Here is a 57,671-nt window from a genome sequence, read left to right on the forward strand (position 1 = left end):
TCGAGAAGATCCTCTCCTACCTCGACATCGGCAAGGGCGAAGGGCCCGGCGGCGGCGCGGTCGGGTCGGGTGGAGGCTCGGTGGGCGGCGGCCCCGGCGGCTGACCGGGCGGCGTCATCGGCGGTTCGCTCGGAGGCGGGATGCTGCTGCTCTGGGGGACTGCGGGCTCATTCATGATCTCTCCTCCAGGAGAAGGGCCGGCGGTGCGGTCGCGGAGTGCCCGCACCGCACCGTCGGCCGCATCGATCAGAAGAATCCGAGCTTCTGCTCGGAGTAGCTGACCAGCAGGTTCTTGGTCTGCTGGTAATGGTCGAGCATCATCAGGTGGTTCTCCCGGCCGATGCCCGAGGACTTGTAGCCGCCGAACGCGGCGTGCGCGGGGTAGGAGTGGTAGTTGTTCACCCACACCCGGCCGGCCTGGATGGCGCGACCCGCCCGGTAGATGGTGTTCTGCTGCCTGCTCCACACGCCGGAGCCGAGCCCGTACAGGGTGTCGTTGGCGATGGAGATGGCGTCGTCGTAGTCGCTGAAGCGGGTCAGCGCGAGCACCGGGCCGAAGATCTCCTCCTGGAAGATCCGCATCGAGTTGTTCCCCTCGAAGACCGTCGGCGTCACGTAGTAGCCGCCGGAGAGGTTCCCGCCGAGATCCGCGCGCTCGCCGCCGGTGAGCAGCTTGGCGCCCTCCTGCTTGCCGATGTCGAGGTAGGAGAGGATCTTCTCGAGCTGGTCGTTGCTGGCCTGGGCGCCGATCATGGTGTCGGTGTCCAGCGGGTCGCCCTGCGTGGTGGCCTCGACGCGCTGCAGACCGTCGGCCACGAAGCTGTCGTAGATCGACTCCTGCACCAGGGCGCGCGAGGGGCACGTGCACACCTCGCCCTGGTTCAGGGCGAACATCGCGAAGCCCTCGAGCGCCTTGTCGTAGTAGTCGTCCTTCGCCCAGGCGACGTCCTCGAAGAACAGGTTAGGGCTCTTCCCTCCCAGTTCGAGGGTCACCGGGATCAGGTTCTGCGAGGCGTACTGCATGATCAGACGCCCGGTGGTGGTCTCGCCGGTGAAGGCGATCTTCGCGATGCGCTTGTTCGACGCCAGCGGCTTGCCGGCCTCGGCACCGAAGCCGTTGACGATGTTCAGCACCCCGTCGGGCAGCAGGTCATCGATCAGCTCGGCGAGCACCAGGATCGAGGCCGGGGTCTGCTCGGCGGGCTTGAGCACGATGGCGTTGCCGGCTGCGAGCGCGGGAGCGAGCTTCCAGACGGCCATGAGGATCGGGAAGTTCCACGGGATGATCTGGCCGACCACGCCGAGCGGCTCATGGAAGTGGTACGCGACGGTGTCGTCGTCGATCTGGGAGAGGGAGCCCTCCTGCGCGCGGATCGCACCGGCGAAGTAGCGGAAGTGATCCGCGGCGAGGGGGAGGTCCGCGTTCAGGCACTCACGGATCGGCTTGCCGTTGTCCCAGGTCTCGGCGACGGCGAGCAGCTCGAGGTTCTCCTCGATGCGGTCAGCGATCTTGTTGAGGATGATCGCGCGCTCGGCGACCGACGTCTTCCCCCAGGCCGGTGCCGCGGCGTGCGCGGCGTCGAGCGCGACCTCGATGTCCTCTGCAGTGGAGCGAGCCACCTCGGTGAACACCTCGCCCGTCACCGGCGTGGGGTTCTCGAAGTACTCGCCCTTCACGGGTGGGACCCACTGGCCCCCGATGTAGTTCTCGTAGCGCGGCTTGAAGGTGACCTTCGCGCCCTCGGACCCTGGGTGTGTGTAGGCAGTCATGTGCTCTCCTCGGTTCTCGTCGTCGAGTCGGGAATGCGGCCCTCGGCCTCGGACTCCAGTTCGGGATCCGGTTCGGATTCCGGTTCGGATTCCGATTCGGGCTCCGGTTCGGGCTCGGATTCTGGTTCTGCGGCCGACGGACGCATTGTGGCGTGGGTCACCAGGATAAGCCCTGTCGAGCGGCCGTAGTGTGGGCGCATGGAACATCGTCACCTCGGCCGCAGCGGCCTCAAGATCAGCGAGATCATCTACGGAAACTGGCTCACCCACGCCTCCCAGGTCGAGGACGAACGCGCCCGCGCCTGCGTGCGCGCCGCGCTCGACTCGGGCATCAGCACCTTCGACACCGCGGACACCTACGCCAACACCGCCGCGGAGGTCGTGCTCGGCGAGGCGCTGAAGGGCGAGCGGCGCGAATCGCTCGAGATCTTCACCAAGGTCTACTTCCCGACCGGGCCCAAGGGCCACAACGACACCGGGCTGTCCCGCAAGCACATCCGCGAGTCGATCGACGCCTCGCTGCAGCGCCTGCAGACCGACTACGTCGACCTCTACCAGGCGCACCGGTACGACTACGCGACCCCGCTCGAGGAGACGATGCAGGCCTTCGCCGACGTCGTCCACTCCGGCAAGGCCCTCTACATCGGGGTCTCCGAGTGGAACGCCGACCAGCTCCGCGCCGGCCACCAGCTGGCCCGCGAGCTCGGCATCCAGCTGATCTCGAACCAGCCGCAGTACTCGATGCTGTGGCGCGTCATCGAGGAGCGCGTGGTGCCCACCTCCCGTGAGCTGGGGATTTCCCAGATCGTGTGGTCGCCGATCGCTCAGGGCATCCTCACCGGCAAGTACAAGCCCGGCGCCGAGGCGCCCGAGGGATCGCGCGCCCGCGACGAGAAGGGTGGCGCCGACATGATCAAGCGCTTCCTGGACGACCCGGTGCTCGAAGCGGTCCAGGGCCTCGAGCCGATCGCCGAGGACCTCGGACTCTCCATGGCGCAGCTCGCCGTGGCCTGGGTGCTCAGCAACGACAACGTGGCCGGAGCGATCATCGGCGCCTCCCGCCCCGAGCAGGTCACCGAGAACGTCAAGGCAGCGGGCATCACGCTCGATGCCGACGTGAAGGCCCGCATCGACGAGGTCCTCGGCGACATCCCCGAGACCGACGCCGCCAAGACCGTCTCCCCGGCGCAGCGCCTGGCCTGAGCAGGGCAGGGTCGGGTCGGGCCGGGCCGGGCCGGGGCCGGCCGGCTGGGTGCGCTGTCGTTGCAGCTTGCGTGCCCGCCCTGCGCGAATGGGGCCGCCCCGTTTCGGCCCGCACCAGCTGCAGGAGCTGGCTCGCTGTCGCGGACGGGCCGTAGGTGCGGTCATCTGGCGATATTGCCAGTGCACCTCACCAGCGGCCCGCGCAGGACAGGGCTCGACAAGATAGCCCGGCCCAGCCCAGCCCAACCCGGCCGGGACAGGTCGAGGGGCCGACCCGTCGCGATGACGGATCGGCCCCTCGTGGTGTCCTGCGGCGTGCTCCGGGGTCAGTCCTTTCCGGAATGGATCCCGAGCTTCTCGGGCGGAAGGTCGTCGCCGGTCTTGCCCTGGAGCTCGAGGCCGTCGGCCCGCAGCTCCCAGAACGTCGCACCCTCGATGCCGAGCTTGCGCGGATCGAACTGCGGATCCAGGCCCTGCTTCTTCTGTGCGCGATAGTCCTTGAGCGCCTTGAGGGCCGGGACCTGCAAGAACAGGATGCCGACGATGTTGAGCCAGGCCATCGACCCCACGCCGATGTCGCCGAGGCCCCACGCAGCACCGGCTGTGTTCACCGCGCCGTAGGCGACGGAGATCAGCACGAGGGCCTGCAGGATGCGCAGCAGCGCCCGGGCGAGCGTGCGGTTCTTGAGCTTGCGGGTGAGGTAGTTCAGGTTCACCTCGGCCATGTAGTAGTAGGCCACGATCGTGGTGAACACGAAGAACCCGAGGGCGATCGCGATGAACGTCGGCCCGAAGCCCGGGAACACCGAGTCCAGGCCCTGCTGCACGTAGCCCGGGCCGGGTTCGACATCGGTCGACAGGTCGCCGACGCCGGAGCCGATCACCGGGGACTCCCCGTCGGCCCAATCCTCGTTCTGGAAGGTGTTGAACATGCCTGTGGAGATGATGATGAAGGCGGTCGCGGAGCAGACGAACAGGGTGTCGATGTACACCGAGAACGACTGGGCGAAGCCCTGCTTGGCCGGGTGCGAGACCTCGGCGGCGGCTGCGGCGTGCGGGCCGGTGCCCTGCCCGGCCTCGTTGGAGTAGATGCCGCGCTGCACGCCCCACTTGATCGCGAGGCCGACGATCGCGCCGAAGATCGGCTGGACGCCGAAGGCGCTGCCGAAGATCAGGCCGAACACCCGCGGGATGTCCTCGAAGTTCATGAGGAACACGACGACCGCGACGATGATGTAGAAGATCGCCATCACGGGCACCACGACCACGGCGAAGTGCGCGATGCGCTTGACGCCGCCGATCACGATGAAGCCGAGCAGGATCACGAGGCCGATGGCGGTGACCCAGGTCGGAATGCCCCAGGCGTTGTCGATCGCGGAGGCCATGCCGTTGGCCTGCACGCCCGGCAGGAAGAAGCTCATCGCGATGATCGTGACGATCGCGAACAGGATCCCGTAGAACAGCGACAGGCCGGGAGCCTTGTGCTTGTAGGCCTTCTCGAAGTAGTACGCCGGGCCGCCGCGGTACTCGCCCGTGTCGCGGTCCTTCTCCTTGTAGATCTGCCCGAGGGTGCACTCGATGAACGAGGTGGAGGCGCCGAGGAAGGCGGAGGCCCACATCCAGAACACGGCACCGGGTCCGCCGAAGGCGATCGCGGTGGCGACGCCGCCGATGTTGCCCATGCCGACGCGGCCAGCCAGGGACATCATCAGCGACTGGAAGGAGGAGGTGCCGTCCGGGGAGACGTTGCCCTTCTTGAGCTGGTTCAGCATGTCAGGGAGATTGCGGATCTGGAGAAGTCCGGTGCGGATCGTGAAGAAGAGCCCGACGATCAGGCACAGGCCGATCAGGGGGACCGACCAGATCAGGTTGTTCGCACCTTCGATCAGGAAGTCGATGCTCATGAGCTGCTCCTGGGTAGAGGATAAGGATGTGCGCAGGGGGTGGGGACCGGAAGAACCGGACCGCGGACCGGCCAGCTGACGTCTTCGGCGAGCTGGGATGTGAAGGCGGTCACGGATCGGCGCTGAAGGCACACTAACCGCTCGGGGCGCCGGATCGCGCGATCCGGGGGCGAACCGGGGGTCTCGTGACGTTCTCGTGACCACGTTCGTGCCGGGTGCGGGGCGACGGATGAAGCGGGCGCGGTCGGTGCGGGCATGGGTGCGGGCATGGGTGCGGACACGGGGCGGCGGGGCGCGGAACGGGGCTCGCGGAGGGGCCGACGTGATGTGCGCCCTCCCGTTTGGAACCAGCGTGAGCGCCCCCTACACTGGTCACGACCCCTCGTGCGGTGTCATCTTGCTGAACTCCCCCAGGGCCTGACGGCAGCAAGGGCAGGTGAGCTCTGGCAGGTGCACGAGGGGTCGCCTCATGCCCGGATGCACCTCGTGCCCCGCCTGCGCCGACCGGGGGTTGCCCCCACCCGAGCCGGGTGGATCTCCTGGTTCCGGGCACGCGTGCCCGCTTCCTAGCGTGGGAGACCACGCGGAGCCCGCCCTGGTGCCCGCGGATCCTCACCAGGAGCGCACGATGTCCCCGATCGCCGCCTCGCCGACTGCCGCCGACTCCCCGGCGCCCTCCTCCGCCACCACTATCTCCGCCCCCGACCTGCGCCGCGTGCTCACCTTCCTCGGCATCGCGCTCGTCGTCAGCACCGCCGCATCCGTCCCCTTCGCGACCGGCCTGCTGCCGGGGTCCGCCGTCGGCCTCGTGGTGCCACTCGCCCAGCTGTCCCCGTTGCTGGCGGGATTGATCGTGCGACGGCGCGACGAGACCGTCGGCCGCTCCCTGGGTCTGACCGTCCCCTCGTGGTCGGCCCTGGCCATCGCGTCCCTCGCCGCGATCGTCGCCTTCGTGATGGTGCCGCTGGCGCGGGCGCTGGTGGGCATCGGTGCCGGTGCCCCACTGCTTGCCGACACGGTCTCTGTACAGGCACTGCTGCTCGCCGTGCCGCCGGTGCTGATCATGCAGGCTCTGTTCGCGATCGGTGAGGAAGCGGGCTGGCGCGGCTGGCTGCACCGCGAGCTCGCACCGCTCGGGTTCTGGCCGATGTCGCTGCTCATCGGGGTGGCCTGGGCGCTCTGGCACGCCCCGATCGTGCTCGCCCTCGGCCTCGGCCCGCGCGAGGCCGTGACCTATCTCGGCACCATCGTCGCCGTCGCGCCGCTGCTGTCCGCGCTGCGCGATATCTCGGGCACCGCCTGGGCGGCCGTGCTCGGGCACGCCCTGTTCACCAGCGTCCGCGTCGCCCTCGAGCAGAATGTGCTGGGGCCCGTCGGCCCGAGCACCGCCTGGCTGCTGGATCTCTGCTCCTGGTTGCTGTGGATCGTGGCGGCCTGGATGGTGCTGCGCGTCGGCGGAGCGCTCACGTCGGCCGGGCGCGCAGGGCGGATCGAGAACCTCCCGCCGCAGAGCGTGACCGAGCACGGTCCTGCGGGTACCGTCCCCGGTGCCTGAGCCGGGGCGGGGCGCCGCGCCTCCCATGCCGCCGGCATCCCGCGCCCCGCGCCTCCCGCGCCCCGTGCCTCACGCCCTTCCCCCGCGGCCGCACGAGCCGTAGCGTGACGGGACCACTTCTGCGAGGCAGGGAGCCGCCGTGAGGATCGAGACCGTCCATCGGGTCGCACGTCCGCAGCCCGACGTCCTGGCCTGGTACGACAATCCTGGAGCGCTCGTGAGGCTGACCCCGCCCGGGCTCGCGTCGGCGGATGATCCCACCGTCGGCGGCATGCGCGGCGGTCGACTGGTCGGGACCCGCTTGGGCCCGCCGATCCTCCCTGACCTGCTGCGACCCCACTGGATCCTGCGCCAGGTCGAGCACGAGCCGGAGGGACGGTTCGTGGACCAGCAGGTCCACGGCCCCTGGCGCACCTGGCGACACGAGCACCGTCTCGAGGCGGAGGGGAGCGGCACCGCGATCCGCGACAGCGTCGAGGTCGAGCTGCCGCGCCGGCTGGAGCGGCTGGCCCCGGTGGTCGAGTCCCAGCTGCGACGCCTGTTCGCGTTCCGCGCCCGCCAGCTGCACGACGATCTCGCCTTCCATGCCCGCTACGCCCACGTGCCTCGCCGCACCATCGCGATCACGGGCTCCTCGGGCCTGATCGGCACCCAGCTCGCGGCCCTGCTCGAGACCGGAGGGCACACCGTGCATCGGATGGTCCGCGAGCACGACGTCGCACCGGGGGAGATCTCCTGGGATCCGCGGGCCGGAGAACTGGACCCGTCGGACCTGGAGGGTGTCGACGTAGTCGTGAACCTCGCCGGCCGCTCGATCGCGACCCGGTGGTCCGCTGCGTCCCGGCGCGAGATCCGCGACTCCCGGATCAACGGCACCATGCTGATCTCCCGCACAGTGGCCGGGATGCGGGAGGGCCCCGCGGCGCTGGTGCAGGCCTCCGCGATCGGCCTGTACGGGCCTCGGCGACCCGGGGAGCTGCTCACCGAGGCCGACCCCGGAGGCGAGGGGTTCCTCGCTGACCTGGTCCGCGACTGGGAGGGCTCCAGCCATGCCGCCGCCGAGGCGGGTGTGCGGGTCGCGCACGTGCGCACCGGGATGGCCCTCAGCGACGCCGGCGGCTCCTTGCTGCCGCAGCTGCCGTTGTTCCTTGCCGGCGTGGGCGGCCGGCTCACCGATGGTGAGGCCATGACCTCGTGGATCTCGCTCGACGACATCGTGCGCGCGTTCGGCCATGCGGCGCTCTCGGCCGACGTCGAGGGCCCGCTGAACGGCGTCGGCCCGCAGCCCGTCACCGCGCGAGAGTTCGCCCGTACCCTGGGGAAGGTGCTCCGTCGTCCCGCGGTGGTGCCGGTACCGCCGGCCGGCCCGCGGCTCGTGCTCGGCAGCGCTGCCGCCGACGAGCTGATCAGCGTCGACCAGAACGTCTCCTCGGCCCGTCTCGAGGCCAGCGGATTCGTTCCGGCCCACGCCACGCTCGAGGACGCGCTGCGGCACGTGCTGCGGCGCTGAGGCCCGACGAGACCCGTCTCGCTCGAGCCGAGGGGTCGGAGGTCTGGGTGAGTCCGCGCCACGACCTCGCTACGACCTCGCCACGGCCGACGCCGGACAGGATTCGCGAATGCTGCATTTTCCGTGCCCGCGAATGGGGTTTCGGATAGTGTTCCTCGCGGAGAGTCCGACGCGATGGTGCCTGCGGAGCGTCCTCAGTGACCCGATGTCTGCGGGTGATCGTCGAGAACCGACCATCACCGGTGGCCTGGCGCCCTGGGAGGTCCGAGGAAGGATTGACCAGATGCATCCCTCACACGATCCCGCTCCGACGCGCCGGCGCATGCTCGGCGTCGCCGCAGCGCTCGGTGCCGCGAGCGCCACCGTTCCGGCGGCTGCCGATCCTCCCGCTCCTGATCCTGTCGGTCCCGGCGCGACGAAAGCGGGGACCGTCACCGCGACTGCCGGCGACGGCTCCGGCGAGGGGAACGGCTGGGCCGATGCCCCGGACCCCGCCTCGGTGCTGTTCCTCGACGCCCCGGCGACCGAGTGGGCCGACGGCACGCTGCCGATCGGCAACGGCCGCGTGGGCGCGACCTTCTTCGGCGATCCCGTGCGCGGCGTGGTCCAGCTCAACGAGATCAGCCTCTGGGCCGGTGCGATCGACTACGACAACGCGCTGAACGGCGACGACGACGGTGACATGGACACGTCCATGACCGGCTTCGGCACCTACCTCTCCGGCGGCCGTCTGCTGATCGATGTGCTCGGGGCCGACGGCTCCGACGAACCCGTCGAGGGTGCGGAGCTGCGCCGCGAGCTCGACGTCGCCACCGGGCTGCACACCATGACCTCCCAGGCTCCCGGAGGAGTCGTCGTGCGCCAGGAGGCCTTCGCCTCCACCCCGGCGGATCTTCTCGTGCTCGCTCTGGACGCCGAGCAGCCGCTCCGTGTGGAGCTGGCGCTGGAGAGCGACCAGGAGGGCACGGAGCTGTCGGCCGATGTGGACGAGCGGACGCTCTGGGCGACCGGCACGCTCGGCAACGCTCTGCAGCATGCGACGGCCGTGCGGATCCTGGAGAGCGATGGGACGGTGGAGTTCGCTGCAGACGGAGTGTCCGCGCAGATCCACGAGGTGACCCGGCTCGTGCTGCTGGTGGACCAGGCCACGGACTACGTGCGTGACCCGCAGAAGGGCTGGCGCGGCGCCGACCCCGCGCACACCGCCCGTCGCCACCTCGCCGGCGCCGCCCGCACCGGGCACGCCGACCTGCGCAGCCAGCACCTCACCCATCTCACCGAACGCACGTCGCGGGTGGACCTGCAGGGGATCGACTCGTCGGCCGAGGTGCTGGCGCTGCCCCTGGATCAGCGGCTCGAGCGCGTTGCGGAGGGGGAGGAGGACCCCTCGCTGGAGAGGCTGCTGTTCTCCTACGGGCGCTACCTGCTGCTGTCCTCCTCGCGGGAGGGAGGGCTGCCCGCGAACCTGCAGGGGCTGTGGAACGACTCCAACTCTCCGGCATGGTCCTCGGACTACCACTCGAACATCAACCTCCAGATGGCGTACTGGCCTGCCGAGATCAGTGCGATCCCCGAGACCCATGAGGCGCTGATCGGATGGTTGATCGCCAGCAGGGAGTCGCTTCGTCGGGCGACCCGGAACGCCTTCGGCCCGGTGCGCGGCTGGACAGCCCGCACCTCCCAGTCGCCCTGGGGCGGCAACGCCTGGGAGTGGAACACCGTGGCCAGCGCCTGGTATGCCACGCATGTGATCGAGCACTGGGATCACGGACGCGATGAGGACTTCGCCCGCGAGATCGCCTGGCCCTTCGTGGACGAGGTGTGCCAGTTCTGGGAGGACCGCCTGATCGAGGGGGAGGAGGGGACGCTCCTCGCGCCCGATGGCTGGTCACCCGAGCACGGCCCCCGCGAGGACGGTGTCATGCACGACCAGCAGATCGTGCGCGAGCTGTTCGAGGGCGCCGCCACCCTGGCCGAGGCGGTCGGGGCCGACGAGATCCGCCGCGACGAGCTCCGAGCGGTCGCCGAGAACATCGCCGGGGAGAAGATCGGATCCTGGGGTCAGCTGCAGGAATGGCAGGAGGACCGCGATGATCCAGCGGACCTCCATCGCCACACCTCGCACCTGTTCTCCCTGTTCCCCGGCAGCCACATCACCCCCGCCACCCCCGAGCTGCAGCGCGCCGCGAAGGTCTCGCTGCTCGCCCGCTGCGGGTTGCCTCCCACCGACGACGGCACGGACCAGCCGGCCGATTCCCCGGTCCCCGAGGACTTCGAGTCGCACGTCAGCGGCGACTCGCGACGGTCGTGGACCTGGCCCTGGAGGGCGGCGCTGTTCGCACGCCTCGGGGACGGCGATGCCGCTCATGCGATGGTGCGCGGCCTGCTGCGCTACTCGACGCTGCCGAACCTGTGGGCCACCCATCCGCCGTTCCAGATGGACGGGAACTTCGGGATCACCGCAGCGATCGGCGAGATGCTCGTGCACAGCCATGAGCGCACGGCCGACGGGCAGGTGCTGGTGCGCCTGCTGCCGGCGCTGCCCAGCGCCTGGGCGCCTGCCGGCTCGGTGAGCGGGCTGCGCGCCCGCGGCGGGCTCGAGGTGAGCGTGAGCTGGCAGGACGGCGCGGTCACGGACTGGTCCGTGGAGGCGGCGACGCCGGGGGCCGTGGGCAGCGCGGTGGTCGTCGTCGACGGGCAGGAGACCCCGATCGAGGTCGCGCCGGCGAGCTGAGCCGGCTGCCGTGCTCCACCCTGCTGGCATGCCGCCGGGTGGGCGCGGGCAGCGCAGCGGTGTTCAACGGGGTGCAGGCCGCTTACGGGCGCGGTCCGCTCAGAAGCGCTCAAAGGGCGCGGTCCGCTCAGAGAGGCTCGGAGGGGAGCGGGCCGCTCAGAGGTGCTCGGAGGGGCGCTCGGCGAGCAGCCGGGCCTCCTCGAGGAGCTCCTCGTCGGCCACGGAGAGCTCGCTGCCCTGCGACGCAGTGCTCTCGGACGGGGTGTCCTCGGACGGGCCGCTTCCCGTGGTGGAGCTCGCCAGGGTCGCGCCGTCCTCCGTGAAGTCCTGGACAGGCTCCTGGCAGGCCAGGGCGTTGAGCAGGGCCGCGATGACCACGAGGCCGGCGGCGCCCATGGGCAGCCACATCGACGCCTGGACGCCCGCGCTCTCGGCGACCGCGCCGGTCAGGGCCGAGGCGCCGGACTGGCCGACGATCGTCGCCGATCCCACCATCGTCATCACGGTCGCGGAGCGTCCCTGAGGGCTGCGCGCGGCGGCCAGGCTGAACAGCGTCACGACCGTCGGCCCGATGCCGATGCCGGCGACCGCCATCGCCCCGATGATCCCGGCCAGCCCACCGGAGAGCCCGAAGGCGATCATCGCGGCGAGCATCAGCGAGGAGAACACGAGCCAGCGGGCGCGCAACCGGAACCGCTCGGGGAACAGGGTGATGCTCAGGGCGAGGATCGTGGAGCCGATGCCCATCACGCCGTAGACGAGGCCGGCGGAGTCGCCATGACCCGTCTCGGCCAGGAAGGCCGTGAGCGAGGTGAGGACGGTGCCGAAGAAGAGCCCGACGCCCAGCGCGCCGGCGACCACGACGAGCACACCGAGGGCACGCAGCTCACGCGCGGGCGCCTGGGTCACCGGCTCCTCGGTGGTGGGAGCGGCCACCTTCGCCGTCGGATGCAGGGCGAAGGCCGTGACGAACACCAGCGTGAGCACGGCGGCGCCGATCATCGGCGCGGCCGGGCTGAGCGTGGTCGCGAGCAGCCCGACCACGACGGGGCCGAACACGAAGGCGGTCTCGTCGGCCGCGGACTCGTAGCCCATCGTGCCGTTCAGGCTCTTCGCACGGCGCGCCGAGGGCAGACGGGTGAGGATCAGCTGCACCAGCCGACTGCGCGAGAACGGTCCGATCTGCGGTGAGGTCGCGCCGATGACGAAGCCGACGGCGAGCACCGCAGCATCCGGCAGCGGGCTGAACGCCACCGCGGCCATCGCGAGCAGCGCCAGGGAGTTCACGATCCCCGCGGCGAGGATGACGCGGCGCTGGCCGATCCTGTCGGCCGCGGCGCCGAGCAACGGGCCGATCAGCGCCGAGCCGAGGCCGACGACCGCCGAGTTCACTCCGCCCAGCGCGATCGACTCACGAGCGGAGACGACGAGGGTGAGCGTGCCGACGACCATCATCGCGAAGGGGAAGCGAGCGATGAACGCGATCGGGAAATAGGCGGCGCCGGCGACCCCGCGCAGGGTGGCGGGTGCCTGCTGCGCATCGGTGGCGGGGAGGTGAGGCGTGGACATCGCTGCTCCGGACGGTGAGGTGCCGCCTTGGACGGTCCGACGAGGGACCCGAGGTAGATGCACTGCGGGGGCCCGTGGAGCCGGGCCGATCTGACGGCCCCATCCTAAGGACGGCCCGGGGGATCGGCGAGGGTTCACGGCGCGGCGGTGCGCGGTGTCACCACGGCGGCCACTGCACCTGCTCACCACGCTCGTTCACCGCATCCGTTGACCGCGCCTGTTTCCGCCTCCGGTCACCGCGCCTGTCCACCGCACTCGCTGCTGCGGCCCCGCGGGGTCTGTCGTCTTCGGGGCGACCTGTCGCCGCCGGGCCGTGGGTGAGGAGCACTGGCGATATAGCCAGTGCTCCTCACCCACGGCCCACCGAAGACACGGGCCCGACCGGCCCCGATGGCGCGGGCACCTACCGGTTCACGGAAGCCACGGGCACCTGCCCACCGAAGACACGGGTCCCTGCTGGCCCCGATGACGGCGCAGATGCGGCCCGGCCTCGCCCGTTCACCCGGGCCGGAGCGAGCGCCGCGCGGGCCGGGCCGGATTGGGCCGACGCGCGGGCCGAGCTGGAGCGGGTCGACGCACCACAGAGCCCGCCCCGCCGGAATGGCGGAGCGGGCTCGGAGCGGGCCGGGAGCGACGGGGAGGCGTCAGACGGAGGCGGGCTGCTTCTCCGTCGCGCCGTCCGCCGCCAGCTCGTCGTCGGCCGATCCCGGGGCGGTCTTCGCGGGGGCTTCCGCATCGGCGGTCTCCTGCGCCTCCTCGGCCTGAATGGCCTGGAAGGACGTGCGACGAGCCGCGTCATAGGCGGACTTGTCCAGGATCTTCTCGCGCTTGGCGACGATCACACCCACCAGCGACTGGCCGGTGACATTCAGGGCGGTACGGCCCATGTCGAGGATCGGGTCGATGGCGAGCAGCAGGCCCACGCCCTCGAGCGGGAGGCCCAGGGTGGAGAGCGTCAGCGTGAGCATCACGGTCGCGCCGGTCATGCCGGCGGTCGCGGCGGAGCCCAGCACCGAGACCAGCACGATCAGCAGGTAGTCGGTGACGCCGAGCGGCACCCCGTAGAAGTTCGCGACGAAGATCGCGGCCAGCGCCGGGTAGATCGCGGCGCAGCCGTCCATCTTGGTGGTCGCGCCCAGCGGGATCGCGAAGGAGGCGTAGTGGCGCGGCACGCCCATGCGCTCGGTGACGGACTGCGTCATCGGCATGGTGCCCAGCGAGGAGCGGGAGACGAAGCCGAGCGAGGTCGCGGGCCACACGCCGCGGAAGAACGATCCGATGGACAGCCCGTTGAGCTTCAGCAGCACCGGGTAGACGACCAGCAGCACGATGAACAGACCGATGTAGACATCGGCGACGAACACGCCGAGCTGCCCGATCGCGTCCCAGCCGTAGCTGGCCACGGCATTGCCGAGCAGGCCCACGGTGCCGATGGGGGCGAGGCGGATGACCCACCACAGCAGCTTCTGCACGATCTCCAGCGCGGAGCCGGTGACCTTGAGGAAGGGCTCGGCCTTATCGCCGACGGAGAGCACCGCGATGCCCACGGCGATGGAGATGACCAGGATCTGCAGGGCGTTGAAGCTCAGCGAGACGGTGCCGTCATCCCCCGCGCTGCCCTCGATGCCCAGGAAGTTCGTGGGGACGAGCCCGGTGAGGAAGTCCATCCACCCGCCCTGGGTGTCGGAGGCCTGGGCGGCGTCCGCCGAGACGCTCGAGTTCTTGCCGGGGGAGGTCACGGCGCCGAGCGCGATGCCGATCGACACCGCGATGAGCGAGGTGATCGCGAACCACAGCAGGGTCTTCCCGGCCAGGCGGGCGGCGTTGGTGACGCCGCGCAGGTTGGCGATCGAGGTGATGATCGCGAGGAAGATCAGCGGCGGCACGAGCGCCTTCAGCAGCGTCACGAAGATCGTGCCGATGGTGTTCAGCGCGGTGGTCAGCCAGTTGGCGCCGTCCTCGCCCGTGCCGGGGCCCATCTGGGCGGCGACGAGTCCGAGGACCACGCCGAGGACGAGCCCGATGAGGACCTGCCAGCCGAAGGGGATGCGAACGATCGCGCGCAACGGGTTGCGCGTGCGCCGCGAGGTCGCGAGGGCGGGGGCGGTGGATGTGCTCACGTCGAGCGACGCTACGCCGTTGCGAGGGCGACATCAATGCATTGGTTAGGGGGTCACAGTAGGGGAGCTTATGGGTTTGGCGGCGCTCCCTGGCAGGGCCTCCGGTAGGCGGCGCGGGCTGCTGCCGATCGTGCCCGCGGTGACGTGCCCCGACGCCGGAGGCTCGGGAGGCTGGCGGTGTCAGGCGGTGCCGGACCCGGCGCGGAGGGACGCGAGCTCGTCCGGGGAGCGGACTACGCAGAACTGGTTCCCCTCGGGGTCGGCCATCACCGTCCAGCCGGAGCCGGGGCCGTAGATCCCCCGGCGGTCCGCCACGACGGTCGCGCCGTGCTCGAGCAGCCAGGTGGTCTCCGCGTCCTGGGTCCGTTCGCGAGGCCTGAGGTCGAAGTGGATGCGTTTGTCCGGCAGCACGTGGTCACCGACCTGCAGGAACAGCAGTGTGTGACCGGTATCGGGATCGCTGATCGGGCATTCGTCGTCCCCGGGCCGGTTCGGGTCCGCGGGATCCGTCTCGTAGCCGAGCGTCATCCGCCACCATTCGCTGAGTGCGAAGGCGTCATGGCAGTCGATGCTCGTATGGGAGATGAAGGAGGCCATCTCCAGAGGGTTCGTGCTGCCGACGTCTCGGTCAAGCTCTTTCTCTGAGGGTCTGAGGGTCTGAGGGTCTGAGGGTCTGAGGGTCTGAGGGTCTGAGGGTCTGAGGGTCTGAGGGTCTGAGGGTCTGAGGCGAGGCCGACGCCGAACGGCTGGCATCGCTCGCCGCCTCGTCCGTTCGGCTGATGCCGCCCCATGAGGCGTCTCCGTGCGGCGGATGTGTCGGCTGACCTCGGATGGCACGCTGGCAGCATGCCGAAAAGTTCTGCCGAGCATGACCGCGCTGACGACGTCGATCCCGCCGACGCCGAGGCCGAAGGACCCTCTGCCGACGCCGACGCCGACGCCGACGCCGACGCCGACGCCGAGACCGTTGCTGACGATGAGCCGGCGGAGGAGGGGCCCTTCGGTGCTCAGGAGCCCACGCGGTTCGCTGCGGACGTCGAGTACAGCGGACGCGCCGACGGCCACGACTATGTGGTGCGCGTGCAGCACCGTTTCCTCGATTCCCGCTTCACCGTGGACATCGACGGCGTCGAGCACGACCCCGTGGCCGAGGAGAAGGCCCGGAAGAAGGCAGGAAAGTCAGGGGACGCCGAGAAGGTCGACCGGGCCGACGGCGCGGACGAGGACGACCGTGCCGATGCCGATGCCGATGCTGACGACCTGAGGTTCACGATCGGCGACTCGTTCACCTATGTCAGGTGCACGGTGCGCCGCCGCGGCGAGAAGGGCGGTTTCACGGATGCCGAGACGATCGTGGTGAGCACTGCCGGTTTCGGGGGTGCCGGCGAGGTCGACGTGCGCCACGGGCTCGAACGCACCCTGCTGGTGCCGACGCCGGGCAGCCCGTCGGCCCTGCGTGATGAGAAGCGGACCGCGAAGCCGACCCGGTACGCACTGCTCGCGGCCCTCCCGAAGGCTGCCGGCTACCTCATCCCGCTGCTCGGCATCGGCGCGCTGTTCAGCGGTCTCCTGGACCCCGTCAAGGCATGGGTGGGGGAGCGGGTCCGCCCAGTGATCGCGGCGATCGATGCGTTCGTGCAGCCGATCAAGGACTGGTTCGACGAGCTGCTGCGACCGGTGCGGGAGTTCCTCGCGGCCCTGTTCGCGCCGATCGGAGAAGCCATCGCTGCCATGCTGCGACCCCTCCAGAGGGCCGCGGCCTGGTTGAGGGAGCTGCTGTTCGGATGGATCCCCGATCTCTCCCTGCCGTTCTCCGTGCCCGGCTGGGTCGTGGATCTGGCCGTGCCGGTGATCGTCGTCCTCGTGGTGTTCGCCGTGACCTTCGGCAGGCTGCGCCGTCGCCGGGAGAAGCTGGCGGCGACGCGGGCCGCGTCGGCTGGAATGCGGGGCGGGGCGGGAACCCCTGAGGAGCCTGACGGCGCTGGTGGGCCTGACGGGACTGATCGGGCCGCCGGCGCTGATGGCGCTGATCAGGCTGACGGGACTGATCGGGTGTCGCGCACGTCGCCCGTCGCGAGCACATCGGACGACGCGACTGCCCCCGGGGTCCCCAACTCCGCGGGCATCGTGCGCGCGGATGCAGTCGGGGAGACGCGAGAACCGGTCGACGACGCCTCCGAGAGGTGATCACCAGCACGGTGGAACCTCTCCTCCACAGGACCTCTTCATCCCCAGCGGCGGCAGACGTCGGTGCCCTCCATTAGCCTGTGTGGGTGGCCACTGCTCTGTACCGTCGTTACCGCCCGGAGTCCTTCGCCGAGGTGATCGGGCAGGACCATGTCACCACGCCTCTGCGGCGTGCTCTGCGCGCGGGCCGGATCGGTCACGCATACCTCTTCTCGGGGCCGCGGGGATGTGGCAAGACCACCTCGGCGCGCATTCTCGCGCGCTGTCTGAACTGCGCTGAGGGGCCGACGGACACCCCCTGCGGTCAGTGCGACTCCTGCCGCGACCTCGCCACCGGCGGCTCCGGCAGCCTCGACGTGGTCGAGATCGACGCCGCCAGCCACGGCGGTGTGGACGACGCCCGTGAGCTGCGTGAGCGGGCCTCGTTCGCGCCCGTGCGCGACCGCTACAAGGTGTTCATCATCGACGAGGCCCACATGGTGACCTCGGCAGGCTTCAACGCCCTGCTGAAGCTCGTCGAGGAGCCGCCGGACCACGTGAAGTTCGTCTTCGCGACGACCGAGCCGGACAAGGTGATCGGCACCATCCGCTCACGCACCCACCATTACCCCTTCCGTCTGATCCCGCCGCAGGTGCTCGCCCCCTACCTCGAGGAGGTCTGCGCGGCCGAGGGCGTGAACGTGGGCGAGGGAGTCATGCCGCTGGTGGTGCGCGCCGGCGGCGGGTCTGCCCGTGACTCCATGTCGGTGCTGGACCAGCTCATGGCCGGCGCCGCGGAGGGCGGGCTGGACATGGCCACCGCGATCGCGCTCCTCGGGTTCACCGACACCGCGTTGCTGGATACGGCGATCACCGCCGTCGCCGAGCGGGACGCCGCTGCTCTCTACGGCGCGGTCGAGCATGTCCTGGCCACCGGGCATGAACCGCGTCGCTTCGTCGAGGACCTGCTCGAGCGGATGCGTGACCTCATCGTGCTGGCAGCGGTCCCGGACCGCGGGGCCGACCTGCTGCCGCAGGTTCCGGCCGACGATCTCGAGCGCATGCGCACCCAGGCCACGCTGTTCGCCCCGGCAGATCTCTCGCAGTGCGGTGATCTGGTCCACGAGACCTTGTCCACGATGAGCGGCGCGACCTCTCCGCGGCTGCACCTCGAGCTGCTCGCGGCGCGCCTCGTGCTGCGCGCGACGAGCGGGCAGCGCTCGCCGTCCCCGCGAGGTGCCCGCGCGCGGGAGGTCGTCCCGCTCCGGCGCAGAACACCCGCGGCGCGACCGCCCAGCCCGGCGAGCGCCCCGGCACCGGCGCGGCGCCGGTGGTCGCGAGGAAGCCCGCCGGATCGCCAGGAGAGGCGGAGGCCGCACGCCAGGCTCGCGGTGGCCGACCGCAGGGTGCACGCCCGGAGCAAGTGGGCCAGCAGCCCGGCGGTCAGCCCGCCTGGAACGCTGCCCAGGTGTCCCAGGCGGCGCAGACTGCCCAGGCACCGCAGGCACCGCAGGCACCGCAGGCACCGCAGGCACCGCAGGAACCAGCGTCCTCGCAGGACCCGAATGCTGCGCCGGCACAGGCGTCCGAGCCCGCCCGACAGTACGACCGCGCAGACAGTGCGTCCGCGCAGGCTGACCGAGCGCCCGCGCAGGGTCAGTCGTCCCAGGCTTCGTGGGGGACCGCCACCGAGGATCAGCAGGCTGGGCCGGATGCGCGCGGTGCAGCGTCTGCGCCGCAGCAGCCGGCACCGGAGGTGCGCAGCGCGGCCTCCGCACCGCAGCCGCAGCAGGACGTCCCGTCGGCGTCCGAGGATCACGGCCAGCCCCAGTATCAGGACTCGGGTCAGGTTCCGGCTCCGAGTCAGACTCAGGTTCCGGCCGCTGGCGGCGTGAACCCGGACGACGTGCGCGAGCATTGGTCAGCGATCCTGGACGAGCTCTCCCAGATCCGTCGGCCGAGCTGGGCCCTGGTCTCCCAGAATGCTCACGTCCACGGCGCGCAGGGCACCACACTCGTGCTCGGGTTCCGCACCGAAGGCCTGGTCTCGGCCTTCCATCGCGGCACCGCTGCGGAGAACCTGGCCGACGCCGTGCGCCGCATCCTGCACACCGAGATCACCGTCGACGCGGTCGTGGGCGAGGACCCCGGCCCCGGCGGTGGATCCGGTGGCGGCGGCGGATCGGGTGCGCCCGGCCCCAGCGGCGGATCGCGCCCCGGTCCCGGAGCGTCACAGGCCGGTTCCGGGAACCAGGGCGGGCAGGCCCCGGGGACGGCGCAGGGCCAGTCCGGGCCGCCCGTTCAGCAGGCTCCGCAGGGCGGGCCGCGCCAGGGCGCAGGTCCCGGTGGAGGTCCCGGGGGTGCTCCTCGGTGGGGAGATGCGGTGACGCCGACGGGCTCAGCGCCTCCTGCGTCGGCTCCGTCTGCGGCAGTGCCGTCAGCGATGCCTGCCACTCCTGCCACGGCGTCCGCGCCGTCCGCACCGGCCTCGGCGCCCTCAGCCTCCACTCCGGCATGGCCTGAAGCGGCCTCCGTCAACGGGCCGGGGTCTGCCAGCGGTGGCGCCTCCGCGAGCGCAGCGCCGGCGTCCGCTTCCTCGGCATCCCCCTCCGGGCAGGAGGCTCCGCAGGCCTCCGTCGGCCAGCGTGCGGCGGACCGCGCGATGCAGGCCGCTGCGCGGGCCTCCCAGAATCGCGCGTCGCAGCCCGGTGTGCCCGACCGCGTGGAGGATTTTGCCCCGGAGCCCGACGACCCGTACCCGCCGGATCCCGAGGACGGCTACGGCCAGACGCAGCCCGTCCCGCAGGTCGCGGACAGCACGCCGCCGTCCGGACACCTCGATCGGTGGTCCGACGCACTGGCTCCCCAGACGGGGGCCGCGCCGGCAGCACCCGGGCGACAAGGTCAGGCTCCCTCTGCTGGGCCGGATGGGAACGCCGGAGCGTCGCAGACGTCGGATGGGAACGCCGGTGCGTTGCAGACCTCGGGCGAGATCCCGGAGGTCGAGGACGCCGGGCGGGATTCCCTGCCGCCGGAGGAGCCGCGCACCTACGGGCAGAACGCTCTGCGGCGCGCGATCGCCGAAGGTCGCGTGGTCCGTTCGATCCCCGCGCGCGGCATCACGACGACGCAGGATCCGGCCCCGGCGCAGGCCCTGCCGTCGGGCCACGATGAGCCATCGGACCACACTGAGGAGTCGTCCCCGTCTGCCCCGTCGGCGACCGCCGCACCGCCGCAGGAGCCCGCGCAGAACTCAGCTGCTCCGCAGGGGTCGGCGTCTGCGCGGGCGGCGGCATCCTGGGGTGCTCCGTCGGCCGCATCCGCCGCACCGACGCCCGCAGGCAGCTCCTCGCCCCCCGCGGGGTCCCCGTCCGCCCCGGAGCCCGCACGCAGCGGCGCAGCGCTCGTGCGCGAAGCAGCGCACGCCTCCCGCAGCGCCGGTCTGCGCACGGGACGCGGCACGGAGCCGGAGCCGGTGGAGTCGGATCCGACGGGCGGCGCCACCCGGGATGACGACGACGCCGTCGTCGCGACCCGCAACGGCCGCGAAGTGATCGAGTCCGTGCTCGGCGGCAAGGTCCTCGAGGTCATCGACGAGACCGAGCGGTACTGACGCGCGGTGCGATACGGACCTGCGGTGCGGTACTGACCCGCGGTGCGATACGGACCCGCGGTGCGGTACTGACCCGCGGTGCGATACGGACACGCGGTGCGGTACGGACGCGCAGCGAGGTGCGGACGTGTGGTGCAGCACCGACGAGCCGCATTGAGCAGCACTGAGAGCACTGTGCCGACCACTACGGGCCGACGCCTGAGAGCAATGCCCCGCTGTCCACGGCCGGGCGCGTCAGCCTCGACCGGCGGGACTCAGACCTCGCGCGGCTCGAGCAGGGAGAACAGGTCGGTGCGCAGCGTCGCCGGGTTGATGTCCGGCATCGGAGGCGTTACGTAGAACTCCCAGAACGGGTAGGTCATCTGCTCCTCGGACTCACCGACCTCCTCGGTGAACGCGCCCCAGCTCTCGGCCAGACCGCCGTAACCCCCGATGTGGCTGCGCCAGGCGATGCGCCCGCCCGGGAGCACGGAGGGCACGACCTCGTAGCCGCTGGGCAGCTCGAGCGTCTCCGTCAGCGGGGTGTCGACGGGGAACCCGACCTCGAGATCCGCCGTGGAGACGGGCGCGCGATGGTGCAGCGAGAACGCCGGACCGGAGGGGTGGATGCCCACCTCCTCCAGCGCGGTGATCAGGTGCGAGAACACCCCATCCATCAGGGCCGGCATCTCGTACATCGGGAAGTCCCGCTGGCTGACCACGGCAGTCGGAATCTCCGGAGCCATGCTCACCTTGCATTCGGTGATCGGCTCCTGGGCGTCATAGGGGGGTGGCAACGCCGTCATCGTGCAGATCCTGTTCGAAGTCGAGAACGGGCCGTGCACGGTGCGACGACCCGGCTCGACGGTACCCGTCGGATCCCCCGGTGACCAGCGGTGACCACCCCCGGGATGTCTGCGGTCACCCCGTGATGAGCGCGGTCACCGCGTCGGCTCAGGGAGCGGGGTCGCGGTGCACGCCGGCGGTGTCCAGCGCGAGCTCGCAGAACATTGAGTTCGACCAGGAGAACCACTCGCGGGTGAAGATCGACGGGTCATCGACATGGACGCCCTCGTGCATCATCCCGGTGCCGCCGTCGGTGCGGATCAGCAGCTCGAGGGTTCGCAGACGCTCGGCGTCGTCGGTGCCGGTGAGAGCCTCGATGTTCTTGCCGATCGGCCACACGTGGTCCTTCGGCGTGTGCGGGGAACCCACCCCTTCGAGGTACAGACCCGCGTAGTAGTACGGGTTCTGCCGGGACAGCACCGCGGCGCGGGTGGCGAGGTAGACGGGGTCGTCCGCCGGCACGCAGTCGAGGTAGGGCAGGCCGAGCAGGCTGGGCACGTTCGCATCGTCGAGGAACACGTGCTGGCCGCGGCCGTCGACCTCGTACGCCCAGATCCGCCTCCCCTCGGGGCCGTCGATCAGGCCGTGCTCCTGCAGCGCCGCACGGATCTCCGCGGAGAGCCGACGGGCCTCGGCGGCGTCCTCCTGCTCCCCGGCGACCTCGGCGAGCAGCTCGCCCAGCCGGTCCAGGGAGAGCGCGAGGAAGTGGTTGCCGGGAATGTTGTAGCCCAGCTCGCAGGCGTCGTCACTGGGGCGGAACCCTGCCCAGACCAGGCCGTTGGGCTCGGTGAGGGAACCGCGGCCGTCCCGCTCCAGCGTGTCCTGCGCCGGGCAGTCGCTGCGGCGGAAGTAGTAGGTCGAGCGGTCCTCGTGATGCTGCTCGGTGCGCACCGTCTCCAGGATCGTGCGCGCCGCGGTCACGAACTTCTCGTCCGCCCAGGAGGTGTCACCGGTGGCCTTCCAGACCCGCCAGGCGAGATCGGGCCCGTAGGAGAGGGAGTCGAGCTCGAACTTCCGCTCCCAGGCCCAAGGGTTGTCGCGGTCGGTGTCGTCGATGTCCCAGTGCGAGGAGTCCTCGGTGCGGTTGAACGCGTTGGCATAGGGATCGATGACGATGTACTGCCAGTGCCGGCGCAGCAGGCCCGTCAGCAGCCCCACCAGCACGGCGCGATCCTCGTCGGAGCCGATCCCGGCGACGACCAGGCGCAGCAGGGGAGTGAGCTGGGCGGCGGAGTCCCGCAGCCACATCGCCGGGATGTCGCCCGTGATCACGAAGGTGGTCCCGTCCTCCTCGACGCTGACCGTGGTCTCGGCGGTGTTGCGCAGATAGGCGACCACGCGTCGGGCGATCTCCTCGCGCTGGGGCGAGTCGTCGAGACCGCTCAGCACGCGCTCGTGCACGGCGTCGAGCAGGGTGGCAGGCAGCTGGACCATGGGGCTCCTCATCGAAGGTCGGGCTGTTCATGACCAGGCTATCCGGATATGTCATGGCGATGGACATATTCGTCGAGGGATGGACCACGGGACGCGGCACGGCGACATGCCGTGGCCGGGGGCGCCCTGCCGTGACGTGCGCGGAGGCACGTCACCGTCGGCGCCCGGCGCCCGGAGCGGCGACTACAGTGGGGGCGTGTACGAAGGCATCGTCCAGGACCTCATCGACGAGCTCGGCAAGCTGCCGGGCATCGGCCCCAAGTCGGCTCAGCGCATCGCGTTCCATCTGCTGGACGCCGACGACGCGGCCGTGCGCCGTCTTGCCGAGGTGCTGGTGACCGTCAAGGACACCGTGCGCTTCTGCGAGATCTGCGGGAACGTCTCCGCGGAGGAGACCTGCCGCATCTGCACCGATCCGCGCCGCACCGACGAGGTGATCTGCGTGGTCGAGGAGTCCAAGGACATCGTGGCGATCGAGAAGATCCGCGAGTTCAAGGGTCGCTATCACGTGCTCGGCGGCGCCATCGATCCCATCGGCGGCGTTGGCCCCAACGACCTGCGCATCACCCAGCTCATGAGCCGTCTGGGCTCCGGGGAGACCACCGAGGTGATCCTCGCGCTGGATCCCAACATCGAGGGCGAGGCCACCTCCGCGTACCTCTCGCGGCTGCTGGGACCCCTCGAGCTGTCCGTCACCCGCCTCGCCTCCGGCCTCCCGGTGGGCGGCGACCTCGACTATGCCGACGAGATGACCTTGGGCCGCGCTTTCCTCGGCCGACGCACCGTGTGAGACCCCACCTGGAGCCTCGATGACCTCCCCGCACTCTCGGGCGCTGCCGCCGCTGACGAACCTGCCGGCCCCGCGGGTGCTGCCGCGGGAGTCACCCAGCCTGGTCCCGCCGGACGCGATCATGGTCGAGTCCAAGGGCCTGCTGCGACGGCGCCTGCTGCGGCGCTCCTGGGCGCCGGGGCTGGTGATCCTGGGGCTCTGGTACGCCTTGTTGGGCCTGTACGTCCTCGGCGCGTCCCCGACGTTCTGGTTCCTCTCCGCCCTGGTCGCGCTGGGGGAGCCGACCTATCTGCGCGCCGCGACCGTCCAGCTGGGGTTCTCCCGCAGCGGTCTCGCGACGGCGTTCGGGCTGCTCCCGCTCGCCGGGACCGTGCTGAGCCTCGCCATGATGCAGCTGGCGCCCAGTGCGATCGCGGGGATGGACCCGCGTCGACACCTCAGCGAACGCGGCTTCCAGCGGGAGGTCGCCACCCGCATCACGGCCATCCTGCTCGCGCCGCCGCTCCTCGTGCTCCTCGCGCTGCCGCTGAGCGTCGTCCTGGGGCTGAAGCAGCCATGGAGCGCCTTGGGCGCCGGTCCGCTGATGGCGCTCACGCTCGGGGCCGGCGCGATCATGCTGGCCTGGGTCCTCGTGCGCCGCACCCTCGCCGTCCCGACGCTGCTCGGAGTGCCCGACGCCGGCGAGGTGGAGACTGCCGGACGCCTGGATCGTGATCCCGCCGTGCGCCTCGCGGCCGCGAAGAAGGTGCTCGCCCAGGACCGTCGGCACCTGCCGCCGAATCCCGGCACCGCCGCGCGGTCCGGGGCCTTCAGCCCCCGCGGTCTGCTGACCGCTCTCGTGCGGATCGCCCGTGCCTGTCTGGTCTGGGTGGCGCCGACGGCGGTGGGGCTGGGCTGGCTCCTGTTCGGGACGGCCGACGCGATCAACACCTTCGGCGGCATGCTCGAGACGAACCTGGTGGAGATCCGCTCGGCGCTGCGCTGGCCGGTCCTCGCCGTCGGCCTTCCTCTGCTGGGGTTGGTCGCTGTGGGGCTGGCGTTCGTGCCGGGCCTCGCGGTGCTCGCCGCCGAGGGGCAGCGGGCAGAGGTCGTCGACCAGCGCACCTATGCCACCTGGCCCGAGCGCGCTCGGGTGAACCCCTGGGAAGCGCGGGTCGTGACGCTGACCGGCGTGTTCAGCGCCGTGCTCGGACTGCTCGGTCTTCTCACCGGCACCGTGCTGCTGGTGTTGCTGGGTGAGACGACGCCGCTGGTGTGGTCCGGGCTGGTCGCGATCGCTCTGGTGCTCGTGCCGCTGCTCGGTGTCGGTGCGACCGCCGCGATGCGCACCGGCCTGCGCGACGTGCTCTACGGACCGGCCGGCGACTACACCCGGCGCGAGACCCCGTATGCGCTGATCGCCCCGGACATCGGCACCCGCACCCAGCGCGGACAGGACCCCGCCGTGCGGGCCGAGATGCGCCGCCGCCTGCAGGCCGAGGGTGCCGCCCAGGGCGTGGCGCTCCTGGACGTCGATGTCGCGGGGGAGCGGCTCTGGATGGACGACTCTGCCCCCGGGACGACGGACACTGCGGTGCGCGAGGCGGATCTCGGTCGGGGGCGCCTGCCGGATTTCGGCGGCGAGGGCTCGCCCTTCACCCGCGGGGCCGACGGGGCCGGCGGGTCTGGCGGCTACGGCGCCGGTGGCTACCGGGCCGGTGACGACGCCTACTTCGACGGCGCACGCTCGGACGGTTCGCGCGCCGACGAGTCGCACCGGCACCCCATCCCCGATTCGATCACGGGCCTGCGCGAGCCCTGAACGCGCGCGGCGGAGCGAGGGGTCCCTCAGGCGATCCGGGTGCCCTTGCCGAGCCGTCTGATCGGCACCGCCACGCGCAGCACCGCCACCGCGAGCGAGGCGAGAGCGAGGAGACCCCACGCGGCCACGCCCATCGGCCACACCGGGAACGACGTCGGGTGGCCGAGATCCGTCGGATAGCCCTCGTCCTGCGGACTGCAGTAGTTGTGGTCCGCAGGGTGCGGCGGGCTGGCGGCCTCCCGCATCCCCGTCTTCAGCAGCACCAGGGCATCGAGGTGGTCGGAGTCGTCGATGTTCTCGAGAGACGAGTCCGGGCGCGGACTCGGCGCGGTCTCGGCCAGCATCACCACGGGATTGGGCCACAGCACCGGCTGGGAGAGATCCATCCGGAAGACCTCCTGGGTCTCGGTGTGCGCGGTGCAGACGCCGCTGTCCATATCGCTCTCGTAGTCCGTGTACTCGGTGTAGTACGTCGTGACCTCCTTCTCCTGATGCAGGAACACCATCGAGGTGCCCCACAGGATCGGGCCGACGACGGTCACGCCGAACACCAGCACGTAGGCCAGCACCACCGATCCCAGCTGACGCTGCGTGAGCGCGGACAGGCCGAGCCCGATCGCGGTCACGCAGAACGTCAGGAAGCAGATCATCAGCACCACCCGCACGACGTAGAGCACGCTGATGTCCCCCAGGAACGCGAGGGGCAGGGCCGACGGCATCGCGAGCACCAGGAAGGCGAGGCCGGTGAGCAGTCCCGCGAACAGTTTGCCGAGCACGATCTCGAGCGGGCTGAGCAGGCTCGCCTGCAGCGTGGCCAGCGTGCCCGCGCTGCGGTCCCCGTTGATCGATCCGGCCGACAGCGCAGGCGTGACCAGCAGCATCGCGAACAGCACGAGCAGCATCTGCAGGCTGAACATGACCCGCGCGACGGGGGCGACCGCGCCCCATTCCGAGGTGTAGAGAGCCGGTGCCAGGGCCAGCAGGCCGATACCCAGCAGCACCACCGTCCATACCCCGAGCGCGACATACCAGCGCACGGAGCGGATCCGCTGGCGCAGCTCGAGCGACGTCATCAGCCACAGACCGCGCGGACGCAGGGAGAACGTTCCGTTCCTCATCAGAGAGCTCCTTCGCGGGTGGCGGCGTCCGACGCGAGGTAAGCGGCCTCGAGCCGTCCGGTGGCAGGGCCGAACGCGACGACGGCGGCATCCTTCGCGGTGAGGTCGCGCAGCAGACGCACGGCGGTGCCCTCGTCGGGCAGGTCCACCACGGCCTCGGCGTGACCGCTGGTGGTGCGGTCGGGACCGACGACCCCGTGATGGCGCACGCCGAGATCGCCGAGCACCCGGTGCAGCACGGACGGGTCGAGCGACTGGACCTTCCAGGCGCGAGGCCGGGCGGCGAGATCGCGCACGCTGCTGGAGTCGACGACATGGCCGTGGTCGACGAAGACGACGTGATCGGCCATCTCCTCGAGCTCGGTGAGGATGTGGCTGGAGACGAGCACGGTCGCGCCGTGCTCGGCGACCTGCCGCACCACGGTCAGCAGCCGGCGCCGGGAGGCCGGGTCCAGGCCCGAGGCGGGCTCGTCGAGAATCAGCACCTGCGGCCCGTGCACGAGGGCACGGGCGAGACCGAGACGCTGCTTCTGCCCGCGCGAGAGCACGTGCGCCGGCTGCTGCGCCAGCGGCTCGAGATCCATCAGCGTCAGCAGCTCCTGGACCCGCGAGCGGATCTGGGCCGACGGCATGAAGTATGCGCGTCCCATCACCTCGAGCACCTCGGAGACGCGCAGCGAGTCCCAGGCCCCGAACTGGTCCGGCATCCACCCCACCATGGCGCGCACGGCGGCGGAGTCCTGCGAGGGATCGACACCGCCCACCAGCACGCGGCCCGACTCCGGTGCGAGCAGCGAGGCGAGCATCAGCATCAGCGTGGACTTGCCGGAGCCGTTCGGACCCACCAGCGCGGTCACCGCTCCTCGCGGGGCGGTGAACGACAGATCGTGCACGGCGCGGACCGTGCCGAAGGAGCGGCTGACGTGCTCGCACACGATGCCCGGAGCCTCGGCCGCTGCACGGTGGCTGGAGGAGGCGTCGGCTGTTGCGCCGGGATCGGAGGCGGCGTCGGCCGCTGCACGGAGGCCGGAGGCGGCGTCGGCTGTCCCGCGGAGACCGGAGGCGGTGTCGGCCGCTGCGTCGGGGTCGGAGGACCCGTCGGCTGTCCCACGGCGGCCGACGGACCCGTCGGCCGCTGCACCGGGGCCGAAGGACCCCTCGCCGGCTGGTTGCTGCTGCGCGTCGTAGGCGTAGCCGTTCCGACCCGAATCCCCCTGGGGTTCCCGGCCGGGATCGTCGGCCGGGGCTGTGTTCTGCGTCATGCGCTCAGATTCTCACGGTGCGACCAGCGATGACAGCGGCGCACCGGGCGCGTTCCGCAGACGAATGGTGCGGAAGGTGTGAAGGTGACGTGGTCTGCGTGGCCTGCGTGGCCTGCGTGGCCTGCGTGGCCTGCTGAGCCTGCTGGACCGTGCGGGGCCTGCTGGGCCTGCTGGGCCTGCTGGGCCTGCTGGGCCTGCTGGGCCTGCTGGGCCTGCTGGGCCTGCTGGGCCTGCTGGACCCGCGGGGCGTGCGGGGCCTGCTGGGGTCGCGGGGCGTGCTGCGGACGGGGACGGGGACGGCGAGTACGGACGGCAGTGAGGACGGTGACGGGAGCGGACGTGTGGCCGGGTCGGGAGCCGCCGCGTCGTCGCTCTGAAGGCCCCCTCTGAGCCGGGTGTAGCGTGAAACACATGCTTGTCATCGGGAACAGGGGAATCACACTCGTCGTCGGCGTCATCATGGCGGCGACGGTGCTCATCGCGTTCAGTTCGCTCGTCTCCGGCAACGACAAGGTGATCGTCACCCTCCTCGGGGTGTTCCTCGCCATGGGCACGGCGCAGCTGCTGAAGGAGCGCCTGCGTCGTCAGGCCGCTCCTCGCGAGCATTCTGTCGAGGATCGCGACGAGACCGACTCGGCCGAGTAGCCGGAGGGGCAGTCAGACGGGCGGCCAGCCGACGAGCCAGGGCGGCCGCGCTCGCCTCGATCCGGCCGGCCCTCGACCACCGCACTCGCCTCCCCCGTCGGCCCTCGCTCACCGTACTTGCCCACCGCGTAGGCCCTCGCGGTCTTCGCCCAACGCACTCGCCCACCGTGTCGGCCCGACGCCGTCATGCGGGGCGGGAACCACCGATGTCATACGGGGCGAGACCCGTCGCTGACATGCGAGGGGCTTGCCGTTGACATGGGAGGGGGCTGTCGTTGCCATGCTGGGTGGGACCCGCCGCTGACGGCGAGCCCCACCCGAAGCATGGTCAGAGCAGAGGGCTCACTCGGCCATGGCCTTGTTGCCCTCCTCCTGGGCCTGCGGAATGCCCTCTTCCGCGGTCAGCCGACCGATGAAGACCTCCTGGAAGATCGGGATCGCGGCCTCGAGGCCCGCGTTGGCGCGAGAGCCGGTGTCCGCTTCGGCCGCGTTCTTCGCGGCCTCGACGAAAACGCTCACGTCGATGCCCTTGTCGTCCCAGAAATCGAGGAACGCCTGCTGAGCATCGACGTGACCGGGGAAGGAGACGCCCTTCTCGGCCAGCGGCATCTGACCATCCACGCTGCCCAGCCAGGTCAGCAGGGCGGCGATGCCCTCCTGCTGGTCGTCGTCGGCCTTCGCATTGCCCACGGCCACCACGCCGTGCACGAGCGACTTGGGGCCCTCGGGGCCCGCGACCGGCGCCGCGAGCGCCCACTCGAACGAGTCGCCCACGCCGTCGGCGATCGCAGCGAGGTTGTACGGGCCGGACTGGAACAGGCCGAGCTTGCCCTGCGTGAACAGATCGCGGGTGAAGTCGCCGTTCTCGTTGGTATCCGAGGCGCTCGGAGCGATGTTCTCGGTATTGATGAGGTCGGCCATGTACTGGAACGCCTCGATGCCCTCGGACGAGGCGAAGGTGTACTCATCCTCCTCCTGCCAGTCCGCTCCGTTGGCGGCCAGCATCGGGCCGATGATCGCCTGGCGGTCAGCCTGCGAGTTGAAGCCGAACTGGGTGCGGGAATCGGCATCGAAGCCGTCGTCCCCCGGATGCTTGCCGTCGCCGTCGACCGTCAGGGCCCTGCCGGCATCGCGCAGGGAATCGGTCTCGGCGGTGGGATCGAAGCTCAGGGCCGACGGGTCCACGTCCGCCTCCTCGACGAGACCCTTGTGGTAGAACAGCGCGATCGAGTCCCAGATCTGCGGCACACCCCACAGGCCGCCGTCGCGGGTGTACAGATCCACGACGCTCTTCTCCCACTGGGAGGCACCGTCAGGAATGATCTCGTTGATGTCCAGCAGGTCCTCGGAATCCTTGTACAGGATGTAGTTGGCGGAGTTCATCCAGTAGACGTCGGCCGCATCGCCGCTGGCCACGTCCAAGGGCAGTCGAGTCCAGTAGTCACCCCAGGGCACCACGTCGATCTTCACGTCCCAGCCGCTGTCCGCCGTGAACGCCTTGAAGGACTCCTCGTAGGCGGGCACCGCATTCTCGTCCCACAGACGGAAGGTCAGCGAGCCCTTCGAACCATCGCTGGTCCCGTCGCCACCGCCGTCATCGCTCGACGGGGAGCAGGCGGCAGCCGTGGTGAGCAGGCCGGCGGCGGCGAACGACGACAGGAGAGTGCGACGCTTCAACATGGGGTGTCCTTCCGAGGAGGGTTTTCCTCATTATCGTCCGCCGGGTTCGAATACGGGGAATGTCGTCACAGGGTGGGGCGAATATGTCCCCCGATGGCGCCGGGCGGGTCGGGCGGGCCGGGTTGGACGGGCTGGGCGGGCTGGGCGGACTGGGCGTGTTGGACGAACCAGCCGCGCCGCGTGCGTCGAGAGGGTTGGACGGGCCAGATGGACTGGCTGGTCTGGGCGGACCAGCCGCGCCGGGCAGGTCGAGTGAGCCGGGCGGGCCAGTTGCGCCGGGCAGGTCGAGTGGGCCGGGCGGACGGTGAAGCCACGAGTTTCGTGCGCCCACGACCGATCGTGTGGTCAGCATCGGTTGTGATGTCTCAGGACTTCGGTGACAGTTCTGTATCAGGACATCGGTGACAGTTGATGTCTCAGGACATCGGTGACGGTTCGGGGTTCTTCGGTGGCCGGCCTCGGCGTTTGCCGCTCCGTTGACCCGTGTGCTTGGAGGCGTATCGGATGCCGAGCGGGGGCCAAGCGTGCTCGGCCAGGATCTCGCCGTGAAGGTCGACGAACGTGACGCTGGCCTGTTCGACGAGGACGTGCACTTCCTGCTGGGCATGAGGGTAGGAGACCTGGAACGCGACGCCGTGGAGGGTGATCGTGCCGTTGTTGTTCACCACCCGTGTTCGTTCACCGGTCTGGATGACCCGCTCCCGGGGGAGCTTCCGGGAACGCTTCTTGCTGTCCCCGACGGACTCGATGATCAGGCTGGGCTCCACGACAGGCCGGGGAGACGGTGCCGGCTCAGTCGCGTCCCAGGCTTGGCGTGGTGTGATCCGTCCGGGAAGTCCCTGGTGAGGGCGTTGCTCGTTATAGATGACGTCGAACTCGTCGACCTGTGCTTGGAGCTCTTCGATGCTTCCCGCGATGGGCTGCTTGTCCAGCCAGCGGAACAAGGTCTGGTGGAATCGTTCGTTCTTGCCCTGCGTGGTCGGCTTGTAGGGCTTCCCGGTGATCGCCTCGACTCCCAGCGCGGTCACGTGGATGACGAGCTGGCCCTTCATCCCACGGCGCGTGGGGTTCAGCGCGGCTCCGTTGTCGGTGAGCAGACGCTGTGGAGTTCCGCAACGCGCGGTGCCCTTGTTGAACACCGCGATCGCTGCTTCAGCGGTCTCGCTGCCCGCCACGTGAGAGGCGACCGCGAGGCGCGAATGATCGTCCTGGAGCTGGAAGATCACGCAGGTCCGGCCGTTGGTGAGGACGTACTGGGTCGCATCCAGCTGCCAGCACGCGTTCGGTGCCGGATAGACGAACCGCCGCCAGGACGCGCGAGGCCGCTTCCTCGGCTCCAGTCGAGCCACGCCTCGTTCGCGGAAGATCCGTGCCAGGGCCGCGATCGATGGCGCTTCAAGTCCCATCGCTTTCATCCGGTCGTGGACGCTGATCGGACCGTGATCCAGCCCAGACGCTTCGAGTGCGGCGCGGACCTGAACAGCCTGGTCCTTGACCTCTTCATCGAGCTGGCCCGGGGAGGTATGTGGTCGTTTGGTGCGGGGCTCGAGCACGGCCGCGGGCCCATCGACGCGGGCGCGAGCACGGAGGACGTAGAACGTCTTGCGCGAGATGCCGTGCTCGACGCAGAACGTGCTCACCGACCCACGCGGCGCGTCATCAGGCCACCGCGAGATGGCCAGGCGGACAGTGGGATCGACGGGCTCGTTTCTGCTCACCGCCCATTTTTACCGGCGAAGTGTCACCACCAAGAGCCACGGAAGTGTCACCGATGTCCTGATACAGAACTGTCACCGATGTCCTGCGACATAACAGTGGTCAGCATCGGTCGTGGGGGTGCAAAACTCGGCGCGCCACCTGCTTGGCGGGGGCAGGGGCGGGGCGGGTTTCGCATCCGCTGGTCGGGGCCGTGCCCTGCGTGTCAGGGTGAGTTGAGACCAGTGGTTCATAGCAAGTCCGCCTTCGCAGGGCGAGATCAGGAACGACCCCGATGAGCATCTCGACTCTCTCCACGCTGCCGTCGTCGACCCGCGATGATGGGTCCATGAGCAGTTCGCATCCCCGCGCCGATGGTCCGCGCCGTCGCCGGTTCACGCCCGAGCAGAAGCTCGCCCACCTGGCCGCCTACGAGGAGGCCTGCGAGCAGCAGCAAGGCGGTGCCTACCTGCGCCGCGAGGGCCTGTATTCCTCGTTGATCACCGAGTGGCGGCGGCTGCGCGATGCCGGCGTGCTGCAGGGCAAACAGCCCGGGCAGGCGATCGGCCGGCCCAGCAAGGAGCAGGCCGAGATCGCCCGGTTGCGGCGCGAGCTGGAGACGACCCAGCAGCGCCTGGATCGCACCGAGACCGCGCTGGAGATCATGGGAAAAGCACGCGCGCTCTTGGAGGACATCTCCGAGAGCGCGGATACCGAGACCAAGCGCAACAAGCGCTGATGAACGCCTACACCGACCTCACCGTCCAGGGGACACCCACCCGGGCCGCGTCGGTCTTGACCGGCATCTCGCGGGCGACAGCCAGTCGCCGGCAGCAGCGCCCGGGGCCACCCGTGCCGCGGGAGGTGGTGCCGGCCAACCGGCTCTCGCGCACCGAACGGGCGAGGGTGCTTGCGGTGCTGACCAGCGACGAGTTCGTCGATGCCACCCCGATACAGATCTTCGCCGAGTTGCTGGACCGTGGGATCTACCTGTGCTCGGTCTCCACGATGTATCGGGTACTGCGGGAGAACACCCTGGTCACAGAGCGTCGCAGGCAGGCCAGGCATCCGGCGAGGGCGATCCCCGAGCTGGTCGCCACGGCACCTGGGCAGGTCTATTCCTGGGACATCACCAAGCTGCCTGGCCCGGTCCGGGGCGTCTACTACGACGCCTACGTGATGATCGATATCTACTCCCGCTACCTCGTCGGCGTCCACGTCCACGCCCGCGAGTCCGGGCCCCTGGCCGAGGAGATGATGCGCGAGGTGTTCGCCATCCACGGCATCCCCGAGGTGGTCCACGCCGACCGCGGCACCTCGATGACCTCGAAGACCGTCGCGACGCTGCTCGCCGATCTGGAGGTCACCCGCTCGCACTCGCGCCCGAAGGTCTCCAACGACAACCCCTACTCCGAGGCCTGGTTCAAGACGCTGAAGTACGCCCCGGTCTTCCCCGACCGATTCGGCTCTCTCAGCGATGCCAGGGCGTTCATGGACGCGTTCCGCGACCGCTACAACCACGAGCACCACCACGGCGGTCTGGGCCTGCACACGCCGGCGGAGGTTCACTACGGCCTCGCCGCCGCGAAGGCCGCCGACCGCGCCGACGTCCTCAACACCGCCCGGAACGCCCACCCCGAACGGTTCAGCACCCCAACTGCCGTCCCGAAGATCCTCACGCTGCCCGACGCAGCCTGGATCAACAAGCCCGCCAACCACGACGACCAGCAGGCCTACCAGACCGCCGCCTGACTCCCACTGGCCTCATTCACCTTGACAAATTCCGGTGCTGCGTGGGGGCAGCTCACGCCTGCGACGTCGTGTCCGGCCGCGTGCAGGGGGGGGGGGCGCGTGCAAATGTCGCCTGGGGACCTATGTGGGCTGCTGACATGGGTCCCCAGGCGACATTTGTCGGGGACACGTCGGGGGCAGGGCCGGGGGCGGGAACAGGGCCGGGGCCGGAGTGCGGGAGGGCGCCGGAGGGGTGGCTCCGCTCAGCGCATCGTCGTGTCGCCCACCGAGTTCGTGATCTGCTTCTGGAACACGATCATGAGGATCACCAGGGGCAGCATCGCGAGGGTGGTGCCCGCCATGACCAGCGTCCAGTTGTTGTTGTACTGCGATTGCAGCGCTGAGGTCGCCACGGTGATCACGCGCCACTCGGGCCCGGAGGTGATCACCATCGGCCACATGAAGTTGTTCCAGTGCGTGACCACCGTGATCAGCACCAGCGTGACGATGATCGGCCGGTTCAGCGGCACGACCAGGTGCCAGAGCAGGCGCAGGGTGCCGGCACCGTCGATGCGCATCGCGTCCATCAGCTCGGTGGGCACCCCGCGGAAGTTCTCCCGCAGCAGGAAGATCGCGTAGGGGGAGCCGAGCACGAACGGAAGGATCAGCGCCCAGAAGGTGTTGCGCAGACCTACCTCGCTCATCATCAGATACAGCGGCACCACGACGACCACCTGAGGCACCATCAGCGTGGCGACGTACACCCAGAACAGCAGGTCACGCCCAGGGAAACGGAGTTGGGCGAAGGCATAGGCGGCGAGCACCGAGAACACCATCTGCCCCACCAGGATGACGGCGACCACCTGCACGGTGACCGCCACCGGAGTCACGAAGCCGTCCGCCGAGGTGAACAGGGACACGAAGTTCTCCAGTGCCGGCGGGGAGGGGATCGAGAGCGGACCCTCCTGCGCGAACTGCTGGGAGCGGGTGAAGGCCGTCAGCACGGAGAAGAGGAACGGGCCCAGCGTGAGCACGGCGGCGACGGCGAGCACCACGTACGTGCCGGCGTAGCCCGCCAGGGCACGCATCTGCATCGAGCCGGAGCCGCGGCGTCGGCGGGGAGCTGGTCGATGGGACGCTGCGGGGGAGCGGCCGACGTTGGCCTGCGCCGGGGGCGCCGTGGAGACGTCGGCGCCACCGGATCGGACGGGGCCGGAGGGACCGTTGGCCCCGTTGGCCCCGTTGGCCCCGTTCTCCCCGGCAGCCCCATTGGGTTGGTGGGACCCGTCGGCCCCGTCGGGGCGATCGGCCCCGTGAGCCCCGTGGGGCTGGGTGCGGTGCTGCATCGTCTGCCTCCCCTCAGCTCATGTCGTAGGTGATGCGGCGGGCGAAATAGCGCTGCTGGATCAGCGTGATGATCACCAGCAGCACGAACAGGATGACCGCGACGGCGCTCGCCCGGCCCAGGCTCGAGGACGTGAACGCCTCGTGGTAGACCAGCGACGCGATCACCTCGGTGCGGTGCTGGGGGCCTCCGCCGGTGAGCGCATAGACCATGTCGAACACCTGGAAGCTCGCGACCACCTGCGTGACGGCCAGGAAGAACGTGGTGGGCCGCAGCAGCGGGATGGTCATATAGCGCATGGTCGGCCAGGGGCCCGCGCCGTCGATCCGCGCCGCCTCGTAGATCGAGCCGGGGATCCGGGACAGGCCGGCCTGGAAGAACAGCGAGATGTAGCCGACGTTCTGCCAGATCGCCACGAAGGCCACGGCGGGCAGCGCGAGGCTCGGATCGGTGAGCCACTCGATGCGCACCCCGAGGATCTGGTTCAGCGCGCCGACCGACGGCTGGAAGATCCACTTCCACACCACGCCCAGCGCGAGCGGCGCGCACACCCACGGGACCACCACGATCACCCGCACGATCGCCGATCCCGGCAGCGCCCGCACCAGCTGGGAGGCGAGGGCCAGACCGAGCGCGATCGAGACCGGCACGGAGATCAGCGTGAACAGCGCCGTGACCACGAGCGAGTTGATCAGCGCCCCGTCGGCCAGCAGAGAGGCGTAGTTGTCCAGGCCGATGAAGTCCCGCGTGCCCAGCAGATCCCAGCGGAACAGCGAGACCACGAAGGCGAGCAGCACCGGCAGGATCAGGAAGGCGGTCACCCCGATCAGGCTGGGCGCGATCAGCAGCCATCCCAGGAGCGGCCGACGGGCGTTCATCGGGCCTCCCCTCGATGCAGAAACTGGCGACGATTCACCAGGTCACGGTATAGCAGGCGGCGAGGATTCGGCAGGATCAGGTGCAGGTGGGCCGGCAGGCTCGGGAATGCACCCGCCGGCAGAATCCCGCACCCGTCGGCCGACGGCGGAGCTTCCACATGATCCGAACGGCGCAGCTTCCAGGTGATCCGATCGGACCCTCTACCGAGCGCCCGAGCGCCCGAGCGCCCGAGCGCCCGAGCGCCCGGTCGGCCGACTGCCGCCGCGGCGGATCGGCGGTGGTGTCACGTCGGCGGCGCGGCGCTCCATTACGCTCGGCACATGAGCTCAGCGACGGAATCCGCAGGCGCCGACGCGCCGGTCACCGACCCCCACGCCAGCATCTACGACCACGGCTTCGTGCGGGTCGCGGCGGTGACCCTCCCGGTCGCGCTCGCCGACCCCGCCACGAACGCCGAGCGTCACCTCGAGCAGCTGCGCGACCTGCACGAGCAGCAGGTCGGGCTGGCCGTGTTCCCCGAGCTGTCGCTGACCGGGTACTCGCTGGAGGACCTCGTGCTGCAGGAGCCTCTGCTGGACGCCGCCGAGCAGGCGGTGGCCACCCTCGTCGAGGCGAGCCGTGAGCTCCTGCCGATCATCGTGGTCGGCGCTCCGCTGCGGGCCCGCGACCGCTCCCGGATCTTCAACTGCGCCGTCGTCATCCACCGCGGCGAGATCCTCGGCATCTCGCCGAAGCAGAACCTGCCCACCTACCGTGAGTTCTACGAGCGCCGCTGGTTCGCTCCCGGGGACGACGCCGCCGACGTGCTGGTGCGCATCGACGGCGACGAGCACCTGCTCACCCCGCACGCGATCATCACGGTCGACGACGTCCCGGGCCTGAAGCTGTACGTCGAGATCTGCGAGGACATGTGGGTGCCGGTGCCGCCGTCGGCCGAGGCCGCGCTCGCCGGCGCGACCGTCGTCGCGAACCTGTCCGGCTCGCCGATCACCGTCGGCCGGGCGGAGGAGAGGAAACTGCTCGCGCGCTCCGCGTCGGCCCGCTGCCAGGCCGCGTACGTCTACGCCGCCGCCGGCGAGGGGGAGTCGACGACCGACCTCGCCTGGGACGGCCAGACCTTCGTGTACGAGTGCGGGAACCTGCTGGGGGAGTCCGAGCGCTTCCCACAGGGCCCGCGCGCCACGATCGTGGACGTGGACCTCGACCGGGTCGTCGCCGAGCGGCGCCGCCAGAGCACGTTCGACGACAATCGCCGCACTCACGCCGACGCGCTCGCGAAGTTCGAGGGATGGCACGAGGCGCACCTGTTCGGCCCGTTCGAGGACGACGAGCCCCCGACGCCGCACCCGGCAACCGGTCCGCTGCGCCGGCCGCTGCACCGCTTCCCCTTCGTGCCCGACGATCCCGCGCGCCTCGCGCAGGACAGCTACGAGGCCTTCTCCATCCAGGTCGCGGGCCTGGTGCGTCGGCTGAAGGCGATCGGCGGGGACACGCCCGGCGGCACGCGGCCGGTCATCGGTGTCTCGGGCGGCCTGGATTCCACCCATGCGCTGATCGTGTGCGCCCGGGCGATGGACCTGCTGGGCCGCGACCGCTCCGAGATCCTCGCCTACACGATGCCCGGTTTCGCGACCACCGAGCACACCCGTTCGAACGCCGAGCTGCTCTCCGAGGCGATCGGGGCGAGCTTCGAGACGATCGACATCCGCCCCGCCTCCACCCAGATGCTGAGCGACATGGGTCACCCGGCCGGCAGCGGCGAGGAGGTCTATGACGTGACCTTCGAGAACGTCCAGGCCGGCATGCGCTATGACTACCTGTTCCGCCTGGCCAACCACCACGGCGGCATCGTCGTGGGCACCGGCGACCTCTCCGAGCTGGCCCTGGGCTGGTGCACCTACGGCGTGGGCGACCAGATGTCGCACTACGGCGTGAACGCCGGCGTGCCCAAGACCCTCATCCAGCATCTGATCCGCTGGGTCATCGCCGAGGGCCTGTTCGATGAGGCGACCGGGCATCTGCTGCAGGCCGTGCTCGACACCGAGATCTCCCCGGAGCTGATCCCCACCAAACAGGGGGAGAAGGCGCAGTCCACCGAGGACTCGATCGGGCCCTACGCGCTGCACGACTTCACGCTCTATCACCAGCTGCGCCGCGGCTACGGCCCCGCCAAGATCGCCTACCTCGCCCATCAGGCCTGGGGCGACCTCGAGGCCGGCGAGTGGCCCGCCGGATACGTCGACGGCGACAAGCGCGCCTACACCCGCGCCGAGATCAAGCACTGGCTGACCGTGTTCACCCGCCGCTTCTTCTCCAACCAGTTCAAGCGCTCCGCCGCCCCGAACGCCCCGAAGGTGCTGGCCGGCGGCTCGCTGTCCCCCCGCGGCGATTGGCGGATGCCCTCGGACGCGACGTCGAAGGCCTGGATCGCCGAGCTCGAGGTCGAGGTGCCGGGAGACTGATCCGCCGGCGTATGCCACCGCTCGCTGTGTCGAGTTTTGTGGCCTGAGGACCGATGCCAGCTCGGGCATCGGTGTGATGTCTCAGGACTTCGGTGACAGTTCTGTATCAGGACATCGGTGACAGTTGATGTCTCAGGACATCGGTGACGGTTCGGGGTTCTTCGGTGGCCGGCCTCGGCGTTTGCCGCTCCGTTGACCCGTGTGCTTGGAGGCGTATCGGATGCCGAGCGGGGGCCAAGCGTGCTCGGCCAGGATCTCGCCGTGAAGGTCGACGAACGTGACGCTGGCCTGTTCGACGAGGACGTGCACTTCCTGCTGGGCATGAGGGTAGGAGACCTGGAACGCGACGCCGTGGAGGGTGATCGTGCCGTTGTTGTTCACCACCCGTGTTCGTTCACCGGTCTGGATGACCCGCTCCCGGGGGAGCTTCCGGGAACGCTTCTTGCTGTCCCCGACGGACTCGATGATCAGGCTGGGCTCCACGACAGGCCGGGGAGACGGTGCCGGCTCAGTCGCGTCCCAGGCTTGGCGTGGTGTGATCCGTCCGGGAAGTCCCTGGTGAGGGCGTTGCTCGTTATAGATGACGTCGAACTCGTCGACCTGTGCTTGGAGCTCTTCGATGCTTCCCGCGATGGGCTGCTTGTCCAGCCAGCGGAACAAGGTCTGGTGGAATCGTTCGTTCTTGCCCTGCGTGGTCGGCTTGTAGGGCTTCCCGGTGATCGCCTCGACTCCCAGCGCGGTCACGTGGATGACGAGCTGGCCCTTCATCCCACGGCGCGTGGGGTTCAGCGCGGCTCCGTTGTCGGTGAGCAGACGCTGTGGAGTTCCGCAACGCGCGGTGCCCTTGTTGAACACCGCGATCGCTGCTTCAGCGGTCTCGCTGCCCGCCACGTGAGAGGCGACCGCGAGGCGCGAATGATCGTCCTGGAGCTGGAAGATCACGCAGGTCCGGCCGTTGGTGAGGACGTACTGGGTCGCATCCAGCTGCCAGCACGCGTTCGGTGCCGGATAGACGAACCGCCGCCAGGACGCGCGAGGCCGCTTCCTCGGCTCCAGTCGAGCCACGCCTCGTTCGCGGAAGATCCGTGCCAGGGCCGCGATCGATGGCGCTTCAAGTCCCATCGCTTTCATCCGGTCGTGGACGCTGATCGGACCGTGATCCAGCCCAGACGCTTCGAGTGCGGCGCGGACCTGAACAGCCTGGTCCTTGACCTCTTCATCGAGCTGGCCCGGGGAGGTATGTGGTCGTTTGGTGCGGGGCTCGAGCACGGCCGCGGGCCCATCGACGCGGGCGCGAGCACGGAGGACGTAGAACGTCTTGCGCGAGATGCCGTGCTCGACGCAGAACGTGCTCACCGACCCACGCGGCGCGTCATCAGGCCACCGCGAGATGGCCAGGCGGACAGTGGGATCGACGGGCTCGTTTCTGCTCACCGCCCATTTTTACCGGCGAAGTGTCACCACCAAGAGCCACGGAAGTGTCACCGATGTCCTGATACAGAACTGTCACCGATGTCCTGCGACATAACACAGCTCGGGCATCGGTCCTCAGGCCACAAAACTCGTGGTGCTCGGTGCGGGGTGCGGGGTGCGGGGTGCGGGGTGCCGACGGGGTGCGGAGTGCGGACGGGGTGCGTCGGCCCGTGGCGCCTCCGGCGCGTCGGCGCCTCTCGCCGCCCGGAACCTGTGCGTCGGCTCGTCGGCACCGCTCGTGACCTGCTGCCCTGCTGATCCACCGACCCACCGACCTGCTGATCCACCGACCCACCGACACACCGACCTGCCGACCCACCGGCCCGCCTACCCACCGACCTGCTCGGCCCTACTTGACCGCGCCCATCGACAGGCCGCGCACGAGCTGCTTCTGCGCGATCCAGCCGGCCAGCACCACGGGCAGCGAGGCCAGCACCGAGGCGGCGGACAGCCGCGCCAGGAACAGGCCCTCCGAGGTCATGGTGGACATGAGGAAGATCGGCACGGTCGCGGCATTCGCGGCCGTGAGGTTCAGGGCGAAGAAGAACTCGTTCCACGCGAAGATCACGCAGATCAGCGCGGTGGCGGCCACGCCCGGCGCGACCATCGGCAGCAGCACCGTGCGCATCGTGCGCATCAGCGAGGCCCCGTCGATCGACGCCGCCTCGAGCACCTCCCCGGGCACCTCGAGGAAGAACGAGCGCATCATCCACACGGCGATTGGCAGGTTCATCGCCGTGTACAGCACGATCAGCGTGAGGATGTTGTCGAGCATGCGGATCTGCCCGGCGATCACGTAGATCGGCATGATCACGGCGACCACCGGCAGCATCTTCGTGGAGATGAAGAAGAAAAGGAAGTCCTGGGTGCGTTTGACCGGTCTGATGCTCACCGCATAGGCGGCGGGCACAGCTAGGATCAGCACCAGCAGCGTCGAGCAGACCGTCGCGATCACCGAGTTCAGCAGGTACGAGCCGGCCCCGGAGGAGCCGATGATCGAGGCGTACTGGTCCAGCGTAGGCGTGAAGAAGAAGGTGGGCGGGTTCGAGGCCGCCTGGCTCTCCTGCTTGAAGCTGGTCAGCACCATCCACGCCACCGGGGCGAAGAAGATCAGCCCGGCCGCCCAGGCCAGCACGGTGAGCAGGTGGCCGGTCGCCGTGCCGCGGGAGCGGCGCGGGCGGAGGGGCGCGGCCGGAGGCGTGACGCGCACGGCGTCGGCGGTCGTGGCACTCATGACTGCTCCTTGCTGTTGATGCTGGTGAAGATCAGGCGCAGCGCGAAGGTGGCGATCACGATCGTGGCGATCACGGTGATCACGCCCATCGCGGCCGACTGCCCGATGTCGAAGCCGAGGAACGCGCGCTGATAGATGTAGAACGGCAGGTTGGCGCTGGCCGTGCCGGGCCCGCCCGCGGTCATCAGGTAGATCTGATCGAAGGTGTTGACCACGTAGATCGCGCCCAGGAGCACCGACAGCTCCAGGTAAAACCGCAGGTGGGGGAGCGTGATGTGCACGAAGGTCTTCAGCGGTCCGGCCCCGTCCATCGAGGCGGCCTCGAGCACGTCACCGGTCTGGGACTGCAGGCCCGCCAGGAGCAGCAGCATCATGAAGGGCGTCCACTGCCACACCAGCGCGATGATGATCGAGACCATCGGGAACTGGCTGGTCCAGTCCACCGGCGAGATGCCGACGGTGCCGATCAGCCAGTTGACCAGGCCGTACGTGGGGTCGAACATCGAGATCGACCAGAGCATCGCACCGGCCACCGGCATGATGAGGAACGGCGTGATGAGCAGTGTGCGGATGAAGCCGCGGCCCACGAACTTCCGGTCCAGCAGCAGGGCGAGCCCGAGGCCGAGCAGCAACGAGACGACCACGCAGCCCAGGGTGAACAGGATCGAGTTCAGCGCCGCGCTGCGGAACGTGGAGTCGACGAAGATGTCGAGGTAGTTGCGCAGACCCACGAACTTCTCGCCCTCGGGGCGCAGCAGGTTGCGTGAGCGCAGCGAGTACCAGATGGTCAGCAGGAACGGGATCTGGGTGCAGACGACCACGAAGAGGAACGCGGGCATCAGCGGGAGCCGACGGCGCCAGGCCTCGGCCTTCGAGTACTCGCCGTGCGGCGGGCGGGTGTCGGACCCGTCCGAAGGTGGGGCGGGCGGGGCGTCGGCTCCGCGGCCGACGGGCGTGTCCGTGGCGGTGCTCATCGGGTCTTCTCCTGCCCTTCGTCGCTCAGATCGTCGCTCAGATCGTCGCTCAGATCGTCGCTCAGGGGTCGTCGGCCGGAAGCGGGCGTCGCTCAGCCCTCCCATCCGTAGGTGCGGGCCACGGATTCGGCGAATCCCTGGGACTGCTCGAGCGCCTCGTCGACGCTCTTCTGGCCGGCGATCGCGGCGGAGAACTGCTGGCCCACGCGGGTGCCGAGGTCCTGGAACTCCGGGACCACCACGTTCTGGAGGCCGTCATAGGGCACCTCCTGCGTCATCGAGTTCTCCTGGGTCGCGTTCTCCATCGAGTCGAGCGTGGGCTCGGCGTAGTTCTCGGAGAGCTCGGCGTACTCGGGGATCTCGTAGGTCGACAGCCGCGAACCCGGCGGCAGCGCCTCCCAGCCGAGCTCCTCGCCCACCAGCTGGAAGTAGTCCGGGTGGGTCATCCAGGCGATGAACTCCCAGGCCGCGTCCTTCTTCTGGCTGGTCTCAGGGATCGCCAGCGACCAGGCGTACAGCCAGCCGGCGTACGGCGTCTCGAGCGTCGGCCCCAGGGCGTAGCCCGTCTTGCCGACCACCGTGGAGGACGAGGGGTTCTCCACGCCCGAGACCATCGAGGAGGCGTCGAACCACATCGCGGCGTTGCCCTGGCTGAACTGCGTGAGGCATTCGCCGAAGCCGGAGGTCGCGGCGCCCGGCTGCCCGTAGGAGCGCAGCGTGTCCACGTACATCGACACCGCGTCGTGCACTTCGGGGGAGTCCAGGCTCGGGGCCCACTCCATGTCGAACCAGCAGCCGCCGAAGGTGTTGATGACGGTGCTCATCGGGGCCAGGTTCTCGCCCCAGCCGGCCAGGCCGCGCAGCGCAATGCCGGACATCCCGCCCTCGGGGTCGTGCAGGGTCGAGGCGAAGGAGCGCAGGTCGTCCCAGCTGGGATGCGCCGGCATCTCCAGACCCGCCTCCTCGAACAGGTCCTCCCGATACACCAGGAACGCGCTCTCGCCGTAGAAGGGCACGGAGTACATCGATCCGTCCACCGTGAGCGCGTCCTTGATGGTGGGCACGAAGTCGTCAGGCTGGTAGCCGTCGGTCTTCGCGATGTAGGGCTCGAGGTCGGTGAGCCAGCCGTTGGGCGCCCACAGCGGGGTCTCATAGTTGGAGATCATCACGACGTCGAACTCGCCGCCGCCGGACGCCACGGATGCCGTGATCTTCGCCCGGGCCTCGTTCTCCGGGAGCGACACGAAGCGGACGTCGATGTCGGGGTGCTGCTCGGTGAAGTGGTCGATCAGGCTGATCGCGTCCTGCATCTGCGGGTTCGACACGATGGCGACGACGATCGATTCGCGGTCGCCGGAGCCGGAGCCGGAGCCGGATCCGGATCCGGAGCCGCAGGCGGCCAGCCCGGCGCTGGCGAGTCCGGCGGTCAGGCCGGCGCCGAGCACGGAGCGCCGGCTCGGAGAGATCGTGCCGGGTGGGCGGGACGCGCGCGGTGAGCGGGGCGTGCGGGGTGGCTGGGGAGGGCGGGAAGTGCGGGGCGGGCGGGGACGTCCCATGCGAAGTTCTCCTCTGAACGGCGTGGGGCCCGGCAGGTCCGTCGCGGAGGAACGGCGAGGGTCCCGCTGGGGTGCGATGGCATCGGCGACCTCGCCGACGCACTTAGACGACCGGAGCACTCATGTGATGAACCCATGATGCTCAACTGAGAGTGAGCGTAGTCATATACCCTCACTTGAGCAACTGGTGCGACACAGATGATCGCGTTCGGGGTGGTGACGGAAGGGGTCGCATGGCGTACGACAGCAGCACGGGTCCGCAGGGTTCCCTGGTCAGCGGGCAGATCCCGGCCGACGCCGCAGGCGCTCGCGACGAATCGCGCACCTCCGACGAGCACGGCTCCGCCCGCGCCGCCCACGGGCCGACGGGCGTCGCGGCGCGCACGTCTGAGGCCGGGGCAGGGCCCGCTGACGCCGGAGCGGGGCCTTCGGCGGGCGGGCCAGGAGCGGCGCCGGCCGGGTCGCTGAAGGTGTCGCTGGCGACCGAGTACTTCCTGGACGGGCTCTCCAAGGTCGAGATCGCCAGGCGCCACGGCCTCTCGCGCTTCCAGGTCGCGCGACTGCTCGACGAGGCGCGCGCGGAGGGCATCGTGCGCATCCAGATCGTCGACCCCAGCGCCTCCGGTCACGAGCACGCCACGCTCGCCGAGAAGCTCGGCATCTCCTCGGTCACCGTCGCCAATCCGCGCCCGGGCGAGTCGATGCGGGCGGCCATCGCCCGGCAGGTGGCGCGGCTGCTGCCGACGGTGCTCAACGAGGGTGGTCGCCTCGGCGTCGCCTGGTCGCGCACGCTCATGCACCTGCCCGATTCGCTCGAGGCCCTGCCTGCGGCGGACGTCGTCCAGCTCGTCGGTCCCCTCAGCACCCCCGGCTACTCCACCGCGCAGTCCTCGGAGCTCGTCCACACCCTCGGCGCCCGCACCGGTGGTCGCATCTGGGCGCTGCCCACCCCGTTGATCGTGGACTCCGCCCAGGTCGCAGCCTCGCTGCGCTCCATGCAGGAGGTGCGCACTGCCCTCGACGCGGCCGACTCGCTGGACGCCGCAGTCGTCTCGATCGGCGCCTGGTCTGCCGGTGCGTCGACACTGTGGGCGCGCCTCGGTGTGACGGAGCAGCAGGGTGCTCACGACGCCGGCGTCGTCGCCGAGATCTGCGGAATCCTGCTGGGCCCCACGGGCGCCGTCTGGCACTCCGCGATGGAGGATCGGGTGATCGGAGTGCGTGCTGATCAGCTGCGTCGTGCCCGTGTGGTCGCCGCGGCACCCGCCGTCGGCCGCCCCGAAGCAGTCCTCGCCGCGGCCCGCTCCGGGCTCGTCGACGACATCGTGCTCGCTCCTGAGCTCGCCGACCAGGTGGCCGCCCTGCTCGAGTGAGCTGGTGCTGGTGCTGGTGCTGGTGCTGGTGCTGGTGCTGGTGCTGGTGTGGGTGCTGCTGGTAGGCGTGCTAGTGCCGGTGCCGGTGCCGGTGCCGGTGCCGGTGCCGGTGCCGGTGCCGGTGGTGGCGTGGGTGACATCGACTTCGCCGTTGCCGTTGCCGTTGCCGTTGCCGTTCGCGGTGCCGGTGGCGGGGGCGAGGGCGGGGGTGGGTGCAGACACGAGCACGGGCGCCAACGGACGCCGCCGGGGGTGATCGGCGTGCACCGGGAGAGGGCTCGCGCATCCCGCATTGATCAGATGAGCATCGCGGGGTGCTCATTTGGCGATACGGTGTGTATCGTCGTTGTCAGCAGCACTCGCCGACGAAGGATGAGCCATGACCGCCCTGAACGCCTCTGCCCTGTCCGAGATCGCCGCCGACGGACAGGTCGCAGTGCCCGACTATCCGCTCGATGAGCGGAAGATCGGGATCGTCCACTTCGGCGTGGGCGGCTTCCATCGAGCGCACCAGGCGATGTTCCTGGACCGCCTGTTCAATGCCGGGCGCGACCGCGACTGGGCGCTGTGCGGCGTCGGCCTGCTGCCGGGCGACTCCCGCATGCGTGACGCCCTCACTGCGCAGGACGGCCTGTACACGCTGGTCACCAAGGCGCCCGACGGGGATCGCGATCCCCGCGTCATCGGCTCGATCGCCAAGTACCTCTTCGCGCCCGACGGCCCCGAGGCGGTCCTCGCGCAGATGACCGACCCGGCGGTGCGCATCGTCTCGCTGACCGTCACCGAGGGCGGCTACAACTACAACCCCTCCACCGGCGAGTTCCAGTACGAGACCGATGCCGTCGCCGCGGATCTGACGACCAGCTTCGATGCCGTGGGAGCCGCGGCTGCCGCTGATGCCGCGGACGACCGAGGTGGGGCGAACACCTCTGTGGCCGCAGGTCACCCGACCACCATGTTCGGCTACGTGGTGGAGGCGCTGCGCCGCCGCCGCGAGACCGGGACCGCGCCGTTCACCGTGATGTCCTGCGACAACGTGCGTGGCAATGGCGACCTCGCCAAACGCATGATCCTCGCCTACGCGCGCCGCCGCGACGAGAACGGTCTGCACGGGGACGCGCCCATCGCCGACTGGCTCGAGTCCGACGTGGCGTTCCCCAACTGCATGGTCGACCGGATCACCCCGGTCACCGCCCCCGGAGACATCGAGATGATCTCCGCGGACTACGGCATTGACGACGCCTGGCCCGTGGTCAGCGAGGACTTCGTGCAGTGGGTCCTGGAGGATGACTTCCCCGGCGGCCGCCCCGCCTATGAGGAGGTCGGGGTGCAGATGGTCGAGGACGTCGAGCCCTACGAGCTCATGAAGCTGCGACTGCTCAACTGCTCGCACCAGTCGATCGCCTACTTCGGCCTGCTGCTCGGGCAGACCTACGCCGACGAGGCCGCTGTCGACGAGCACCTCGCTCCCTTCACGCGCACCCTCTATATGGATCGCGAGGGCACGCCCACCGTCCCCGAGGTGCCGGGCATGGACCTGACCGCCTACAAGGACGAGCTCATGGCGCGTTTCGCGAACACGAGCATCAAGGACACCCTCGCGCGACTCGCCGCCGAATCCTCCGATCGCATCCCCACCTGGCTCGTCCCCGTGATCCACGAGAACCTCGACGCCGGCCGCGACGTCACCGCGAGCGCCGCGATCGTGGCCTCCTGGGCGCGTTATGCCGAGGGCACGGGCGAGAACGGCGAGAAGTGGGAGATCGTGGACCGCCTCCGCGACCGCGTCACGGCGGCCGCCGCGAAGCACGACGAGGATCCGCTCGCCTTCCTCCGCGATGAGGAGCTGTTCGGCAACCTGGTCGAGCACGAGGCCTTCACCACGCCCTATCTCCACGCCCTCGAGACCCTTCGCGCCGACGGCGCCCGCGCCCTCCTGAAGGAGCTGGTCGACGCGGCCTGAGCGCTGAAAGGAACTGGTCGACATGGCCTGAGCGGCGGCGCGGCGCGGCCCGGCGTCGCCTGCCCGAGTTTTGTGGCGTGACGACCGATGCGAGCGCCAACATCGGTCGTCTCGGTGCATTTCTTGGGCACGGCTGGGCATCGCTGGCCGCGGCTGGGCATGGCTGGGCGCGACTGGGGACGGCTGGGTATGGCCGAGCACGGGTGGGACGGTCGGGCACGGCTGGGACGATCGGGCATGGCTGGCCGCCGCCGGCCTGGCGCGCGTGGCTGGAGACCGGCGCGCGAGCGGGACGACGGCGACACGTCGAGGACAGGGCGAGCGACTGGGTGGGCATCCAGGCCGGCTCACGTCGTGGCTGGTGGGCGGAGTGAACGTCCCAGCAGTTCCAGGGCGCGGCCGGACCAGTTGCTTGCCGCAGGGGGACGGGCCCCAGCGCGGGCGAAGCTGCGGTGCAATGCGTCCAGTGCTCGTCGCGGCTCCTTGATGTCCTGGCTGGTCACAGTGCGCAGATCCCATCCCAGTGACGCGAGCGAATCCTTGCGGGCCTGATCGGCACGCCATTGGTTCTTGACCGTGCGGTGATAGTCCCCGTCATATTCCACGCCGATCTTGTACTCCGGAAAAGCGAGGTCGAGGTACCGCGTCGTCTCCGTGCCGGGATCCGTCACGGGGTGGTTGATGACCGGCTCTGGGAACCCGGCGCGGAGAAGAAGCAGCCGAGTCCTGGTCTCCCCGGGTGAGTCGGTGTTCGGCCGCGCATCGAGCAGAGCCTTCCTGAGTGCGGGGGCTCCCCAGCGTGCTTCGTACGAGTCGGTCGCGGCCCAGATCGCCTCCAGGCTCGCGCCGCGCAACGGGGGATCGCGGGAGATCAGGCTGTCCACGGCGATGACGAGGTCGTCGTGCTCAAGCATGCTCGCCAGTTCCAGCAGCACGACATACGGGTGCGACAGCTCCAACCCGCGATAGGTGAAGCTGGGACGCCGTGTGGTCCGGTGCACGACCACGTGCGGACCGGCGGACCGCTGCCTCCCCGGATCGATCCGACAATGCAGCAGCGGGGGCTCGATCAAGGGACGGACCGCTGTCGGTGGGACTGAGCGGACTCCCGACCTATCGAGCGGGAGGCCGGATTCGACGCGCGTGGCCCATGCGTCCGCCATGGTGTCTCTGCCTGCGCCTGCGCCTGCGCCTGCGCCTGCGCCTGCGCCTGCGCTTCCGCCTCTGCCTGCGACTCTGCCTGTGCCCTCGCTCGACACTGGAGCGTGTCCACCGTGCGGGACAGGAGGCGTGCTCGGGACGACGCGCTTCCCGTCGAACTGATAGGAGGCGCTGGACAGCACTCCCATCTCGCGGTCCACCCACCACGGGATCGCGATACCGAGAATCGCCGCAGCGGTCGTGTGGCTGATGACTGCACCGGGAAGCACTCTCCGCTGGAGCACTCGACACATGGTGTTGACGCTCGCCGGAGCGGAGGTCGGCGTCGAGAACCCCCGGAACACGGTGATGAGTACCGGTCCCGCAAGGCGTTGCGCAGAGACGCCGAGGGCACGCCACTCTTCACGGGATAGCAGTGCCCCCGGTGGGAGCGGAGTAGCTCGCATGCAGGCTGACGCTAGCTTCTCCTCACAGACTGCGTGGCGGTCTGCCGTGCGGTGAGGAGGAGGACGCGCTGTGGAGGAGAGGTCCTTGCTGCGGCCCCGCTCAACACCGTCGATCCCGGCTCCGCTCTCGCTCATCCGGCCCTCTGCTTGTGCTGGTGCGACATGGCTGCCGACTCTGGCCCGCACGGCAGCGGACTCGGGTCCACATGGCTGCCGACTCTGGCCCGCACGGTTGGTTGTCGTCCAGGCACTGCCTCGGCGCGGCGCCCACGCCCTGCCGCCCCTCTGTCGCTCCTCCATCAGGGTGGAGTCCCAAGTCCATCAGAGTGGAGTTCCGAGTCCATCAGGGTGGAGTTGCAAGTTTTGCTGGGCAGACGACCGATGCGCGTGCCGGCATCGGTCGTTCGGGGACAAAACTGGCGCGGGACGGGGGCGGGAGCAGCGCGCGGACCGAGCAACGCGCGTACGGAGCAGCGTGCGGACCGGGCCGCGGACGGGGCCACTGACGGGACCGCGGACGGGGCCGCGCACGGGACCGGGCACGGGGCAAGGAGAGCGGGATGCGAGGGCCTGGGGAGGGTGGGCAGAGGCTGCTGGTGCCGCGCCGGGGAGGGCGACGCTCCCGGGCGAGTGTTGGGTGGGCCACGTCTCAGTATTGCTGTGACCAGGGGGAGCGTCTCGAAGCGTGAGGCCACGAGCGTCTTGGCGGGAGCCCTCGTAGACTGGTTGCTGGTCCTGCGTGGACGGTGCCGGAGTGAACTGCGCCCCGGCCGAAGTCCGCGAGGGCTGTGGCCCCACTCGGTCACGGCCCACCCGGCCCGCCGTTCGCGGCAGGCCACCCGGCCAGCTGATCGCAGCTGGCCACCCGGCCCGTCGTTCGCGGTGGGCCACTTCGGCCCGCCACCCGCGGTGGGCCACCCGGCCCGCCACCCACGGTGGGCCACCCGGCCCGCCACCCACGGTGGGCCACGCGATCTGCCGTCCCGGCAGGTCCACGCGGCCTGCTGTTCCCAGCAGCCCTGCCCGCAGGATTGCCCGAAGCCCGCAACCGTGAAGGAACTCGTCTCATGAGCCTGGTCGTCCAGAAGTTCGGAGGATCCTCCGTCGCCGACGCCGACTCGATCAAGCGCGTCGCGCAGAGGATCTCGAAGTACGCGAAGGCGGGCCACAAAGTGGTCGTCGTCGTCTCCGCGATGGGCGACACCACCGATGAGCTCATCGACCTCGCCGAGCAGGTCACGGATGCGCCGCCCGCCCGCGAGCTCGACATGCTCGTGACCGCCGGTGAGCGCATCTCGATGGCGGTGCTGTCGATGGCGCTGAACGACGTCGGCATCGAGGCCCGTGCCTACACCGGCTCGCAGGCCGGCCTGATCACCGATGAGGTGCACGGCAAGGCGCACATCCTCCGCGTCACGCCGGGCCGCGTCCAGGAGGCGCTGGACGAGGGGTCGGTGGCGATCGTCGCCGGCTTCCAGGGCGTCTCGCAGGACACCAAGGACATCACCACGTTGGGCCGCGGCGGCTCCGACACCACTGCCGTGGCGCTCGCCGCCGCGCTCGAGGCGGACATCTGCGAGATCTACTCCGACGTCGACGGCGTGTTCAGCGCGGATCCCCGCGTCGCCCCCGCGGCCCGTCGGGTCCCGTACATCTCCTGCGAGGAGATGCTGGACCTCGCCGCCAACGGCGCGAAGATCCTCATGGTGCGCAGCGTCGAGTACGCGCGCCGCTTCGGAGTGCCGCTGCACGTGCGCTCCTCGTACTCGGGGCGCCTGGGGACGATCGTCTCCGATGATCCCGAGCGCGTGATCCCCATCGACCCCGACGTCACCCTCCGCACTGCGGACGTCGCCCGACGCGACGCCACCGACCCGACCAAGGAGCTCCCCATGGACGACCATTCCGATCCCGGTCTCGAAGCCCCCATCATCTCGGGCGTCGCGCATGACCGCAGCGAAGGCAAGATCACCGTCGTCGAGGTGCCGGACGTCCCCGGTCGTGCGGCGCTGCTGTTCGACGTCGTCGCCGGCTCCGGCGCGAACATCGACATGATCGTGCAGAACTCCTCGACGGTGGACGACACCGTCGCGATCTCGCTGACCCTCCCCGAGACGGACGCCCCGGCCGCGCTGAAGGCGATCGAGGAGGCGAGCGAGGCGATCGGCTACACCGAGGTGCGCTACAACGACCAGATCGGCAAGGTCAGCATCGTCGGCGCCGGCATGCGCTCGCACCCGGGCGTCTCGGCGACGCTGTTCCGCTCGCTCGGCGAGGCGGGCATCAACATCGACATGATCTCGACCTCGGAGATCCGCATCTCCGTGGTCACCGAGGAGTCGCGCCTGGACGACGCGGTGCGCGTGATCCATTCGGCCTTCGGCCTGGACTCCGAGCAGACCGAAGCCGTCGTGTACGGAGGGACCGGACGATGAGCACCCAGCTTCCCGAGGACAACAGGACCAGCGTGAGCAACGACGTCGGCGTGGACGGGGCCGAGGCGGCCTCGACCGCCGCGGCTGGCAACGGCGCCGAGCGCGCCTTCGACATCACCGCCACCCCCGGCTACACCCCCGACGGCCCTGTGATCGGCCTGGTGGGCGCGACCGGCCAGGTGGGTCGCGTGATGCTGTCGCTGCTCGCGGACCGCGCCGTGCCCCACAGCGGCGTGCGCGCCTTCGCGTCGGCCCGCAGCGCCGGCTCCACCGTGGAATACGCCGGCCAGGCACTGGTCGTCGAGGACGCCACCACTGCGGACATCGCCTCCGACGGGCAGAAGGTCGACATCGCGATCTTCTCCGCCGGCGGCTCGACCTCCAAGGCGCTCGCCCCGCGGTTCGCGGACGCTGGTGCGATGGTCGTCGACAACTCCTCGGCATGGCGCCGGGACGACGAGGTGCCGCTGGTGGTCTCCGAGGTGAACCCGGAGGCGCTCGTGAACCCGCCGCGCGGGATCATCGCGAACCCCAATTGCACCACGATGGCCGCGATGCCCGCGCTGAAGGCGCTGCATGACGAGGCCGGCGTCGCTCGCCTGAAGATCGCCACCTACCAGGCGGTCTCGGGCTCCGGCGTGGCCGGGGTCGCCGAGCTCGCCGAGCAGGTGCGCGCGGGCGTCGACGACGTCGAGGAGCTCGCGATCGACGGGTCCGCCGTGGACCTCGGCGAGCCCTCCGTCTACGTCAAGCCGATCGCCTTCAACGTGCTCGCGATGGCCGGCAGCTTGGTCGACGACGGCTCGGGCGAGACCGACGAGGAGCAGAAGCTCCGCCACGAGTCGCGCAAGATCCTGGGCCTGCCGGATCTGCCGGTGGCCGGGACCTGCGTGCGCGTGCCCGTGATGAGCGGCCACGCCGTCGCGATCCACGCCGAGTTCGATCAGCCGATCACCCCGGAGCGCGCCCGTGAGGTGCTCGAGGGAGCCGCCGGCGTCACGGTCGTGGACCTGCCCACTCCGCTCGATGCGGCCGGCAAGGACGGCACGTTCGTGGGGCGGATCCGCCAGGATCAGTCAGTTCCTGACGGAAAGGGCCTTGTGCTGTTCGCCGTGGCGGATAATCTGCGTAAGGGCGCTGCCCTCAACGCCATCCAGATCACCGAACTGATCGCCGAGGGAGCACGATGACGAGTGCCGCCACGAGTGGCACACCGGGGCCGGGGACCGGACCGGCCCCGGTGTCCTCGTTCTTCTCCGATCGGGTCGGTGGCGAATCGTCCGACGGGAGTTCGATGAGCATGAACGTGGATCCTCTGGCCCGGGTGCTGCGCACCCTCGATCAGATCACTGCCGCAGAGGGAGAGGTCGGCACGGGAGTGCGCGCGGACTTCGACACGTCGGCCGACGGGTCGGCGGCGCCTGCGTCGACGGTCTCCGAGGCCGACGGCGGTGCGCCGGCTCCGGACGGCTCGGAGCCGGGTGCTGTGCGCACCGTGGAGCTGGAAGAGGCGGCCACCACGCCGGTCACGACCGGTCCGGGACAGGCTCGCCGCGAAGCGATCCTCGACGCCGCCTCCTCGCTGTTCGCCGAGCGCGGCTATCACGGTGCGAGCCTGCGGGACATCTCCCGTCGGGCGGGGATCTCCCATCCGGGGATGCTGCATCACTTCGCCTCGAAGGACACGCTGCTGGGTGCGGTGATCGATCGGCTCGAGGACCATGCCCAGGGCCTGCTGAACTCGGTCGAGTCGATCCAGGGCTCCCCGGCCACGCTGATCGCGGCGCTGTCGGGCCCGTGGGATCCGACGCAGCACGAGATGGCGCTGCTGGCGACGCTGTCCGCGGAGACCGTGAATCCCGACCATCCGGGCCGCTACCGGGTCGCGCGGCTGCGACTGGTCCACGAGCACGTGCTGGAGAAGGCGCTCATCGGACTGTCCGAGCAGGGGCAGCTGGTGCCGGGCGCCCAGCCCGCGTTCGTGGCCCGGTCGCTCTTCTCGCTGCTGCTCAGCCTCACGGTGCGCGAACATTCGGTGCGTGAGCTGCAGCAGGACCGCTCGGCCGATCCGAGCCGGGATGTCCACGACTTCGTGCGACTCTGCGTCGTGAGCTGAGGAGCGAGGCATTCATGGCCCACGCGGGTGCTGACGCATCGAGCGGGACCGGGTCCGCCCCGCTCGCCGGGGCCGTCCCGCTCGCCGGGGCCGTCCCGCTCGCCGGGTCCGCTCCGCTCGCCGGGGCCGCTCCGCTTGCCGGGCCCGCCCCGCTCACCGAAGCTGAGCGGGGCGAGCGTCGGCAGCGTATGCAGGCGATGGCCGGCGCACCGGTGCGGGGGAGCGATGGCGGCGCAGTGGGCTATGTGCGCGACATCTATCTGCAGGACGCCACGGGCGAGCTCGCCGCGATCACCGTGGTGCGCCGCCAGCTCAGCTCCCGCTCCGTGCTGATCCCGGTCGCCGCGATCGCCGTGCTCCCGGCCCAGGCGGCGATGGAGGACGAGGGAGGCAGCTCCGCCAGCACCAAGCGATCCGCTGACGTCGACCGAGCTCGCGATGCCCACCGGGCTCCCGCTGCCGACGGGGCTCGCGATGCCCACCGGGCTCGCGCTGCCGGCGGGGCTCGCGATGCCCACCGGGCTCCTGACGCCGACGGGGCTTGCGATGCCGACGGGGTTCGCGATGCCCACCGGCCTCCTGACGCCGACGAGGCTTGCGATGCCGACCGGCCAGTCGCCTTTGACGGGCAGAGCGAAGCACGCACGTCGGCCGAAACCAGCCAATCCGCCGATGCCAACTCGTCGGCCGCTGCCAGTTCGTCGGCTGACGCCGGCTCGTCCTCCGCTGCCAACTCGTCGGACGCTGCCAGCTCGTCGGCCGATACCCGTCCGTGGGACGGCGACTCGTCGTCGCGCCGACGCAGCGGATCGCGCGCTCGCAAGAGGTCCAGGTCCGCGGCGTCCGAGCCTGCTCGTCCGCAGGCGGTCTGGCTGCACATCGACGCCGAGACGGCGCTCGCGGGCCCGCTGCCGCCGCAGCCGGCCCACCTGACCCCCGCGGCGCTGCGGGCGGCGGAGCGGTCGCTGGATATCGAGGGCACCGATGCCGATGCCGTTGGACAGGCCGATACCGACCACAGCACGGATGTGACCTCCGACACCCCCTCTGAGCCAGCCTCGGACACCTGGTCAGAGCCCATTTCCGACGCGGCCGCCGATGTCAGCAGCAGGGGCGGCACCGGCACCCGCTGAGCGTCGGCCTCCTCCGTCCAGCTCGTTCTCCCAGGGAACCGTTACACTCCACGGGCCGAGAACTCCGCGGGAAGGATCCCTGTGACAGCAGCAACCGGGAAGTCCACCGAAGCCCCGGCCTCGAAGAAATCCGGCTTCCGTCCGGACGTCCAGGGGCTGCGGGCGATCGCCGTGCTGCTCGTCGTGCTCTACCACGCAGGCGTCTCGCGGCTCTCCGGCGGGTACGTCGGAGTGGACGTCTTCTTCGTGATCTCCGGATTCCTGATCACCACGCACCTGCTGGAGATGCTGCAGACGCACGGACGGATCCGCTTCGGCAGCTTCTACGCCAAGCGCGCCCGGCGGATCCTGCCGGCCTCCCTCCTGGTGGGTCTGCTGACCGTGGTGGCGGCCTGGATCTGGATGCCGCCGCTGCTGATGAACGAGGTGGCCCGGGGCGCGGTGGCCGCCGCCCTGTACGTGCCGAACATGCTCTTCGCCTCGCAGGAGACGAACTATCTGGCGGAGACGAGTCCGTCGGTCTTCCAGCACTACTGGTCGCTCGGCATCGAGGAGCAGTTCTACCTGTTCTGGCCCGCGATCCTCGCCCTCGGCTTCTGGCTCGGCCGGCGCAGCGAGAAACGGCTGCTGATCATGGCCGCCGTGCTGACGGCCGGATCCTTCGCGCTGTGCGTGGCATGGATGGGCGTCTCCCAGCCGTGGACGTTCTTCTCCCTGCCCACGAGAGCGTGGGAGCTCGGCGCCGGCGCGCTGGTCGCCTTCCTGATGCGCACCGGAGCCCCGTGGCTGCGGCGGGTCGGCATCGGTCTGCTGTCCTGGGTGGGCCTCGGACTCCTGCTGGGCGTCGGCCTGCTGTACCAGGAGGAGACCCCCTTCCCCGGTTACACGGCCGCGCTGCCGGTGATCGCGACGGCTCTGCTGATCATCGGCGGGGCCGCGCCGGGCGCGCTGAACGCGAATCGTCTGCTGAGCCTGCGCCCGTTCCAGTTCGTCGGCGCGATCTCGTACTCGCTGTACCTGGTGCACTGGCCGCTGTTGGTGATCCCGCAGGTCGCCGTGGGGGAGGAGAACCCGCTGCCCCTGTGGAGCACGCTCGCCCTGGGCGCGCTCGCGGTCCCGGTGGCCTGGCTGCTGTTCCGCTTCGTGGAGCGCCCGGTGATCGCCTGGTCCCCGCTGCGCACCCGCTCGCAGCTGTGGACGGGCGTCTCCGCCCTGGCCGCCTCCGCCGTGCTGATCGCGGCCGGCAGCGGTGCGCATCTCGCCACCGAGCAGGAGGACACGACCACGGACAAGACGGCCTCGGCGGAGGAGGTCACGGAGGAGCCCGAGGGCACCGACTTCGTCCCCGCGAACCTCACGCCCACCCTCGAGGACGCCGACGACGACAACCCCGCGATCTACGACAACGACTGCCATCGCGACAAGGAGGGCACCGACTCCAGCGGCTGCCAGATCGGTGACAACGAGGACGCCCCGCTGGTGTTCCTCTTCGGCGACTCCCATGCGGCCAGCTGGTATCCGGCGCTCGAGGAGCTCGCGAAGGACGGCAAGATCCGCCTGGACACGAACACCAAGAGCTCCTGCTACTCGGCGAACGTGCAGGAGGAGCTCGAGGGTGTGCCGTACACCGACTGCGACCAGTGGCGCCAGGGCGTGATCGACCGGATCAACGAGGAGCAGCCCGAGCTGGTGCTGATGGCGAACTACGGCGCCGAGCGGATCGATCGCGTGGGCGGCACGGACGACTTCGGCGCCGACTGGCAGCAGAGCATGGAATCCACGATCTCCGCGATCGATGGCCCGCAGGTCGACGTGATCGCCGACGTCCCCCACCAGGACGTGACTCCGGCAGTCTGCCTCTCGAAGGATCTGGAGAGCGCCGACGAGTGCGCGATCCCGCGCGCCGAGGCCTTCGATCCGGCGGTCGTGGAGGCCGAGAAGGCGGCGACGGAGGACACCGATGCCCGCTACCTGGACTTCTCGGACTACCTCTGCAACGAGGAGGAGTGCCCGATGATCATCGGGAACTTCCTGGTCTACCGCGACGGCCATCACCTCACGGCGCACTACAGCCGTGAGCTGACCGAGCCGCTGTGGGAGGAGCTCAGCAGCGCGCTCGACTGACCCGGGCGGCGCGGGGCACGGGGCACGGCGGCGCGGCGAACCCGGGCGCGCCCGGCTGGCGCCCTGGTCCGGTCCGCGGCGTCGCAGTCACCAAATGTGAGCTGGGGACCTATGTGAGCACCTCACATAGGTCCCCAGCTCACATTTGCAGCAGGGACGCCCACGTGCGGCGCGGCGCGGGGCAGTGTCGGCCCGTGCCCGTGCCCGTGCCCGTGCCCGTGCCCGTGCCCGTGCCCGTGCCCGTGTCCGTGCCCGTGTCCGTGCCCGAGTCTGAGTCCGAGTCTGAGTCTGAGTCCGAGGCTGAGTCCGTCGCCTAGCCCTTGACGGCGCCGGCGGCGAGGCCCTGCACGTAGAAGCGCTGCAGGCAGAGGAACAGGATCACGCACGGGATCATCGCGATCACGGAACCTGCCACCAGCTGCCCGAAGTCGACTTCGCCGTAGGTGCCCACCTGGATGTTGAGCAGGGCGATGGGGAGGGTGAAGTACCTCTCCGTGGTGAGGAAGGTGAGCGCCCCCAGGAACTCGGTCCACGAGGTGAGGAAGGCGTAGAGCGCGGAGCTCGCGATCCCCGGAAGGATCATCGGCCGCAGCACACTGACCAGCATCCGCACGGTCCCGGCACCATCGATGATCGCGGAGTCCTCGAGCGCCTGCGGCACCGTGTCGAAGGTGTTCTTCATGAGGAAGATGCCGAACGGCAGGGCGAAGTTCGTCGAGAACAGCACCAGGCCCAGCAGGGAGTCCGTCAGTCCTACGGAGTTCATCAGCAGGTACAGGGGAGTGAGGATCGCCTGGAACGGCACCATCATCGACAGCAGGATGAGGCTGAAGGCGAGGGGGACCCACGGAACAGGAACTTGGAGAATCCGTACCCGGCGAGCGTCGCCACCACAGCCGTCAGCGCCGCGGTGGACAGCGACACGATGATGCTGTTGATGACGGGGCGCAGCATCGTGCCGTCCGAGGAGAGGAAGAACGAGAAGTTCTCCCAGGTCAGATCGAACATCTCTCCGAGACCGGGGGTCCCGAGGATCACTTCGTGCGGCTGGAAGGCTCGCAGGATCGACCAGAGCAGCGGGACGATGAAGATCAGCGCGAAGAGCACACCGATGATCGCGTAGGGGACCTTCCGACGATCCCGTATGGCGCGCGCTGAATGGTGGTCGCCGGTGGCGTGCGGTGAATGTCGACGTTCGGCGGCGGACGCCGCACGTCGGTCCCGGGTGGCCGGCTGGGGACGGCTCATCACTCGTCACTCCCTCTCAGCAGAACGAACTGGAGCACGGTGATCAGCGCCGTGAACAGGACGAGGATCAGGGAGATCGCGGTCGCGGAGCCGAGCTGGAGCTCGACGAAGGCGCGGTTGTAGATGTAGCCGACGATGGTCATCGTGTCGGTCCCCGGCCCGCCCTTGGTGAGGATGAAGAACTGGTTGAAGGCCAGGAATGAGCCGATCACGGAGATGATCAGTGACATTCCGATGGCCGGTCGGATGATGGGGGCGGTGATCGACAGCTCGCGACGCAGCCAGCTCGCGCCGTCGATGTCGGCGGCCTCGTAGACCTCCGACGGGATCCCCTGCATCGCGGAGAGCAGAAGGATCATCGTCAGGCCCGGCACCGCCCAGATCACCAGGCCCGACAGCAGGATCGTGGCCGTGGTGCCGTCGAGCAGCCAGGCCGTGCTCCCGTCGGAGACGCCGATCGCTGCGAGAATCCGATTCAGGGCCCCGGAGTCGGGCTGCGCCTCGAGCACCAGCATGTAGCTGAGGGTGGTCAGCCCCACGACGTACGGGATGAAGAAGATCGTGCGCAGGAGGGTAGATCCCCGACGATTCGCACGCACCAGGACCGCCAGCCCGTACCCGAGA

40 protein-coding genes, 1 other RNA gene and 2 pseudogenes (1 of these 43 running past the window's edge) are annotated in these 57,671 nt (G+C 70.0%); 22 read left to right on the plus strand and 21 right to left on the minus strand.

Annotation, left to right across the window (positions count from 1 at the left end):
* Window positions 1–246: 246 nt before the first annotated feature.
* Complete coding sequence (adh, locus tag CIK81_RS14685) at window positions 247–1,770, minus strand: aldehyde dehydrogenase (RefSeq protein WP_096166444.1); 1,524 nt, start codon at window positions 1,768–1,770, stop codon at window positions 247–249.
* A gap of 198 nt (window positions 1,771–1,968) precedes the next feature.
* Here adh and CIK81_RS14695 point away from each other — a divergent pair, with 198 nt between their 5' ends.
* Window positions 1,969–2,973, plus strand: coding sequence for an aldo/keto reductase family protein (locus CIK81_RS14695; protein WP_096166443.1), 1,005 nt, complete (start codon window positions 1,969–1,971; stop codon window positions 2,971–2,973).
* Window positions 2,974–3,299: 326 nt separating this feature from the next.
* Here CIK81_RS14695 and CIK81_RS14700 read toward each other — a convergent pair whose 3' ends face one another.
* Window positions 3,300–4,877, minus strand: a complete 1,578-nt coding sequence (locus CIK81_RS14700; protein ID WP_096166442.1) for a sodium:alanine symporter family protein — start codon at window positions 4,875–4,877, stop codon at window positions 3,300–3,302.
* 373 nt (window positions 4,878–5,250) lie between these two features.
* On the opposite strand from CIK81_RS14700, the gene ffs reads away from it, so the two are divergent.
* The 4 genes from ffs to CIK81_RS14720 all read left to right on the plus strand — a co-directional run bounded on the left by ffs (window position 5,251) and on the right by CIK81_RS14720 (window position 10,676).
* An RNA gene (gene ffs / locus CIK81_RS14705) (signal recognition particle sRNA small type) lies at window positions 5,251–5,347 on the plus strand.
* A 158-nt stretch (window positions 5,348–5,505) separates the two neighbouring features.
* On the plus strand, window positions 5,506–6,432 hold the full coding sequence (locus CIK81_RS14710) for a CPBP family intramembrane glutamic endopeptidase (RefSeq protein WP_096166441.1): 927 nt from the start codon (window positions 5,506–5,508) through the stop codon (window positions 6,430–6,432).
* A 139-nt stretch (window positions 6,433–6,571) separates the two neighbouring features.
* Window positions 6,572–7,942: a TIGR01777 family oxidoreductase gene (locus tag CIK81_RS14715; protein ID WP_096166440.1), complete on the plus strand. Its 1,371-nt coding sequence runs from the start codon at window positions 6,572–6,574 to the stop codon at window positions 7,940–7,942.
* A 283-nt stretch (window positions 7,943–8,225) separates the two neighbouring features.
* Window positions 8,226–10,676: a glycoside hydrolase N-terminal domain-containing protein gene (locus CIK81_RS14720; RefSeq protein ID WP_199586383.1), complete on the plus strand. Its 2,451-nt coding sequence runs from the start codon at window positions 8,226–8,228 to the stop codon at window positions 10,674–10,676.
* 156 nt (window positions 10,677–10,832) lie between these two features.
* On the opposite strand, the gene CIK81_RS14725 is transcribed toward CIK81_RS14720, so the two are convergent.
* The 3 genes from CIK81_RS14725 to CIK81_RS14735 form a co-directional block, all read right to left on the minus strand.
* Entirely contained in the window at window positions 10,833–12,245 is a 1,413-nt protein-coding gene (locus CIK81_RS14725) for an MFS transporter (RefSeq protein WP_096166439.1), read from the minus strand.
* A 644-nt stretch (window positions 12,246–12,889) separates the two neighbouring features.
* Entirely contained in the window at window positions 12,890–14,365 is a 1,476-nt protein-coding gene (locus CIK81_RS14730) for a dicarboxylate/amino acid:cation symporter (RefSeq protein WP_096166438.1), read from the minus strand.
* 180 nt (window positions 14,366–14,545) lie between these two features.
* Window positions 14,546–14,962 carry a VOC family protein gene (locus tag CIK81_RS14735; protein WP_096166437.1) on the minus strand — a complete coding sequence of 139 codons (417 nt, stop codon included), beginning with the start codon at window positions 14,960–14,962 and terminating at the stop codon, window positions 14,546–14,548.
* Between the two features lie 249 nt (window positions 14,963–15,211).
* Between CIK81_RS14735 and CIK81_RS18365 the strand changes: the two genes are divergently transcribed.
* From CIK81_RS18365 to CIK81_RS18230, 3 genes are all read left to right on the plus strand, one after another.
* Window positions 15,212–16,552, plus strand: a complete 1,341-nt coding sequence (locus CIK81_RS18365; RefSeq protein ID WP_096166436.1) for a hypothetical protein — start codon at window positions 15,212–15,214, stop codon at window positions 16,550–16,552.
* A gap of 86 nt (window positions 16,553–16,638) precedes the next feature.
* Complete coding sequence (locus CIK81_RS14745; protein WP_114355849.1) at window positions 16,639–18,426, plus strand: DNA polymerase III subunit gamma and tau; 1,788 nt, start codon at window positions 16,639–16,641, stop codon at window positions 18,424–18,426.
* A complete protein-coding gene (locus tag CIK81_RS18230) occupies window positions 18,423–20,144 on the plus strand; it encodes a hypothetical protein (protein WP_158542057.1) in 1,722 nt (573 codons plus the stop codon). Before CIK81_RS14745 ends, CIK81_RS18230 begins: the two co-directional genes overlap by 4 nt.
* A 254-nt stretch (window positions 20,145–20,398) precedes the next feature.
* On the opposite strand, the gene CIK81_RS14760 is transcribed toward CIK81_RS18230, so the two are convergent.
* Together CIK81_RS14760 and CIK81_RS14765 are read right to left on the minus strand one after the other, a co-directional pair.
* Window positions 20,399–20,929 carry a transcriptional regulator gene (locus CIK81_RS14760; protein ID WP_096166435.1) on the minus strand — a complete coding sequence of 177 codons (531 nt, stop codon included), beginning with the start codon at window positions 20,927–20,929 and terminating at the stop codon, window positions 20,399–20,401.
* Between the two features lie 148 nt (window positions 20,930–21,077).
* Window positions 21,078–22,403, minus strand: coding sequence for a glycoside hydrolase family 125 protein (locus CIK81_RS14765; RefSeq protein ID WP_096166434.1), 1,326 nt, complete (start codon window positions 22,401–22,403; stop codon window positions 21,078–21,080).
* Between the two features lie 196 nt (window positions 22,404–22,599).
* Between CIK81_RS14765 and recR the strand changes: the two genes are divergently transcribed.
* Window positions 22,600–23,193 carry a recombination mediator RecR gene (gene recR / locus CIK81_RS14770; RefSeq protein ID WP_096166433.1) on the plus strand — a complete coding sequence of 198 codons (594 nt, stop codon included), beginning with the start codon at window positions 22,600–22,602 and terminating at the stop codon, window positions 23,191–23,193.
* Window positions 23,194–23,212: 19 nt separating this feature from the next.
* Window positions 23,213–24,994 (plus strand): hypothetical protein, encoded by a 1,782-nt coding sequence (locus CIK81_RS14775; protein WP_096196245.1) that lies wholly within the window; start codon window positions 23,213–23,215, stop codon window positions 24,992–24,994.
* A 26-nt stretch (window positions 24,995–25,020) separates the two neighbouring features.
* Here the strand turns inward: CIK81_RS14775 and CIK81_RS14780 are convergent, their stop codons facing one another.
* Both CIK81_RS14780 and CIK81_RS14785 read right to left on the minus strand, forming a co-directional pair.
* Entirely contained in the window at window positions 25,021–26,112 is a 1,092-nt protein-coding gene (locus CIK81_RS14780; RefSeq protein ID WP_096166431.1) for an ABC transporter permease, read from the minus strand.
* Window positions 26,112–27,374: an ABC transporter ATP-binding protein gene (locus CIK81_RS14785; protein WP_096166430.1), complete on the minus strand. Its 1,263-nt coding sequence runs from the start codon at window positions 27,372–27,374 to the stop codon at window positions 26,112–26,114. The genes CIK81_RS14780 and CIK81_RS14785 overlap by 1 nt, the downstream gene beginning before the upstream one ends.
* A gap of 149 nt (window positions 27,375–27,523) precedes the next feature.
* On the opposite strand from CIK81_RS14785, the gene CIK81_RS14790 reads away from it, so the two are divergent.
* Together CIK81_RS14790 and CIK81_RS14795 are read left to right on the plus strand one after the other, a co-directional pair.
* A complete protein-coding gene (locus CIK81_RS14790; RefSeq protein WP_096166429.1) occupies window positions 27,524–27,751 on the plus strand; it encodes a hypothetical protein in 228 nt (75 codons plus the stop codon).
* 34 nt (window positions 27,752–27,785) lie between these two features.
* Window positions 27,786–28,019, plus strand: coding sequence for a hypothetical protein (locus CIK81_RS14795; protein WP_096166428.1), 234 nt, complete (start codon window positions 27,786–27,788; stop codon window positions 28,017–28,019).
* 342 nt (window positions 28,020–28,361) lie between these two features.
* Here CIK81_RS14795 and CIK81_RS14800 read toward each other — a convergent pair whose 3' ends face one another.
* Together CIK81_RS14800 and CIK81_RS14805 are read right to left on the minus strand one after the other, a co-directional pair.
* On the minus strand, window positions 28,362–29,699 hold the full coding sequence (locus CIK81_RS14800) for an extracellular solute-binding protein (protein WP_096166427.1): 1,338 nt from the start codon (window positions 29,697–29,699) through the stop codon (window positions 28,362–28,364).
* Between the two features lie 390 nt (window positions 29,700–30,089).
* Window positions 30,090–31,339, minus strand: a pseudogene (locus tag CIK81_RS14805) (integrase core domain-containing protein).
* 350 nt (window positions 31,340–31,689) lie between these two features.
* Here CIK81_RS14805 and CIK81_RS14810 point away from each other — a divergent pair.
* A protein-coding gene (locus CIK81_RS14810; RefSeq protein WP_241964154.1) for an IS3 family transposase occupies window positions 31,690–33,146 on the plus strand; the annotation gives its coding sequence in 2 pieces (ribosomal slippage) (window positions 31,690–32,068 and window positions 32,068–33,146; 1,458 coding nt in all).
* A gap of 242 nt (window positions 33,147–33,388) precedes the next feature.
* Here CIK81_RS14810 and CIK81_RS14815 read toward each other — a convergent pair.
* Window positions 33,389–34,471, minus strand: coding sequence for a carbohydrate ABC transporter permease (locus tag CIK81_RS14815; protein WP_275542214.1), 1,083 nt, complete (start codon window positions 34,469–34,471; stop codon window positions 33,389–33,391).
* A gap of 13 nt (window positions 34,472–34,484) precedes the next feature.
* Window positions 34,485–35,348 (minus strand): carbohydrate ABC transporter permease, encoded by an 864-nt coding sequence (locus CIK81_RS14825; RefSeq protein WP_096166907.1) that lies wholly within the window; start codon window positions 35,346–35,348, stop codon window positions 34,485–34,487.
* A 321-nt stretch (window positions 35,349–35,669) separates the two neighbouring features.
* Between CIK81_RS14825 and CIK81_RS14830 the strand changes: the two genes are divergently transcribed.
* The gene (locus tag CIK81_RS14830) at window positions 35,670–37,811 is read left to right on the plus strand and encodes an NAD(+) synthase (RefSeq protein ID WP_096166908.1); all 2,142 of its coding nucleotides are present in this window, start codon (window positions 35,670–35,672) and stop codon (window positions 37,809–37,811) included.
* 106 nt (window positions 37,812–37,917) lie between these two features.
* On the opposite strand, the pseudogene CIK81_RS14835 reads toward CIK81_RS14830, so the two are convergent.
* The 4 genes and pseudogenes from CIK81_RS14835 to CIK81_RS14850 form a co-directional block, all read right to left on the minus strand.
* A pseudogene (locus CIK81_RS14835) lies at window positions 37,918–39,167 on the minus strand (integrase core domain-containing protein).
* A 466-nt stretch (window positions 39,168–39,633) separates the two neighbouring features.
* A complete protein-coding gene (locus CIK81_RS14840; RefSeq protein WP_096166820.1) occupies window positions 39,634–40,518 on the minus strand; it encodes a carbohydrate ABC transporter permease in 885 nt (294 codons plus the stop codon).
* Complete coding sequence (locus CIK81_RS14845; RefSeq protein ID WP_096166819.1) at window positions 40,515–41,492, minus strand: carbohydrate ABC transporter permease; 978 nt, start codon at window positions 41,490–41,492, stop codon at window positions 40,515–40,517. The genes CIK81_RS14840 and CIK81_RS14845 overlap by 4 nt, the downstream gene beginning before the upstream one ends.
* Before the next feature lie 92 nt (window positions 41,493–41,584).
* Window positions 41,585–43,048, minus strand: a complete 1,464-nt coding sequence (locus CIK81_RS14850; protein ID WP_114306084.1) for a sugar ABC transporter substrate-binding protein — start codon at window positions 43,046–43,048, stop codon at window positions 41,585–41,587.
* A 233-nt stretch (window positions 43,049–43,281) separates the two neighbouring features.
* On the opposite strand from CIK81_RS14850, the gene CIK81_RS14855 reads away from it, so the two are divergent.
* The 3 genes from CIK81_RS14855 to CIK81_RS14865 all read left to right on the plus strand — a co-directional run bounded on the left by CIK81_RS14855 (window position 43,282) and on the right by CIK81_RS14865 (window position 46,384).
* Window positions 43,282–44,421: a sugar-binding transcriptional regulator gene (locus CIK81_RS14855; protein WP_096166817.1), complete on the plus strand. Its 1,140-nt coding sequence runs from the start codon at window positions 43,282–43,284 to the stop codon at window positions 44,419–44,421.
* 4 nt (window positions 44,422–44,425) lie between these two features.
* Complete coding sequence (locus tag CIK81_RS18235) at window positions 44,426–44,677, plus strand: hypothetical protein (protein ID WP_158542058.1); 252 nt, start codon at window positions 44,426–44,428, stop codon at window positions 44,675–44,677.
* A gap of 123 nt (window positions 44,678–44,800) precedes the next feature.
* Window positions 44,801–46,384, plus strand: coding sequence for a mannitol dehydrogenase family protein (locus CIK81_RS14865; RefSeq protein WP_114306083.1), 1,584 nt, complete (start codon window positions 44,801–44,803; stop codon window positions 46,382–46,384).
* 347 nt (window positions 46,385–46,731) lie between these two features.
* On the opposite strand, the gene CIK81_RS14870 is transcribed toward CIK81_RS14865, so the two are convergent.
* On the minus strand, window positions 46,732–47,457 hold the full coding sequence (locus tag CIK81_RS14870) for a DUF559 domain-containing protein (protein ID WP_141393746.1): 726 nt from the start codon (window positions 47,455–47,457) through the stop codon (window positions 46,732–46,734).
* A gap of 1,601 nt (window positions 47,458–49,058) precedes the next feature.
* Here CIK81_RS14870 and CIK81_RS14880 point away from each other — a divergent pair.
* From CIK81_RS14880 to CIK81_RS14900, 5 genes are all read left to right on the plus strand, one after another.
* On the plus strand, window positions 49,059–50,426 hold the full coding sequence (locus CIK81_RS14880; RefSeq protein ID WP_096166814.1) for an aspartate kinase: 1,368 nt from the start codon (window positions 49,059–49,061) through the stop codon (window positions 50,424–50,426).
* Window positions 50,423–51,616 (plus strand): aspartate-semialdehyde dehydrogenase, encoded by a 1,194-nt coding sequence (locus CIK81_RS14885; RefSeq protein WP_096197431.1) that lies wholly within the window; start codon window positions 50,423–50,425, stop codon window positions 51,614–51,616. The genes CIK81_RS14880 and CIK81_RS14885 overlap by 4 nt, the downstream gene beginning before the upstream one ends.
* 104 nt (window positions 51,617–51,720) lie before the next feature.
* Complete coding sequence (locus CIK81_RS14890; protein WP_241964197.1) at window positions 51,721–52,542, plus strand: TetR/AcrR family transcriptional regulator; 822 nt, start codon at window positions 51,721–51,723, stop codon at window positions 52,540–52,542.
* A 14-nt stretch (window positions 52,543–52,556) separates the two neighbouring features.
* Window positions 52,557–53,675 (plus strand): PRC-barrel domain-containing protein, encoded by a 1,119-nt coding sequence (locus tag CIK81_RS14895; protein WP_114355848.1) that lies wholly within the window; start codon window positions 52,557–52,559, stop codon window positions 53,673–53,675.
* An 81-nt stretch (window positions 53,676–53,756) separates the two neighbouring features.
* Window positions 53,757–55,799: an acyltransferase family protein gene (locus CIK81_RS14900; RefSeq protein WP_096166783.1), complete on the plus strand. Its 2,043-nt coding sequence runs from the start codon at window positions 53,757–53,759 to the stop codon at window positions 55,797–55,799.
* A gap of 313 nt (window positions 55,800–56,112) precedes the next feature.
* On the opposite strand, the gene CIK81_RS18595 is transcribed toward CIK81_RS14900, so the two are convergent.
* The 3 genes in view from CIK81_RS18595 to CIK81_RS14910 are tightly spaced (each overlapping or abutting the next) and all read right to left on the minus strand, a layout consistent with a single transcriptional unit that may run on beyond the window.
* Window positions 56,113–56,610, minus strand: a complete 498-nt coding sequence (locus tag CIK81_RS18595) for a carbohydrate ABC transporter permease (protein ID WP_241964198.1) — start codon at window positions 56,608–56,610, stop codon at window positions 56,113–56,115.
* Window positions 56,607–57,047: a hypothetical protein gene (locus tag CIK81_RS18600; RefSeq protein WP_241964199.1), complete on the minus strand. Its 441-nt coding sequence runs from the start codon at window positions 57,045–57,047 to the stop codon at window positions 56,607–56,609. Before CIK81_RS18600 ends, CIK81_RS18595 begins: the two co-directional genes overlap by 4 nt.
* A protein-coding gene (locus CIK81_RS14910; RefSeq protein ID WP_096166784.1) for a carbohydrate ABC transporter permease crosses the window boundary here: on the minus strand, window positions 57,047–57,671 show its 3' portion. The gene runs 338 nt beyond the window's last position; 625 of the gene's 963 nt are visible here — the last part of the coding sequence; its start codon lies beyond the right edge, outside the window; the stop codon is at window positions 57,047–57,049. Before CIK81_RS14910 ends, CIK81_RS18600 begins: the two co-directional genes overlap by 1 nt.

Source organism: Brachybacterium sp. JB7 (genome assembly GCF_003335205.1).
Lineage (GTDB): Bacteria > Actinomycetota > Actinomycetes > Actinomycetales > Dermabacteraceae > Brachybacterium > Brachybacterium alimentarium.

Coding starts and splice junctions, on each gene's coding strand:
- adh (WP_096166444.1), bottom strand. CDS start 1,770: ATGACTGCCTACACACACCCAGGGTCCGAGGGCGCGAAGGTCACCTTC.
- CIK81_RS14695 (WP_096166443.1), top strand. CDS start 1,969: ATGGAACATCGTCACCTCGGCCGCAGCGGCCTCAAGATCAGCGAGATC.
- CIK81_RS14700 (WP_096166442.1), bottom strand. CDS start 4,877: ATGAGCATCGACTTCCTGATCGAAGGTGCGAACAACCTGATCTGGTCG.
- CIK81_RS14710 (WP_096166441.1), top strand. CDS start 5,506: ATGTCCCCGATCGCCGCCTCGCCGACTGCCGCCGACTCCCCGGCGCCC.
- CIK81_RS14720 (WP_199586383.1), top strand. CDS start 8,226: ATGCATCCCTCACACGATCCCGCTCCGACGCGCCGGCGCATGCTCGGC.
- CIK81_RS14725 (WP_096166439.1), bottom strand. CDS start 12,245: ATGTCCACGCCTCACCTCCCCGCCACCGATGCGCAGCAGGCACCCGCC.
- CIK81_RS14735 (WP_096166437.1), bottom strand. CDS start 14,962: ATGGCCTCCTTCATCTCCCATACGAGCATCGACTGCCATGACGCCTTC.
- CIK81_RS18365 (WP_096166436.1), top strand. CDS start 15,212: ATGCCGAAAAGTTCTGCCGAGCATGACCGCGCTGACGACGTCGATCCC.
- CIK81_RS14760 (WP_096166435.1), bottom strand. CDS start 20,929: ATGACGGCGTTGCCACCCCCCTATGACGCCCAGGAGCCGATCACCGAA.
- CIK81_RS14765 (WP_096166434.1), bottom strand. CDS start 22,403: ATGGTCCAGCTGCCTGCCACCCTGCTCGACGCCGTGCACGAGCGCGTG.
- CIK81_RS14775 (WP_096196245.1), top strand. CDS start 23,213: ATGACCTCCCCGCACTCTCGGGCGCTGCCGCCGCTGACGAACCTGCCG.
- CIK81_RS14780 (WP_096166431.1), bottom strand. CDS start 26,112: ATGAGGAACGGAACGTTCTCCCTGCGTCCGCGCGGTCTGTGGCTGATG.
- CIK81_RS14785 (WP_096166430.1), bottom strand. CDS start 27,374: ATGACGCAGAACACAGCCCCGGCCGACGATCCCGGCCGGGAACCCCAG.
- CIK81_RS14795 (WP_096166428.1), top strand. CDS start 27,786: ATGCTTGTCATCGGGAACAGGGGAATCACACTCGTCGTCGGCGTCATC.
- CIK81_RS14800 (WP_096166427.1), bottom strand. CDS start 29,699: ATGTTGAAGCGTCGCACTCTCCTGTCGTCGTTCGCCGCCGCCGGCCTG.
- CIK81_RS14815 (WP_275542214.1), bottom strand. CDS start 34,471: ATGCAGCACCGCACCCAGCCCCACGGGGCTCACGGGGCCGATCGCCCC.
- CIK81_RS14825 (WP_096166907.1), bottom strand. CDS start 35,348: ATGAACGCCCGTCGGCCGCTCCTGGGATGGCTGCTGATCGCGCCCAGC.
- CIK81_RS14830 (WP_096166908.1), top strand. CDS start 35,670: ATGAGCTCAGCGACGGAATCCGCAGGCGCCGACGCGCCGGTCACCGAC.
- CIK81_RS14840 (WP_096166820.1), bottom strand. CDS start 40,518: ATGAGTGCCACGACCGCCGACGCCGTGCGCGTCACGCCTCCGGCCGCG.
- CIK81_RS14845 (WP_096166819.1), bottom strand. CDS start 41,492: ATGAGCACCGCCACGGACACGCCCGTCGGCCGCGGAGCCGACGCCCCG.
- CIK81_RS14850 (WP_114306084.1), bottom strand. CDS start 43,048: ATGGGACGTCCCCGCCCGCCCCGCACTTCCCGCCCTCCCCAGCCACCC.
- CIK81_RS14855 (WP_096166817.1), top strand. CDS start 43,282: ATGGCGTACGACAGCAGCACGGGTCCGCAGGGTTCCCTGGTCAGCGGG.
- CIK81_RS14865 (WP_114306083.1), top strand. CDS start 44,801: ATGACCGCCCTGAACGCCTCTGCCCTGTCCGAGATCGCCGCCGACGGA.
- CIK81_RS14880 (WP_096166814.1), top strand. CDS start 49,059: ATGAGCCTGGTCGTCCAGAAGTTCGGAGGATCCTCCGTCGCCGACGCC.
- CIK81_RS14885 (WP_096197431.1), top strand. CDS start 50,423: ATGAGCACCCAGCTTCCCGAGGACAACAGGACCAGCGTGAGCAACGAC.
- CIK81_RS14890 (WP_241964197.1), top strand. CDS start 51,721: ATGAGCATGAACGTGGATCCTCTGGCCCGGGTGCTGCGCACCCTCGAT.
- CIK81_RS14895 (WP_114355848.1), top strand. CDS start 52,557: ATGGCCCACGCGGGTGCTGACGCATCGAGCGGGACCGGGTCCGCCCCG.
- CIK81_RS18595 (WP_241964198.1), bottom strand. CDS start 56,610: ATGATGGTGCCGTTCCAGGCGATCCTCACTCCCCTGTACCTGCTGATG.
- CIK81_RS18600 (WP_241964199.1), bottom strand. CDS start 57,047: ATGAGCCGTCCCCAGCCGGCCACCCGGGACCGACGTGCGGCGTCCGCC.